Source organism: Bradyrhizobium sp. BTAi1, assembly GCF_000015165.1.
GTDB classification, from domain to species: domain Bacteria; phylum Pseudomonadota; class Alphaproteobacteria; order Rhizobiales; family Xanthobacteraceae; genus Bradyrhizobium; species Bradyrhizobium denitrificans.
The window spans coordinates 3,222,050-3,279,720 of the sequence record NC_009485.1 but is presented as its reverse complement, the minus strand read 5'-3'; the positions used below and the strand labels follow the sequence as shown (position 1 = coordinate 3,279,720).

Below are 57,671 nucleotides of genomic sequence, written 5' to 3'. Positions count from 1 at the left end.
CGCGCCGGACGCGGCTTTGAGTGGCCTTCAGCAATGAATTCAGGCGGCGCATCGGACCGGTTTCCCTTCGGCGCCGAGCCAAATTCCAGGCTTAAGCTCATGGCGCTTCTGAGAAAATGATCAGCGAGGTCCCGCCTGTCGAGACCGCCGGGAAAATAGCAATGGGCAGATCGTCAGGGCCGCCCCGGATAGAATGTTCATTGCTGCATTGCAGCTTCAGACGCATAAAATCTTCTCGTCGTCTCCTGCTTGCCGCTTCTAGGACGGCGTCACTCCGAACGTCGCGCGGAACCGGTCGCTGTAGCGCGGCCAGGCTTCGGGATTGATCAGGCGCGGCGGCCGCCGCCCATCGAGGGCGGCGAGCAGCTGTTCGGCGGCGATCTGGCCCATGTTCTGCCGCGCCTCCCGTGTGACGCCGGCGGTGTGCGGGCTCGCCAGCACGTTGTCGAATTGCAGCAGCGGATGCTCCGGCGGCGGCGGCTCCTTGGCCCAGACGTCGAGGCCTGCGCCGGCAATGCGCTGGTCGCGGAGCGCCGCCAGCAAGGCGTCCTCGTCGTGAATGAAGCCGCGGGCGGTGGTGATGAAATAGGCATGCGGCTGCATCAGTGCGAATTCGCGGTGGCCGATCATGCCGCGGCTGTCCCGCGTCAGCGGGCAGTTGATCGAGACGAAATCGGAGCGCCGCATCAGATCGGCGAGCTCGACCTTCTCCGCGCCGCGGGCGGCGATCTCCTCCGGCGAGAGATAGGGATCGTAGGCCAGCACGGTCATGCCCAGCAGACCCCGGCACAGCTCCGCGACCCGGCGGCCGACATTGCCGAGCCCGACGATGCCGATCGTCCGCCCCTGCACCTCATTGCCGATCAGGTCGTTGCGATTGACGTCGCGCTCCCGGCGCAGCCGGCGGTCGGACTGAATGATCCGCTTCGACAGGGTCAGCATCATGCCGAGCGTGTGCTCGGCGACTGAATGGGCATTGCCGCCCGACTGGTTCACGACCAGCACGCCCGCCCGGGTGCAGGCGTCGACGTCCACCGGATCGTAGCCGGCGCCGTTGCTGGACACGATCAGCAGATTGGGCGCGCGGCGCAGCAGGTCGGCATCGACATGGAAGCGCGGCGCAAGCTCGTCACGGGCCGCGCCGATCTGGTAGGCGTGAGCCGCCGCCATGATCGGCGCCGCTTCGGGGTCCGGAGTGTCATTGTCCAACCGGTCGAGCCGGACATCCGGACGGGCCGCGAGCCGCTCGCTGAAGATCGGGTGCGCGAGATATTTGACGTAGAAGACGCGCTTGGAATTCGCAGCCATGGTCGAGCGACCTCCTGGTTCCTGCTTCTTGCTTTCGGACGCGAGCGGCGGTTGCCTGACCGGCCGGGCCGGCATGTTGACAATCGGTCCGCGGCCGTCAAGCTCGGCGCGCATCCCACCGAGAGGCACGACACCGAGAGGCACGACCATGGCCGCCCCACCCGATGCGGCGCGATCCGCATCGCCGCCGAGCTGGCACGAGATCATCCTGCAGGGCTTCAAGCGCAACGCCATCGACCTCGTCCCTTACGTTCCCGACCGGGTGCTGACGCCGCTGATCCAGAGCCTGCATGACGATCCGTTCTTCACGACCTTTGCCACCGCGCGCGAGGAGGAAGCGGTCGGCATCCTCGCCGGCGCCTGGATGGGCGGGCGGCGCGGCGCGCTGCTGATGCAGACCTCCGGCTTCGCGACCCTGCCGAACGTGCTGGCCTCGCTGGTCGTGCCCTGCCAGATCCCGCTGATCATGGTCGTGTCCGAGCGCGGCACGCTCGGCGAGTTCAACTACGGCCAGTCGCTGGTGTGCCGGACCATGCGCCCTGTGCTCGATGCGCTGGCCATGGAGCATCACACCATGACGCGCTTCGACGAGCTCGAATTCATTGTCGACCGCTCCATCAAGCAGGCGGTCGCGACGCAGGCTGCCGTCGCGCTGATCCTGTCGCCTTTGCTCACCGGCGGAAAGCTGTTCGCATGAACGACCGCGCGCGCAACATCAAGGTCATGAATCGCTTCGATCTCACCTGCCGGCTGGTCGCCAGGCTGACGCAGGAGGAAGCGGTGATCGGCGGCATCGGCAACACCAATTTCGACCTCTGGGCCGCCGGCCAGCGGCCGCAGAATTTCTACATGCTCGGCAGCATGGGGCTGGCCTGCCCGATCGCACTCGGCGTCGCCCTGGCGCAGCCGCAACGCCGGGTGTTTGCGCTCGAAGGCGACGGCTCATTGCTGATGCAGCTGGGCTGCCTGGCCACGATCGCGACTCTGGCGCCCAAAAATTTGGCCATCATCGTCATGGACAATGGCATCTACCAGATCACCGGCAGCCAGCCGACGCCGGCCCGGCAGGCCGATATTGTGGCGATCGCGACGGGCTGCGGCATGGCCAATTGCCATTGGGCCGCCGACGAGGAGGATTTCGAACGCCTGGTTGATCTCGCCCTGGCGGCCACCGGCCCGGTGCTGATCGCGGCACGGATCGATGACAAGCCCGGTGTCGGCGCCACCCGGCGCGATCCGGCGCAGATCCGCGAGCGCTTCATGCAGGGCCTTGGCGTGCGGCAACCGATCGGATGGACCTCGCCCGAGGGCACGGTATTACCAGATGGTCATTAACCTCAAGCGGGTGTGAGCCGGGCTGCTGGCCCGGAACATGCTAAGCAGGAATCATGAAGATCGTACTCCGAGTTTCCGCCTGGCTGCTGGCCGCAGCCGTCGCCTTCGCAACGCTGGGTCCCCCGAGCTATCGGCCTCATTCCACGATCGGACAGGATGGCGAGCACGCCCTCGCCTTCGTCCTGGTCGGCCTTGCCTTCGGGCTCGCTTATGGCAGCCATCGGCTGCGAACGGCGGCCATCGCCGTGATCCTGATCGGCGCCCTCGAACTCGCCCAATTCCTGGCGCCCGGCCGCCACGCCCGTCTGGAGGATTTCGTCGTCGACGCCGCGACGGCCTGCGTCGGCTTCGGCATCGCCGCTTTGCTGGACTGGCTCGCCCGCCAATTCCGCCCGCAGACGACCTGACGCACGACAGGCCCCGCTGCTGCCGCAGCGAGGCCCGTCTGACAGGGAGCGCATTCAAGGATCGCGTCAGATCATTCGATGATCTTGATCACCCGGCGGGTGCGCGGATCGACGATCACGCGACGATCGTTGACGACGGCATAGCGGTACTCGGTGTAGCGCGGCACCGGGCGCAGTTCGACCGTATCGGGCAGCGGCTCACCGACCACGACACGCTCGCGTACCACCACCGACGGGGCCCGCTCCGCATCGATCGAGGTGATCACGGCATTCGGGATCTCCACGGCGGCGCCAACGGCAGCCCCAACCGTGCCACCGACCATCGCGCCCACCGGGCCGGCAACGGCGCCACCGGCGGCGGCACCATTGGCGGCGCCTTCGACGGTGGTGGATTGCGCATAGGCCGCGCCCGACGCCAGCAGCGACGCGGCAACGAGCGAAACGGCAAGACGGGTCCTCATCATTCTCTCCTCCAGTGCGTTCGAGACGCCGTTCAACAACGGAGGATCGCCCGCGGTTCCGGTTCCGCGTGACCTAAAGTTCATCAGCAATGGGGAACGAATGGCTTGCCGGCTGCGCGTGACGGAAACGCGGAGCCCGTGCAGGTCCTATCCACGTTTCAAACAGCACACACGCGCGCGATCTCGCGGCGGACGGCGACCGAAGCTTGCGGTCGACGGCCCGCTCGGCATCGAGATGGCGCAGGGAACGCCGGGTGACGGCCTATCGGGATAGGGGAAGTCTCGCGACTCCGCCCCTCCCACACAACCGTACGTACGTATACGGCGGTTCGACAGATTGAGCGGTTCAGCGGGGTGCGAGATCTTGCGCGAGACGACCTCGTTGGCTCGCAGGCCGGCGCCATAGTCGACGCTGAGCGCCGCCTTGTATTTGAGCCCGGGTGCCGCATCGAGCAGCCGCGCCACGTCCTCCACGCTCAGCACCACCGGCAGCTTGCGCGGCTCGTGGATGACGTGGGTGTGCTCGACGATCTCGTGACGCCGCAGCGTGATCTTGCAGAAGAACCGCAAGGTCGAGACCGTCTGGTTGATGGTCGGCACGCCGGCGCCGCGCGATGCCAGATGAAGCTGATAGCGCCGCACGTCCTCGAAGCTCGCCAGATCCGGCGACCGTCCGATGAAGGCGAAGTCCTTGACCCGCTGCACTCGTCATGTTGGGTCTTGGCGCGAATTTGCGGATCGTCATGTCTTCGATCATGCGCCGCCGCAACGGGCTCATGGCCTCGTCGGTCATGGGGATGCTCCTGTCTTGGGTGAAGGTTGCGAACCCCTCATCTCAAGACAGGACACCTCGTTGCGCTATCCTCTCAGCCGTGCTGCCGGCTGTCGTGCCCTACCGCGCGAGCGGTTTAGTCCTTCGGCCCTAAGCGGAAGTGGGCTGTTGGACGAACAGGCGCTGCTCAGATTATATTCCCTAACCGACAAAACGAGGCAAACAATGGAGCAGCGTTTCACATTCGATCAGGTCGCAAACGTATACAGGGCCTCGCGCCCCGACTACCCAGAGGCTCTGATTGACGATGTCATCTCGTTTGCAAACCTAAAGCCAACCGATGCCGTTCTTGAAATTGGCTGTGGAACGGGTCAAGCAACAAAAAGCTTTGCGAAGCGCGGTTTGCAGATCATCGCCATTGATCCCGGATCGGAAATGATCCGCTGTGCGCGCGAGACTTTGGCGGGTTTTGCCAACGTGAAACTGGCCGAGGCGACTTTCGAGGCGTGGCCAGCGGGCAATTCAGTGTTCGCTTTAATCTTCGCGGCACAGGCGTGGCATTGGGTATCCCCGGAAGTGCGGTTCGTAAAAGCCGCCCAACTGCTTTCGACTAACGGGACCCTTGCCGTCTTCGGGCACGTGCCTGGGGGACTCCCCTCACATTTACTGGAACCGTTTAAGGAAATTTGGCTACGTCACACGGGCTCGTGGGGACCGCCGCCCGAAGCCTGGTATCTACCGAATGGCCCGTTTAAGGACTGGTTTGACGGGTCGCAGTTGTTCAGGCCTGTTGAGCACAAGTGCTATCCGTGGAAATGGCAGCACACGACATCCAGCTACACGAATTTTCTGAGCACGCGATCCGACGTTCGGTTACTCGCGGCAGAGACGCGTGCAGACTTGCTCGATGAAATTGCAAAAGCGATCGACGATCAAGGAGGCTGCCTGGATATCGATTACGAAACGCATCTCTACATCGCTCACCGTTTTGATGGCGACAAATAGCCCTTCGCGTAAGCCCGTTCGTCCCGTTGATTTCCGCCTTCGGCCGTTCCGGAGGCTCATAAGCGGCGCTGAACTGGCCCCCTCTAGGAGACCGAGCGGAAGTGAGCCTTCGAAGCGGCTTGGGGCAGCTTTTGTGAAGAGTTTCGGATGCCGGCCGCATGATTGACAGCGCGGCACATTCGCCGGCCGGCGTCCGAAAGCCTCCAAGGGAGGAAACCGCGCATGGTGGGCAGGACTGGTGCGGCAGGCTCTATGGGGATTTGAGGGCTGCAGGCGAGCTGACCGATTGAGTTCGAACCGATGCAGCGAGCTGCGCGACGGCGACGCGACCGATGAATGAGCGGTAGGCGGCGTCGAACGCGATCAAATGTCGGTCGATCGGCGACGACAGAGGAAAGTCTGGGTGTGTTCCGCCGTGGCCGGTCGATGAGCGGCGGGCACGACGAGCAGCTTTGCCGAATGGCGGTTGCGTATTCATGAGGTGTCGATCCTGATAGGGCTGGTTGACGCGGTCGCGTTGACCGCGCGGCGTTGCGCCTTGCGCAAAGGCCTCGATTGTTAATTCTCTCGTTTTGAAGTCTCGGCCTTCAATGCTCCAGTCGGTGTGGGTGTGTCGCTCACAACGACATTGGACCATCGACTATTCCTCAAGCTGTTTGCTCATGCAGCAAGGAGGTCGTTCAAGAACTCTTACATTCAACTTGCGTTCGGATAATTGTCGATCGCAGGCCAGTTCTCTTCCAGCGTCAACGGAACGGCATGTCCTCTTTCAGGATTTGTCCGCTTGTATCAAGGTCAGCTCGCGCGCCAAAAGCTAACGCGGCATCTGCGATTACCTCGCCAGCACCTAGCTGCCCCACCAGCGCCGCGTGGCATGGCACGTCTCCAGGGCCCGCTGATAGCCGGTGCGGGCGCGCAGCCGCGTCATGTAGGGTTGCACCGGATCACCGAACACGACACCGACGTTCTTCCGCGCCATCTCGAGGGCGTAGCCCACGGAAATGTCCGCCGCGGTGAACGCATCGCCCGCCATGTAGGGGGCGTGTTCCAATTGTCTGGTCACCAGGCTCAATCGGGTCGTGAACACGTCCATCGCCTGACGCGCGCTCCAATTGTCGCGTTCGCCGTCCGGCGCAAGGTGCCGGGCACCCGACACGAAAAAAAGCGAGGCGGCAAGGCCGGCCTCGCCGAGGTGAAGAAACTGCTGATAGGCGGGAAAGGCTGCATCCTGAGATGCGGGCGCCAGGGGCGACGGCCCATACCGTCCCAGGATGTACTCCATGATCGCGATGGACTCGACCATCGTGACATTGCCATCGCGGATCGCGGGAATGAAGCCGGCGGGATTGATCGCCAGGAACTCGGCATCGTTCTCGATCCCGGCCAGGAGGTCCACGTCCCTGAGCCGATACGGCAGCCCCATCTCCTCCAGCAGCCAGACGACCCGGAGACCTCTGCCCTCTCCAAACACTGTGATCATCGCTTACGCCGTCCTCGGTTGTCCGCTCCCAAGGACGACTGTCCGTGAGCCAGCCCGACACGCGGGGGGATATTCTTTTTGGTGCCCCCGGCCACGGGCCGTCAGCGCGCGCCAAGCCGCTGCGGTCGTTCCGCACGAGGCCGATCCGGCCCGACCGGCGCATGCGCGCTGCGGCGGCCGTGAAGGTCTTTGATCGCCATGCGCGGAGGCCGACCTTGGCTCATTCGAACAGCGGCGTCAGCTCCATCTGCGGCACCAGCACAAGGCCCTTGTCGGTGATGCGGATCTCCGGGATCACCGACAGCGGGATCAGGTTGAAGCCCATATAGGGAATGGTGCAGCCGGCGGCGGCCCATTCGGTCTTGAGCAGCTTCACCTCCTCGGCCACTTCGGTGATGCGCTTGTCGGACAGAAGTCCCGCGATCGGCAGCGGCACCATCGCCCTCACCTTGCCGTCGGCGACGACGCAGACGCCGCCTTGGTGGCTGCCGATCGCGGCGACCGCGACCTGCATGTCGGCCTCATTGGTGCCGGCGACGATGATGTTGTGGCTGTCGTGGCCGACGCTGGACGCGACAGCGCCGCGCGTCAGGCCGAAATCCTTCAACAGCCCGTGCGCGACGTTGCCGGCCGACTTGCCGTGCCGCTCGATCACCGCCACGAAGCAGAGGCCGTGGCGGGCGAACAGCGTCGGCCAGTCGCTCGCCGGCGCGATCGCGACCTTGTCGTGGATCAAGGTGATGCCCGGCAGCGCCGTCTTGATCGCATTGACCGTGCACGCCTTGGTCGGCAGCTCGGGCGTCAGCTTGACCTGCGCCGGCAGCTTCACCGTGGCATAGGCCGCCTTCGGATATTGATAGCGCTGCGACAGCGCCTGATCGAGACGCGGCGTGATCTTTCCGTTCTCGACCACGAGCTCGCCGCCATACCAGGTCGATTGCGGCTTCAACCCGTCGTCGAGCAGCACCAGATCGGCGCGACGGCCGCCGCCGAGGCCGCCGATCTCGCCGTCCATGGCGAAACGCGTCGCGCCATGCAGCGAGCCCATCGACCATGCCTGCTCCGGCGACATTCCGGCCTTCACGGCCTCGCGCACCACCCAGTCGAGCCCGAACAGCATGAGATCGTCGGCATCACGATCGTCGGTGCAGACCGCCGTGCGCTTGTGCGAGGCGCCGAGCTCGGTGATGGTGCGGATCGCCTGCGGAAGGCTGTGCCACGGGGTCGTGGGCGGACCGCCGCGCAGAAAGATCCAGACGCCGGCATCGAGCAGGTCGTCGGCGATGTCGCGATCGATCGCCTCATGCGTGTCGGTGACTCCGCTCGCCGCATAGGCGGCGACGAACTCGCGGCCATAGACGTGGCCCGACACCGGGCGCCCGCGCTGCAGGGCCGCCGCCAGGATCGCATGGCTGCGCTCGTCGCCCATGCAGACCGGCACGAAATCCATCTTCTCGCCGAGCGCCACCGCCTCCGGCCAGCGGTCGAACAGGTCGGCGATCTTGTCCGGCGTGAGGTCGCCGCCCGCGGTCTCCAGCGCCGCCGAGGTCGCCGGCACGGTCGAAGGCACGGTCAGGAAGATCGACAGCGGCGCCTGCCGCGCGTCCTCCAGCATCGCCTCGACGCCGGCGACGTCCATGACGTTGCCGATCTCGTGGCTGTCACAGAAGATCGTCGTGGTGCCGTTGAGCAGCGCGGCTTCCGCATAGGCGCAGGCCGTGACCATCGAAGACTCGATGTGGATGTGCGGATCGACCAGCCCCGGCGCGATGATGCCGTCGGCGGCGTCGTAGATCGCAAAACCGCCGCCGAGCGCCTTGTGGGCGCCGGCCGGCTTCACCGCGGCCACCCGCCCTCCGGTGATCCAGAGCTCACGATTGGGGAGAATGCGCTCCGAATAGGTCGACAGCACCCGCGCGCCGGTGATGACGAACTCGGGCGCGACACGCCCCGAGGCGACGTCGGCCAAGCGGCGCGTCATTGCGTGCAGGGGAGCGACGGAAAAGCGCGTGAGTTTGGTCATGGCAGGCTCGCTGAACGTGTCGGGGCAATCCGGCACGATCGTTGCGCGCGATGTCTTGGACGGCAAGTCCAAATACCGTCAAGCGCCTGCTTACCCCTTGAGCAGCGGTTCGGTGAGCACCGCTGGCGCCGCCCGCGCTCGATGGAGCGCGCCGTTCTCGGGACTCTCGTCGATATTGCGGCGCGTCACTCGCTGCCATCAAAGATGTTCGCGCGCACAGGAACGCGCGCCAGAACCATGAGTTGTCCGGCAATATCGGACGATTCAGATGTCGCATGAGCTCGAAGTCAGGACGATCGCCAAGATCACCGCGCGCCTCGTTCCGTTCCTGGTGATCTGCTATTTCGTCGCCTATCTCGACCGGGTGAATGTCGGGTTCGCCGCACTCACCATGAACCAGGACCTCGGCCTCTCACAGACGGCGTTCGGCTTCGGTGCCGGCATCTTCTTCGTTGCCTATTTCATCTTCGAAGTCCCATCCAACCTGTTGCTGGAACGGTTCGGTGCGCGCCGATGGATCGCGCGGATCATGCTGAGCTGGGGCGTCCTGTCCGGATTGATGGCCTGTCTTCCCTGGATCTCGCGGGTGACGGGGCTTGGCCATGAAACCACCTTCTACGTTCTGCGCGTCCTGCTCGGTGCCGCAGAAGCCGGCTTCTTCCCGGGCATCATCTTCTATCTCACCCTCTGGTTTCCAGCCGAGTATCGCGCCAGGATCGTCGGCTACTTCATGGCCGCGATTCCGCTTTCGACCGTGATCGGCGCCCCGGTGTCGGGCGTCCTGCTGTATCTGCACGGCGGCTTCGGCCTTGCGGGATGGCAATGGCTGTTTCTCATCGAGGCGATCCCGGCAGTGATCCTGGCCGTCGTCGTGTTCTTCTATCTGACAGACCGCCCCGAGGACGCCGGCTGGCTGGCGCGCGATGAGCAGGAATGGCTCAGTCGCCGGCTCCTGGTCGAGCGGCGCCAGCGCGAGGCGGCCCGGACCTACACGGTCTCCGAGGTCCTGTTCGACCGGCGCGTGATCAGCCTCAGCCTGATTTATTTTGGCGCGGTCGCGACCAATTACGGCCTCAGCTTCTTCCTGCCGCAGATCGTCAAGGCATTCGGCCTCAACACCTTCCTGACGACTCTCGTGTCGGCGGCGCCCTACCTCGTCGGCGTCATCGGCATGGTCTGGTGGGGCCGGCGCTCGGACCGGGCTGCGGAGCGCACCTATCATGCGGCCATCCCGTTATTGGTCGCGTCGGGCGGCCTCGTCCTGGCCGTGCTGGTCGCCGATCCGAGCTTGAATATGGTCGCCTTCTGTATTGCAGGATTCGGCATCTTCGCCTGCCTTCCGGTGTTCTGGACGTTGCCGACCGCCTTCCTGTCGGGTGCAGCGGCGGCCGCCGGAATCGCCGTCGTCAACTCGATCGGCAACCTCGCTGGCTTCGCCGGCCCGTTCGCGATGGGGTGGCTCAGGGACCAGACGGGCAGTTATACCGACGGCCTGTTGCTGCTCGCCGGGCTCGGCATCGTCGCGATGGGGATCGTGCTTGGTATCGGCCACGACACGGCGCTCGAGCGCGCGCCCTCAGGCGAGCACGCGGCGATGCGGGAGTGACCAAATTCACCTGCGCACACGAAAACGCCGCCCCGGTTTCCCGGAGCGGCGTCATTGGCAATCGTTCGCTTATCGCGCCCTTAGAGCAGGCCCGCGCCGCGCGCCCACTTGTACTTCGCGCCGAGCACCTCGACCGGCAGCTCGGTGGAGTACGCGTAGGCCGGGATGCCGTTCTGGTAGAGATATTCGGCGGCTTCCTCGACCTCAACGTCGCCGGCGAGCGAGGCGACGATCGGCTTGACGTAGCCCTTGGCCTCCATCTCCTTCTTCACCTCGACCATGTTGCGCGCGAACACCATCGGCGGGGTCACGATCGTGTGCCAATAGCCGAGGATCAGGGCGTGGATGCGGTCGTCCGACAGGCCAAGCTTGACCGTGTTCACGTAAGTGATCGGCGGCTCGCCGCCGGTGATGTCGACCGGATTGCCGGCGGCACCGAACGGCGGGATGAACTTGCGGAACGCGGCATCGAGGTCCGCCGGCATCGTCATCAGCGACAGGCCGTTGTCGACGACGGCGTCGGACAGCAGCACGCCCGAACCGCCGGCACCGGTGATGATGACGACGTTCTCGCCCTTGGGCGTCGGCAGCACCGGCACGCCGCGGGCGAATTCGAGCAGCTGGCGCAGGCTGCGGGCGCGGATCACGCCGGACTGCTTCAGCACGTCCTCATAGATCTTGTCGTTGCCGGCGAGCGCGCCGGTGTGCGACGAGGCGGCCTTGGCGCCAGCCGAGGTGCGGCCGGCCTTGAGCACGATGACCGGCTTCTTCTTGGAGACGCGCTTGGCGGCTTCCGCAAACGCACGGCCGTCCTTGAGATCCTCGCAGTGCTGCGCGATCAGGTTGGTGTTGGGGTCCTGCTCGAAGAAGGCGAGCAGATCGTCCTCGTCGATATCGGACTTGTTGCCGAGGCCGACGATCGCCGAGACGCCCATCTTGGCCGAGCGCGAGAAGCCGATGATCGCCATGCCGATGCCGCCCGACTGCGACGACAGCGCGGCGTGGCCCTTGACGTCATAGGCAGTGCAGAACGTCGCGCAGAGATTGGCCGGCGTGTAGTAGAAGCCGTAGATGTTCGGCCCCATCAGGCGGATGTTGTACTTCTTGCCGACCTCGACGATCTCGGCCTGCAGCTCCGGCGCGCCGGCTTCGGCAAAGCCCGAGGGGATCAGCACCGCGCCGGGGATCTTCTTCTCGCCGCATTCGGCGAGCGCGGCGGCGACGAACTTGGCCGGAATCGCGAATACCGCGGTGTCGATCACCCCGGGCACGTCCTTGACGCTCTTATAGGCCTTGTAGCCGAGGATCTCGGAGGCCTTCGGGTGGATCGGATAGATCTCGCCCTTGTAGCCGCCATTGACCAGGTTCTTCATCACCGAGTTGCCGATCTTGCCGTCCTCGGCGGAGGCGCCGATCACGGCGACCGCCTGAGGCTTCATGATGCGGTTCATCGCGGTGACGATTTCGTCGTTCGAGCGCGGCGCCGGGCGCGGCTTGTAGTCAAAATCGACGACGATGCGGACGTCGGCAGCGATCGCGCCGTTCTTGGTGGCGAACACCGGGTTGAGGTCGAGCTCGACGATCTCAGGGAAATCGCTGACCAGCTGCGACACCTTGACGATGACGTCCGACAGCGCCTCGCGGCTGACGGCGTCGCCGCCGCGCACGCCCTTCAGCATCTCGTGGGCCTGGATGCCGTCGAGCATCGACAGCGCGTCCTCCTTGGTGGCGGGCGCGAGGCGGAAGGTGACGTCCTTCAGCACCTCGACCAGCACGCCGCCGAGGCCGAAGGCCACCAGCTTGCCGAACGAGCCGTCGGTGATCGAGCCGACGATCACCTCGGTGCCGCCGGTCAGCATCTGCTGCACCTGGATGCCTTCGATCTTGGCGTCGGCCTTGTACTTCTTCGCATTCGCGAGAATGGTCTCGTAGGCCTTCTGCGCATCGTCGGCGGTCTTGACGCCTACGATGACGCCGCCCGCCTCGGTCTTATGGAGAATGTCCGGCGAGACGATCTTCATGACAACCGGGAAGCCCATGTCGCCGGCAATCCTGGCCGCCTCGGCCGCCGACTTCGCCAATCCCTCCTTCGGCACCGGAATGCCGTAGGCGTCGCAGACCAGCTTGCCCTCGGGCGCGGTGAGGCTGGTGCGTTTATCCGCCTTCACCCGATCGAGTACGTCTCTGATCGTGGCCTTGGCGTTAGGGATGGCGTCAGACATGGGGCTTCCTCCTGGGGACTGGTCGTCGTTTATGGCATTTGGTATGCCAGAACCAAACTTTGTCAAGCGCGTCGAAGATGTGGAAACGCGGAAAAATAGGTCGCCTTGACAGTCTGGCATCTGGCATGCCAAAAATATTGGACGCAAAATGCTGTACACAGACATCTCCCAAGGAGAGGAGATCGGTCTTGTCTACAGAGAAAACGAACAAGGCATTGCCCATCATGGCCGAGGCCGACATCGCGATCGCTCGCATCGCGCCGGAGACGAGCTTCAAGAACAAGGCCTATGAGGCCTTGAAGGAAGCCATTCTCAAGATGGACATCTACGCCTCGCCCGAGCCCGTGATGCTCGACGAGCGCGCTCTGTCCGAGCGCCTCGGTGTCAGCCGCACGCCGATCCGTGAAGCCATTGCTATGCTCGAACAGGACGGCTTCGTGAAGACCGTGCCGCGCCGTGGCATCGTCGTGGTGCGCCGGACCAAGACCGAGATCGTCGACATGATCCGCGCCTGGGCGGCGCTGGAGAGCATGGCCGCACGCCTGATCACGACGATCGCGCGCAAAAAGGACATCACGGCGCTGCGCGACTATTTCAAGGATTTCGGCAAGGACCGTCCGCCGCAGGAGCACATCGAGGAATATTCCAAGGCGAACATCGCGTTTCATCAGGCGCTGATCTCGCTGTCGGAATCGCCGGTCCTGGTCGACATGACCAACGACATTCTGCTCCATGTGCGCGGCTACCGCCAGCTCACGATCGGCCGCACCGACCGAATCGCAGCGTCCCTGCCCGAGCATCTCGCGATCATCGAGGCGCTGGAGGAACGCAACACCGAGCTCGCCGAGAAGCGGGCTCGCGATCATACGCTTGGCCTTGCGACCTACGTCGAGACGCACGGCCAGGAATTGTTTAGCTGACAGGTTCAATCAGAAGAAGACGCGGAATGCGCCTTCGCTACACGACCAGGGAGAGAGGCGCATGGCGCAGACTGCTGTTAAGATTGAGGCGGAGACCCACGAGGAGCTCACCGACGGCTTCCATCTCGTCATCGACGCGATGAAGCTGAACGGCATCGACACGATCTACAACGTGCCGGGGATTCCGATCACCGATCTCGGTCGCATGGCGCAGGCTGAAGGCATTCGCGTGCTCTCCTTCCGTCACGAGCAGAACGCCGGCTATGCCGCGGCGATCGCCGGCTTCTTGACCAAGAAGCCCGGCGTCTGCCTCACCGTGTCAGCCCCCGGCTTCCTCAACGGCCTGACCGCGCTGGCGCATGCCACGACCAACTGCTTCCCGATGATCCTGGTCTCCGGCTCGTCGGAGCGCGAGATCGTCGACCTGCAGCAGGGCGACTATGAGGAGATGGATCAGCTCGCGATCGCCAAGCCGCTGTGCAAGGCGGCGTTCCGCGTGCTGCACGCCCAGGACATCGGCATCGGCTTCGCCCGCGCCATCCGCGCCGCGGTCTCGGGCCGTCCGGGCGGCGTCTATCTCGACCTGCCGGCGAAGCTGTTCGGCCAGGTCATGAACGCGCAGGCCGGCGCAGCCTCGCTGGTCAAGGTGATCGATCCGGCGCCGGCGCAGATCCCCTCGCCCGACTCCGTCAAGCGCGCGCTTGAGCTGCTGAAGAATGCCAAACGCCCGCTGATCATCCTCGGCAAGGGCGCGGCCTACGCCCAGGCCGACGACGCCATCAAGACCTTCGTCGAGAAGAGCGGCGCGCCGTTCCTGCCGATGAGCATGGCCAAGGGCCTGCTGCCCGACCTGCATCCGCAATGCGCCGGCGCGGCGCGCTCGACCGTGCTGAAGGACTCCGACGTCGTCCTGCTGATCGGCGCCCGCCTCAACTGGCTGTTGTCGCACGGCAAGGGCAAGAGCTGGGGCGATCAGCCGAAGAAGTTCATCCAGGTCGACATCGAGCCGAAGGAGATGGACTCCAACGTCGAGATCGCCGCCCCCGTGGTCGGCGACATCGGCTCTGTCGTCACCGCCTTCTCCGAGGCGATGGGCAGCAACTGGCCCAAGGCGCCGGCGGAGTGGACCTCGTCGGTGCAGAAGAAGCGCGAGGACAACGTCGCCAAGATGGCGCCGCGGCTGATGAACAACAACTCGCCGATGGACTATCACGGCGCGCTCGGCGTGCTCCGCACCATCATCAAGGAGCGTCCCGACGCGATCCTGGTCAACGAGGGCGCCAATACGCTCGATCTCGCCCGCGGCGTCATCGACATGTACCAGCCGCGCAAGCGGCTCGACGTCGGCACCTGGGGCGTGATGGGCATCGGCATGGGCTCGGCGATCGCCGCGGCCGTCGAGACCGGTAAGCCGGTGCTGGCGATCGAGGGCGACAGCGCCTTCGGCTTCTCCGGCATGGAAGTCGAGACCATCTGCCGCTACAATCTGCCGATCTGCGTCGTCATCTTCAACAATGACGGCATCTATCGCGGCACCGATCAGAATTCGGCGGGCACCGATCCGGCGACCACCGTGTTCGTCAAGGGCGCGCGCTATGACAAGATGATGGAGGCCTTCGGCGGCGTCGGTGTCAACGCCACGTCCCCGGACGAGCTGAAGCGCGCCGTCAACGAAGCGATGGATTCCGGCAAGCCGACCTTGATCAACGCCGTGATCGATCCCGCAGCCGGATCCGAGAGCGGCCGCATCGGCAACCTCAATCCGCAGAGCGCGCTGACCAAGAAGAAGTAAGGCCACCCGCAAGACATCACCTGCCCGCGAGATGCGGGATGACCAATCGTTACGGAGAGCAACACATGACCAAGGCGCTCGAGGGCGTTCGCATTCTCGACTTCACCCACGTCCAGTCCGGACCGACCTGCACCCAGCTGCTGGCCTGGTTCGGCGCCGACGTGATCAAGGTCGAGCGGCCGGGCGTGGGTGACATCACCCGCGGCCAGCTGCAGGACATTCCCAACGTGGACAGCCTGTATTTCACGATGCTGAACCACAACAAGCGGTCGATCACGCTCGACACCAAGAACCCCAAGGGCAAGGAGGTTCTGACCGAGCTGATCAAGAAGTGCGACGTGCTGGTCGAGAATTTCGGCCCCGGCGTGCTTGACCGCATGGGCTTCCCCTGGGAGAAGATCCAGGCCATCAACCCGAAGATGATCGTCGCCTCGATCAAGGGTTTCGGCCCTGGCCCTTACGAGGACTGCAAGGTCTACGAGAACGTCGCGCAGTGCACCGGCGGCGCCGCCTCGACCACCGGCTTCCGTGACGGCCTGCCGCTGGTCACCGGCGCGCAGATCGGCGATTCCGGCACCGGCCTGCACCTCGCGCTCGGCATCGTCACCGCGCTCTATCAGCGCACCCATACCGGCAAGGGCCAGCGCGTCACGGCTGCGATGCAGGACGGCGTGCTCAACCTCTGCCGTGTCAAGCTGCGCGACCAGCAGCGCCTGGAGCGCGGCCCGCTCAAGGAATACAGCCAGTTCGGTGAGGGCGTTCCGTTCGGCGACGCCGTGCCGCGCGCCGGCAACGATTCCGGCGGTGGCCAGCCGGGCCGCATCCTGAAGTGCAAGGGCTGGGAGACCGACCCGAACGCCTACATCTACTTCATCACCCAGGCCCCGGTCTGGGAGAAGATCTGCGACGTGATCGGCGAGCCCACCTGGAAGACCGATCCGAACTACGCCAAGCCGGCCGCCCGCCTGCCGCGCCTGAACGAGATCTTCGGCCGCATCGAGCAGTGGACCATGACCAAGACCAAGTTCGAGGCCATGGACATCCTCAACGAGTTCGACATCCCCTGCGGCCCGATCCTGTCGATGAAGGAGATCGCCGAGGACGAGTCGCTGCGCAAGACCGGCACCCTGGTCGAGGTCGACCACCCGACCCGCGGCAAATATCTCTCGGTCGGCAACCCGATCAAGCTGTCGGACAGCCCGGCCGAGGTGACCCGCTCGCCTTTGCTCGGCGAGCACACCGATGAGATCCTGCGCCAGGTGCTTGGCTTCAGCGACCACCAGGTCGCCGAGATCCACGACTCCGGCGCGCTCGATCCACCGCGTAAGGAAGCTGCGGAGTAAGGCGAACGGCTTCACAAACAGCGCCATTCCGGGGCGAGGCTGCAGACCTCAAACCCGGAATGGTGGAGTTTTGCCGGACGCGTTCTTAATCGGCTTGCCCGGTGCGATTAAAAGCCAATCAATCGCGTTTTCCTTACCCTTTTAACCGGGGCCAGCATAGCATTGCTGGTGAACTCCGAGACGACAAGATCTTGCCGTACCACGCGATGATCGAACTCAATGCCCGCGGAGTTAACTTCTCCATTTTTGTCGCCTCGAACAGTCTGTGCCAAGGCGTATGCATGTCGTTCCGACCGCTTGATGCACTCCAGAACCACTCCCTGTTCCGGCAGTTCAATCGTTGAATGGCGATATCTTGAGGATGAGATAGTTGAAGGCGATGGCGGCACCCGTGTCCTTGTGGACGATGCGTTGAGAGTCTGCATTCCATGCCAGACGCGACCAGTCCCAATCGTGGTCGTCGGTCTGGACGATCGCGAAGGAGCCGTGACGCAGCGCGACCGATGTCTGACTTTCTGCAAAATCGAATCCGAGATTAAAGGAGTGGATTTGCTTGTTCTTGCTGCGCTTGAGTACGGCGCCGACCACCGACGATGCGAGGCCGACGAACGGCTTGAGGGCGGGTTGAACCGTCGTTAGCAGGCTCAGCCCATCACGGAACGAGCTGCCGCTCAAGGCGGCAAGGAAGTCTTCGTCGCCCTTGCTGCCGACATTGATGGTACGACCTTCAAAGGCGATGCCGTTGTGGCCCACGGTCACGCCGAGGAAGATGGGAGCGCCGTTAATCGAGGCGGCGGCACCATCGTTGGCCTGTGTCGTCAATGCAAACTGCATCTCTTCGCGCTCGCCGCCTGCTTGGTTCTTTCCTGTGAACTCGCAGATGATTTCGTGCTGGCCCCTTCCGGGATAGCAATGCACGTAGAGGCGCTCGAGGGTGATCTTGACCCGTGTATTCTTCAACGTCTGGTCGGGCGAAAGCGTGACGGCGTTCTCGATGTCGGACACGGCCTTGGTGGCCGTCGCCGGAATGTATCCGATGAGGACACCGGTGTAACCGTAGACCTGATCGAACCATGACAGGCTAAGGCCCTGCCCGGTGCCACCTTTGGCGTGGAGCTTGGCGGCGGCTTCGTCGTCGCCGATGTCGCGGAGATATTGGATGACCACCTTTGGGTTCTGGGCTCCAAGGCTGTCGTTCGCGGACCAGGCCATGTCAGGTTCTCACTCTTGAAGTTATCACACTTCGGCTTTGCGTCTCAGGTTCTTACTCTTGTCCGCGGGCGTGCCGGGACCGGAATGCTCTTGACGCGCACGCGCGAGGCGACGTCGGCGTTAAGATCCTGCCTGACCGGCTGGGCCATCTCGATGGTGACGGCGAGCGCATAGGGGACCAGTTCCTGCGAGAAGGCGACAAGTTCGGCACGTGCCTGCACACCGACGAAGATGTATCCCTTCCTGGCGTTCTTGATGAGCTTCTTGCCCGGCAGGACAATGTGCTGGAGAGTGCCCTTCCTAGTAACGTCGGCGACCGGCCCCGTCGGGATCTTGGATCCCTTGCTGTCCTTTACCCCATCGAGTCCTTCCCAGAAATTTCGCTTGCCGTCCTCATCGACCATTTCGACGATGACACCGCGATAACGGTTGGTGACCGGATCGATGGGACTGCTGTAGGCGAGGGTCAGGGTCACTCGGCGGATTTCCCTGTTATTGATCATCGCGCGCGGGATGGGGAGCCGATACTCGTGCAGGCTTTCGTGGGCGATCATGTCGTCGGCGAGGAGCGTGATGCGATGTCCCTGCTCATCGCGGATGCGATGGTGATCGACCTTCCCGTAGCCTATGCTTCGGGCGATGGCTTCGCGCTTGCGGCGCCAGCGGCCGGGATAGAGGTTGTGCAGGAGTTCACCGGTTTGTCCCCATGCGCATCCATGAGCGAGCAGAGCCTTGAGGACGACGGCGCGGGTCGGGCTATCGACCCAGCTTTCGTTATTCTCGGTAAAGAGGTCTTCGACGATATCGACGATCCCGACTGCAGCACGCGTGGTGAGCGCAGCAGCATTGCTTGTCCCGGTGGCGCGCCCTCATTTATCGTCGGCAAGACCCGAGGTATCGGGGATGGCGGTGAGTTGTCCGACGGAATAGTGTTCGTGGGCGGAGGCGTAAAGCCCTTCATCGTCCTTGTTTACACGGATGAGTTGACGTCCACCGAGTTCGATCAGGTCGGGCTTGATCGCGCGGTTGATGCCGAGCCCGAACGATGATGCCAAGTTGGTGACACCCGACACAGGATCGTAGGGATCGATGATGCCAGGCGGGAATGCGCCTGCGCTGTCGCCGTGGACTGCGCCGACGGTGAGCCCGTTCATCGTTTCTGCGGGACTGAGAATGGCCCGCTTGCCCTTAGCGTTTTCGACGCTTCTCAGGATCGCGATCTGGCGCTCGACGGGATCGGCATTGTTGAAGTCGGCCACTTCGTCGTAGCCATCGATGGCGAATGGTTCGTTGGAATTGCCCGCGCTGACGATGAACAGCAGGCGGTACTCGTGGCTGAGATAGTCGAGGAGCTTGGCCCAGTATGTCGGCCTTTGCGCATATGGTGCTTCGCTGTCGCAGACAGAATGATTGATGATGACGATCCCGTCGCCTTGCGCGGGTTTGCCGTCGATGCCTTCCATGAGCGCGGTCACGGCCCGGTAGACCATGGCCATCGGCAACTTATCCTGCGGTGTGGTTTCGTAGTTGAGGTTTTGCGGCGCGGCGAGGACGGGCACGACGGTGAGCGGACGATCGATAGGGGTCTGCGGCTCGCCGAGATCGCCATGCACGATCAGCGAAGCCATGGAGGTGCCGTGCTTCCGGCGGGCGACCGGCACGGTGTCCGCGGTGATGTCCACTTCCTGAATGTCGAGGCGACCGGCCAGCATGACATGGTTCTGCACGGGATAGCCGTCCAAGAGCGCCGCGACCGCGGGGCGTGACGGGTTGGCGTCGCCTTCCGGGGCGCCCGTAGGCGGGTCTTTTTCGTCGGTACGTTCGCCATCCGATCTGTAGAGCGACTGAGGGCGGACCTTCATGACGCGATCGGCATTGGCGATCGGGCCTTCGGTCTGCCTAAGCTTCAGCGCCTCGGCGGCGGAGATCTCGACGAGCGCGGCCTGATAGTGGATCGGCTCGATGGTCTCGAAGTCGAGGACCTTGCCGTCGACGGTGTTCATCAGGGCTTGGAGATAGGTCCCGGCCTGCGCGCGCAGATCGGGATCCGAGCGATACCACAGGTCGATTTCAACTCTGACCGGATCGTTCGGGCGATCCTGCAGCATGCGCTCGACGTAGGCTTCCATGAACGGATCGACCCTGTCCTTAGCGGACCAAGGGCGGACGTCGCTCAGATACTTGAACAACGCCCACCATTCGCCGTCGGCGCCGGGTGGCTTTTCCTCGCCCTTGGTGAAGCGCTTCCATAGCGAGACGACCTTCTGCAGACCCTTGAGGGTCGGCATGGTGACGTAAAGCATGCTCTGGGCGTCGTCCGAGTCTTCGTCGCCCTGCCCAGCCTTTTCGCCCGCGTCGTCGTCCGCGCCGCCGTGATCATCGTCGCCATCGGAGAGATCGTAATCCTCGCCAAGCCATTCGATTCCTGCGCTTCGCGCGGCCTCGATCAGCTTGGCAACGGTGGAGACGGGACCGATGACCTCGAAGACAAGCGCCCTGTCGGGGGCGACTTCCGCGGGCGAATCCTTCAGATCGGCGCCGCCGAGGATACTCGCGATGCCGTTCTCGATACCCTCGAACTTATGATTGTGTCTCTTCGCCTGGTCGGCCGAGGAGATCGCCTTGGGGAAGTGCGGTCGCCGTCCCTTTTTTCTTCCTAGTCGAGCGGGCTCGCGCAGGATTCGTACGATCGGACGTTGAGCCATCGGCGGCGAATCCCCCTACGTTTCGGCGCCGCTGCCATCGCTCGACCGCCCCCCGGAACGCGTCGCTCGGCGCCACTTGGCCCCGTGATAGAACGACTTTTCGCCTTGCGTCCACTGTTACTGCTTCAATTTCGGAGAAGGTTTCACCGGAAAACAGCCGAACAAACTCGTCAGCCGACATTCCGATATGGCCGAAGGATTTTTCGGTCCGCTCAAACCAGTCGCGTAGCTCGGCCTCGCCGGGGGGCGGCAATTCAATCCGCAGTTCGAAGCGGCGCCAGACGGCGCGGTCGAGCATTTCGGGATGGTTGGTGGCGCAGACGACCACGCAGTGGCTAGGCATCGAATCCATGTTGAGCAGAAGCGAGGACACGACGCGCTTGATCTCACCAGTTTCCTGGGCGTCGGATCTTTCCTTGCCGACGCTATCGAACTCATCGAAGAACAGTACGCAGGGCGTGTGAGAGACGTATTCGACGATCTCCTGCAGGCGCGAGGCCGTCTCGCCGAGATAGCTTCCGACGAGTCCCTCGTATCGGACGGTGAGGAACGGCAATGCAAGCTCGAAGGCGAGCGCCGAGGCAAGGCTTGTCTTGCCCGTACCGGGCGGACCAATGAGCAGAACCTTGTGTCTCGGCTCAAGCGAATGCGAGCGCAGGAGCGCTGTTTCGCGGATTTCGCTAACGAGGTCCTGCAGGTCGCCGACGATCCCGCGCGGGAGAACGAGGTCGGAGATCCGTCTGGTCGGCTCGGTTTCGCGAAGGAGGCCGCGCAAGGCTTCGGGAAGCATGGGGGAGCCTCCGCCCGCAAAATGGGACGGCCGCGCCAAGCGCGCGGACGCAGCCCGTTCATTAGTCTCCTTGGAATTCTGGCGGTGGGCTTCGCGAATCAGCGCCGACATGGTGTCGCTTACTGACTTGGGGATGTCCTGCCCGGAGGCCGTGTGCAGCCGAAATGCCGAACGCCCCTTGCTCATGTTACTGTCCCTTCATAGGCGCGCCCCAATCGCCCAGAAAGCTGCACCGATACCCGACAAGAGCGCCTTCTTAACGAATGGTGGCCGATCATGGCTCGCGACGCAAGGTTGGCAGATTGGAGACGGACCTTATGGAACGGGGCCGGCGTCCAGACGCTTGAGCATCCTGGGTGCAGCACAACCTCGGTAATCGCATCATTCGGGCCCATTTCGCATCTTTTGCATCCCGGCCCATGTTCGGACCAGCCCGGTTTTCAGTTCACCAGCAAGCAGCATATTCCACAGGCCATTTTGGCGGCCGCGCCTAAATGATCGGTTGAGACGTCGAGACTTTCTTCCATTCGCAACAACGACGGGAGGCGCACCTTGTTTCTCCCAACGCGCCCAATCGCGGATCGGATGGATTCGAAACCACCATTCCTTTGAACAATGCGACAATGTTCCTGTTCCGTTCAAGTCAAAATGCTATGGTTGCAACGTAAAACATTGTGCGGAAACCGGATATCGCCGATCCGTGCCCAGAAGCGCCGTCAATGAAGCCAATCCTAGGTTCTGACCGAGCTGATCAAGAAGTGCGACGTGCTGGTCGAGAATTTCGGCCCCGGCGTGCTCGACCGCATGGGCTTCCCCTGGGAGAAGATCCAGGCCATCAACCCGAAGATGATCGTCGCCTCGATCAAGGGGTTCGGCCCTGGCCCCTACGAGGACTGCAAGGTCTACGAGAACGTCGCGCAGTGCACCGGCGGCGCCGCCTCGACCACCGGCTTCCGTGACGGCCTGCCGCTGGTCACCGGCGCGCAGATCGGCGATTCCGGCACCGGCCTGCACCTCGCGCTCGGCATCGTCACCGCGCTCTATCAGCGCACCCATACCGGCAAGGGCCAGCGCGTCACGGCTGCGATGCAGGACGGCGTGCTCAACCTCTGCCGTGTCAAGCTGCGCGACCAGCAGCGCCTGGAGCGCGGCCCGCTCAAGGAATACAGCCAGTTCGGTGAGGGCGTGCCGTTCGGCGACGCCGTGCCGCGCGCCGGCAACGATTCCGGCGGTGGCCAGCCGGGCCGCATCCTGAAGTGCAAGGGCTGGGAGACCGACCCGAACGCCTACATCTACTTCATCACCCAGGCCCCGGTCTGGGAGAAGATCTGCGACGTGATCGGCGAGCCCACCTGGAAGACCGATCCGAACTACGCCAAGCCGGCCGCCCGCCTGCCGCGCCTGAACGAGATCTTCGGCCGCATCGAGCAGTGGACCATGACCAAGACCAAGTTCGAGGCCATGGACATCCTCAACGAGTTCGACATCCCCTGCGGCCCGATCCTGTCGATGAAGGAGATCGCCGAGGACGAGTCGCTGCGCAAGACCGGCACCCTGGTCGAGGTCGACCACCCGACCCGCGGCAAATATCTCTCGGTCGGCAACCCGATCAAGCTGTCGGACAGCCCGGCCGAGGTGACCCGCTCGCCTTTGCTCGGCGAGCACACCGACGAGATCCTGCGCCAGGTGCTTGGCTTCAGCGACCACCAGGTCGCCGAGATCCACGATTCCGGCGCGCTCGATCCACCGCGCAAGGAAGCGGCGGAGTAAGCGGCGGCCTGACGCCAAACGACAGCAGGTGCGGTGCAATTGCCACCGCATAGGCCTCCCATCGACACCAAGCCGCCGGCGTCGTCCGGCGGCTTTTTGATTTTCACCTACCGAGACCAGGATTTGCCCTGTCCTGTTACGCTTCTGCGCAGGATCCGGTCTCGTCCGTTGCCGTACTCTTCGCGCCGAGATCCAGCCGATCTCAGCCGGGCCGCACCGTTCCGTCTCTTGCCAGGCGATAGACAGGCTCCGGGTCGTCAGGACGCCTTGCCGCAAGCGCCGATAGTCGCTTGAGAGCCTTCTCGCGAATGGGCGCCGACAAATCGGACTGCGACAGAAGCTGGAGTTTCTCGACCGCCTCGCGCGTTCCAATATCGTGCAGTGCCCAGATGCACTTCACTGCCAAGGCGTAGTTGTCGTTGTAGGCAAGATAATCATGCTTGCGCAACGCGGTCCGATACAGGCAGTCAGTCGTGGACGGCAAACGCAAGTTTTGGAGGGCGTGGGCTATGTCTTCGTGACTGTCGTGCCAATCCCCTTCCATTAGCTTGCACAGCAACGGAGCCCATTGCCGTGAGAGACCAAAACGAAATGCGAGGATAAGCGCATATTTGAGGTTATCGGGCGATCTGTCTGTGACACTCTCCTCAAGCTCGGTGCGAACGATCTCGGGCGTCGTTCGTGGATCTGCACCAAATTGCGCGATGAAAGAGTTCTCCGAAACGCCTCCTTGCACAAGGTCCCAAATGAGGCGCCTTCTCGCGGCGTCCATATTCCGGCTCCAACGTCCATCCCGCCCGCCTCCGTCGCCAAGCCGATGGCAACAACGGGCGTCGATCTTAGCGCACTCTCTCGGCTGTTGATAACGTACTGCGATGGTCTGCTCTTTGAACGACGGCGCTGGCGTCTTCCGACGATCTCACGGCTGGGCGAGCTACCTGCCGAATATTCCGCCCACCACCCGGTGCATCGCCCCGCCGATCGCGCCGATGGGGCCTCCCGCATTGCGCGAAGAGCGCGCACGCCCGCCAGCGTGACGACGGGCTTGGCGGTCGGATTTGGCAGCCTCGGTCGCGGCGGCCATCAGCACCTTGTGCTGCGCGGCATTCAAGAAGCCGGTCGCGGGGTAGCCGCGCTCCTCCTGCCAGCGCACGATAGCCGCGCGGGTCTGGTCGTCGAACGTCCCATTGATCTTGGTGCCGAACCCAAGCCGTGTCAGTCCCTGTTGCACGGCGCGGCGCTTCGCCTTGGTGAGTCCGATCTGGTTCTCGGTCTGCTGATCTGCGTCCGCGGTGGCGACCGCGGTCTCGGCGGGAGCGCCCGATTCACGAGGTGAACTGCTCAGACCCGCGTTCGCACCAGGCGCGCTCGCCACGATCGTCAGGATGGACAATGCCAGGATCAAGGCGCGCATGACCCTTCCCTCCCCCTCAAGCCTGCCGATGATTCGCTCTGCCGTGAGAGGAGAGCGCAATCCCGCATCGCTGCAGATCAACCGCCACCCGTCCTGCACGGTTCCCGAGACTGGCGTCGATTGTTACATCGCACCGCACGCTGGACATAGGACCTGGGCAAAATCTGGACCGTCTTGCCGAAGATGGTCTGAATGCCCCTGCGGCAACGAACCCAGTGATCAGTCCAAATTCGCCATCTCGGCAGTCCCGTGTGGGTGCATCAGAATGGTATCGATGGTCGCTTCGTATTTCGACCATTCCCTTCCCGAGTTCTCGATGCTGATCTTCGGGATATCCAGCTCTGCGTAGAGCCGGTCGGTGAGCTTGCGATAATGACGGTACAACTCGATGAGCCCGTCAAGGCCAATCAGGCCGTGCCTGACGGCATAGGGCGATCCCAGTTTCCAGTCGACCTGATATGTCACCCATGCATCGCCACGCTCGGCAGCGACCGTTCTGATCGCCCGGTCAACGTCATCCTGATTAAAGTAGATCAGCAAGGGACATAAGGGCTTGATGGCAGCCACAACCTCACGAATGTAGCCACGAATCAGGGCCGTGTCGGCATCAAGCAGGAACAATGACGTCAGATTGCCATGGAAAAGTTGCCCATCGACAACGGTGATGCGCTCTGACATCGAGGCCGTATTGACGTAGGTTCGCCAGCATGCGGCGGCCGATTTTGCCAGTTGCGTTGCCGGCATGTCCGCCCACGGCTCGTTCCAATCGAAGCGGATTGGATGTGGGCTGACGCCCTCGGTGATGCCGAGGGCGGCGATGCCGGATCCATTCAATCGATTTGCGATTCGCCGTACGCTCGTCGACTTGCCGGATCCCATGATCCCTTCGACGATCACAAGTTTGGAGCGGATGCTGCAAACGGGCCGTGTCATAACGACGCGATAATAGCGTGTCTCATGCGCCACCACCAGCGAAGCTTCTTCTGCTCGCTGCGCCATCTCAAACGTCGCGAGCCGATTGCTGCCTGCAGATCACTGCGGCAGCGCCACCGCGGCGATTTGCATGACGCCAAGCTGGTCGAACAACTCGATCCGTTCACCGTTCAACACTGGAATGTAGCAGCGACGTCTGGCCTCCGAGATCAAGATACAAAGCTTGTTCTCCGCGACCGTCCATGTCCCGGTTGCAGGTCCAAGGGACTCGTCCCAGTGCGGATAGGTCATCCGGCCATCGGGCTCGAAACGCATTGTGAACGGACCATTCCTGAGCTTGGCACCGAAGCTGAGCGTCTTGCCCTTGAATGTCGCGGCCAGGGTCTCACCTGTCGGTCGTTCGCCGGTCGCTGCGGTGAGCGAGGCGTCGGGGCCGGGATCATGGCCCGCGGCCTTCAGGATCAGCCAGAAGAACCTGGCCATGCTGCGCATGGAAGGTTCGGTGGAGGGCGTGTCGCGGTCGACGCGGTGCACCACGATGAGGTCGAGTGCGGGCACAACCAAGGCGTATTGGCCGCCGGCACCTTCGGCCCAAAAGCTGCCCTCGGGCAAGGTCACCGTCGGCGCAACGGCACCGCCCAGAAACCCGTTCCACCAGAGATAGCCATAGCCCAGCCCGGACGGCGCTCTCGAATAGGCACGCGTGCTCTCATCCACCCACTCCCGTGGCACGATCTGGTGTCCGGCCCAATGGCCCTTGTGCAGATACAGAAGCGCAAAACGCGCCAAGTCCCGTGCGCTCATGCGGATCGCATAGGCGGGATGGATCGACGCTTCGCCGCGGACGTAGCTGCCATCCTGTGGCCGGTAGTCCTGCATGCCGATCGGCTTTGCAATCTTCCGGTCGAGCGCCTCGAAGATGCCGGTGCCGGTTGCGTGCTCGTAGATCGTGCCGAGCGCGTTGAAGTCCCAATTGTTGTAATACCAGAAGGTGCCGGGCGGGTGGCTGCCGCGCGGCGGTCTCATCCTGGCCATGTCCGGCGTCTCGTAGAGCGCCGCGTGGTAGACCCCGGAACGCGCTTGCAGGAGTTCGCGCACCGTCGCGCCCTTCTCGATCCCGGTCAGGCCAGGCGGATGATCGTCGATGCCGAGCTGGCCAAGCGTGCTGCCGAGGCTGATCAGGTGATCCGACATTGCGATGCCGATCAGGGCGCTGAGCAGGCTCTTGCGGATTGACTCGAGCGCCGTCGGCTTTGTCGTATTGCCCCAGTCGGCCACGACCTTTCCGTGCTGAACGATCACAACCGCGCTCGAGCGAATCTGATCCGAAAAGGATCGCGCTTGAGCCAATTCGGTCTCTGACCAGCCCACTTGTGCAGGGGTGGCGCGCTCCCACTCCGCTGCTGGGAAGCCATCTTCAGCTGTGGCAGGCCCGAACCGGACCAAAGCGCCGAGCAGCACGACGGCGAAAACAATCTGGCGAATGCGCATTGGATCCCACGCTGCGAGCTCGACCCGATCGCAGCATAATACTCATCCAGCGCTTTGACAGCGTGGTATCGCGTCAAAACATTTTCCAGCTTTCCAATCTGCCAGATGTCATGTCGGTGCGTGTGCGTGTGCGTGGCCCGTGACGTCTTCCTTGCGAGAGATCACGGATCACCGCTCTCGCCGGAAACGATCGGCGCGCCCCCCTCCCCGCCGCCTCACAAGCTCGGCCACGCGGGGCCGCCATTCCTTGTTCGCCATCATCCGACGGTCGACAGCGGGTCATAGTCCGGCGCGGACAGGATGGCCTGCAATTGGCGCCGGCGCACGCCATTGTTGCCCCCGTCGAACAGCGGGAACGCCATCGCGTCCTGCAACCAGCCGGCCAGCGGCAATTCGTGATCGTAGGAATCGATGCCGACCACCCGCATCAGATCGACGATGACACCGACGGCCATCTCCGAGCAGAACACCTTGGAATGCAATGCGAGTTCGGCTGCGCCGGGCAGGTTGGCGTCGGCCGCCCAGCACGCCCGCCAACTCAGCGCGCGCGCGGCCTCCAATTTGCCTTTGGCGTCGGCGAGCGCGAAAGCCACCGCCTGGTGGCCAAGGATCGGATGCGCGCCGCCGCGCGTCTCGGTCGCGGCGAATCCATACGCGAAGGCGAACGCGGCGCGCATGACCGCCGTCGCGAACACACCGACCAGCGCCGCCGTGGCGATGAAGCTGCCCGCCACCAAATCGCGCGCCCCGCCGATGGCGCCGATGGTCGCGGATTCCGGCGCCTTCACATTCTCGAATCGGAAACGCGGGGTCAGGTGCCCCTTGAAGCCGAGAGAATCGTGGGCCCGCTCCAGCACGATGCCGCTGGTCGGCCCCTCGACGCCGATCAGCGTCAGGCCTGTGCCGCCGTCCGGCGTCCGGGTTCGCGCGACCACCGTGAGGACATCGGCGCCGCGCCCGTCCCATCCCGTCGCCGCCGACACCCATTGCTTGCGGCCATTGATGGTCCATTCTCCGTCGGCGAGCTCCGCTGTCGTGCGCGTGCCCTCAGGCGCGTCGAAATTGGCGCTGCCGCCGGGTTCGCTGTTGCACAGCGCGGCGAGCGGCGCGCCCTTCTGCGATGTGAACGGCGCAATCCAACGCCTGTGCTGCTCGGGCGTGCCGGCCATGAAGATGGGCGTGAGCCCCAAAAGATTGGCGAGCATCGTCAGCGTGACGTTGACATCGACGGCGTGAAACTCCTCCGCCACCACGGCCATGTCGACGACGCCCGTTCCGCCGCCGCCGAACGGCACCGGCACGAGCCGGGCCAGAAATCCCTCGCGCACGAGGTCCTCATAGACCGGCCTGGTGGCCCGAAACCGCGTCTCGGGCGTCGACTCCTTCGCCAGCAGCGCCGGCACCTCCGACAGCCGCGATTTTGCGAAAGCGCGCGCCTTGGCGCGCAGGTCGGCCTGGGCGGGCGAAAGCGAGAAGTCCATGGGCGCCTCCTTGAGCGGGAATGGCTCAAGCTAGCGCCCCGGCGCGCGGCGGCTATGGCGTGGAGCGAACGGCCAGTGGCGGCAGGCGAACCCGCGCGGCGCGATACGCCGCCGGCGTCTCGCCGAACCGCGCCTTGAAGGCGCGGTGGAACGTCGAGAGGTCGCTGAAGCCACACTCATAGGCGATCTGCGCAACCGAGCCGCCGCCGGCGGCAAGCGCCTGCGCCGCCGCCTCCAGACGCAGTCCGGCCAGCGTCTCGCCGAACGACGCCCCGCCGCCCGCGAGGAGTTTTTGAATGTGGCGCTCCGACACGCCGAAGGCGCGCGCCGCGCGCGCGGCGCTCAGCGTGGCATCGCGGAAGTTCTGGCCGATATAGTCGCGAACATGCGCGGCCGTCAGTCCGCGCACGGGGGCCTCATCGAGGCTGTCGGCGGCGGACGCGAGTAAATCCAGAAAGCAACGCGCGGCGGCCGCGGCAGCCGTGGGCGTGCTCGCCGGATTCAGCGCCAGGCCGGCGCAGCCCAGCAGCAATCTGGCGATCTCGCGCGCGGCCGGGGTGCGCGACAGGGCGACGCCTCCGCGCGCCATCAGTTCGGGCGGTGCCAGCGCGCGCGGCAGACCGGCGCAGATCAATTCGAAGGGTTCGCGATGGGCGATCGCGAACGGCGCGAGCGTGTCGGCGACGGCCAGATCGAACGGCGCGGTCCTGCGTTCGCGCCCGCCCTGGGCCGTCACGCCGACGCCTGCCACCTGCAGGTTGACAAACACCAGATCGGCTCGGGCGCTGCGCGCGTGCTCGGCGCGCCGCCAGACACCATGGGCGCTCGCCCGAACGCGCGACAGCTTGAGGTCGCCCAGATCCGCCTGATCGATCACACCGGCAAAAGGCGCCCCGCGCGGCCCTTCGAAATCGAGCCTCACAAACGCGTTGGCGAGCCCCTCCGCCCAGGCGCCCGCCGGATCGGCGTCCTGCGCGCCCGCGCGCCAACTGCGCCGCATGGCCATGGGAATCTCCTCGGACCGCCCGCGGCTTTCGCCGCTCTCGCCCTCAGGCTAGTCCCGTCGCCGCCGGCGCAGCAAGTTTCATGCAGAACAAGGCCATGCAGGGTTGGCGGCTCGCTGCGGTCAGGCGAACTGGCTCGCATAGCTCTCCCGGGATTGATGATGTCCCTGAGCAAGACTGAGAGCGCGGCAAAACAGCACAATCTAGGGTGGACATTTTGTCGCAGATAAGGTAGCGAGGTAGGCAGTCTGCATATTCATACCGGCTTTATGCTTTAAGGAATTCATATAGTGACTGACCGGCGAGACGAGCTGGAAGCTCTGTTGAAGCACGAACGCCTCGAAAAGGTCCAAAACTACACGACGCGCGGCAGGCGGTTCCAGCTTTTGCCCGACACCGACCTGGTCGACTACTGGGTCCTGACGATGAACCATTGGGCCGACGGCTCCAGCGAGTTCACATCGCAAGACATCGATGATTGCCAATCGGAGCTGATGCTTAGACGGATCGATCCCCCCTTCGATCGCGTCACTAAGATCTGGGAGCGTGTTGCGCAGCGCGCTGAGCTCCATCTCAGCCTGATTGATCAGGACCTTGCCGGGCGGGCCGCCGTGGAAGCCTTGTTGGAGCACCAGCTTGAGCAGCTACGCCTGCAAACTGAGCGCCCGAAGCATTAGCGGGGACCGAGCGCCGCTGCCGCGCCAGGGCTCGACCGCGCGATCAGGCGCAGGACAATCTACTGAAGTATCTTGTTACCGTTTTCACGCCGGGATCCGCGCATTGGGCGGCTCTTTCGGTATGAGAGGAACACTTTCGATTGGATTTTCAAATTGTAACATTGCTGCTGCAGCGCAAAATTCTCATACCGCCATGCAATAAGACGCGTTGTATCTGGCATCTGGTATACGTAAATTCTCCTCAGTCAGAACGTCCTACCGCCTCACTGATGGAGAAAGTCCATGGCCAAGACCGTCGCCCTTCCCCTCGTCCAGCCCGTCTCCCTGTTCGGCCGCCTGCTCGCCGCCCTCGACCGCGTGCTGATGACGAGCGCCCGCGCCGCCAACCGCAACGGCGACCTGCCCTATTTCGGCCTGTGATGGCCCGATTCGGCAACTGCGGCCCGCAGTGCCGCATTAGTTCGGCTTAAGTAACCTCCCGACTGATGGCTCCGGTAATTTACCGGGGCCATTTTTTTGTGCTTTGCTGGTTCCCGGAGGCGTTCGATTCAACCTCGGCGGGTTCGCCGGTATGCGACATAGTGGCGCGACGGGTCTTGAGCCGCTTGAGCGCTGGCATAAGGCATACAAGGATGGGTCCAGCGCCATAGACAAAGCAAAAGCGCATTGGGAGGACACATGACGGATTTGGCTCACGCGGGGGCCCCCGCAACAGCAAGAGTAAGCGACGCCTATCGCTGGACACAGCTCGCTGTGGGCGTTGCCGCGATGGTGATGATCGCCAACTACCAATATGGCTGGACCTTCTTCGTCCCCGACATCGCCAAGACTTTCGGGTGGGATCGCGCCTCGATCCAGTGGGCCTTCACACTTTTCGTGCTGTTCGAGACCTGGCTGGTGCCAGTCGAGGGCTGGTTCGTCGACAAATATGGCCCGCGCATCGTCGTCCTCGTCGGCGGCGTGCTCTGCGCCATCGGCTGGATGATCAACGCCTACGCCACCTCGCTCAACGGCTATTACCTCGGCATGATCATCGCCGGCATCGGCGCCGGCGGCGTCTACGGCACCTGCGTCGGCAATGCGCTGAAATGGTTCCCGGACAAGCGCGGCCTCGCCGCAGGTATCACCGCCGCCGGCTTCGGCGCCGGCTCGGCGCTGACCGTGGCGCCGATCCAGGCCATGATCCGCGACTCCGGCTTCCAGACCACCTTCCTGTATTTCGGCCTCGGCCAGGGCATCATCATCGTCATCCTCGCCTTCTTCCTGTTCGCGCCGAAGGAAGGCCAGGTGCCGGCCGTGGCCCAGAACACGAATCTGGTGCAGAGCCGCCGCAACTACAATCCGACCGAAGTGATCCGCCAGCCGATCTTCTGGCTCATGTACTTCATGTTCGTCATCGTCGGCGCCGGCGGCCTGATGGTGACGGCCAATCTCAAGCCGATCGCCGGCGACTGGAAGGTCGACAACATTCCGGTGACGCTGATCGGCATGACCATGACGGCGGTGACCTTCGCAGCGACCATCGACCGCGTGCTGAACGGCCTGACGCGTCCGTTCTTCGGCTGGATCTCCGACATGATCGGCCGCGAGAACACGATGTTCATCGCCTTCGGCATGGAAGGCATCGGCATCTGGGCACTGTACATGCTGGGCCACGATCCGATCTGGTTCGTGATCCTGTCGGGCTTCGTGTTCTTCGCCTGGGGCGAGATCTACTCGCTGTTCCCCTCGACCTGCACCGACACGTTCGGCACCAAGTTCGCGACCACCAATGCCGGCCTGCTCTACACCGCCAAGGGCACGGCGGCGCTGCTGGTGCCAATCGCCAACTACATGCAGCAGTCCTCGGGCAGTTGGGACCAGGTGTTCATGATCGCGGCCGGCGCCAACATCCTGGCCTCGCTGCTCGCGATCGCGGTCCTCAAGCCCTGGCGCAAGGTGGTGGTCGAGAAGTCGATGCTGTCCTGACCCCCTTCGCACTGCAGCGAAAAATAAACTGGAACGATTCAATACAGCGAACGCTCGGCATTTTGCCGAGCGTTTTCCTTTGCTTGGCCGCGTGACCTGATTTGGTTGCAGGGCAACATCGCCAAGCCTCTGGCATGCGCCATATTGCAGGCTGGAATATATTATACCAGAATGCCCTGACGCGCAGATGAGGCGCACGCTGCCTGCGGCGGCGACCTCGAAGAGAGCGCGGTTTGGGAGGATTCATGGTTTCCAGCACAGAGGCGTCACCGTCCGCCCCGCCGCACTCCAGCGGCTTCCGGTGGATCCAGCTTGCGATGGGCATCGTCTGCATGGCGATGATCGCCAACCTGCAATATGGCTGGACGTTGTTCGTCGATCCGATCGATGCGAAGTACCATTGGGGTCGCACCGCGATCCAGCTGGCCTTCACGATCTTCGTCGTCACCGAGACCTGGCTGGTGCCGGTCGAGGCCTGGTTCGTCGACAAATACGGCCCGCGAATCGTCATCATGTTCGGCGGCGTCATGATCGCGCTGGCCTGGGTGCTCAACTCTTATGCCGACTCGCTCACCCTGCTCTACGCGGCCGCGGTTGTCGGCGGCATCGGCGCCGGCGCGGTGTACGGCACCTGCGTCGGCAATGCGCTGAAATGGTTTCCCGATCGCCGTGGTCTTGCGGCCGGTGCGACCGCCGCCGGCTTCGGCGCGGGCGCCGCGCTGACCGTGGTGCCGATTGCCAGCATGATCGCCGCGAGCGGCTATCAGAGCGCGTTCTTCACCTTCGGCATCGGCCAGGGCCTGATCGTGTTCGTCCTCGCCTTGTTCCTGCGACCGCCGAGCCATGCCGCGCCGGCGCGCAAAAAGCAGCTCAATCTGCCACAGACCAAGATCGACTACACGCCGCCGCAGGTGCTGCGCGCGCCGATCTTCTGGATCATGTATCTGGTGTTCGTGATGGTCGCGTCCGGCGGCCTGATGACCGCCGCTCAGATCGCGCCGATCGCCAAGGATTTCGGCATCGCCAATGAGCCGGTGTCTCTCGCCGGCTTCCAGATGGCGGCGCTGACCTTCGCAATCTCGCTCGATCGAATCTTCGACGGCTTCGGTCGTCCGCTGTTCGGCTGGGTCTCGGACAATATCGGGCGCGAGCACACGATGTTCATCGCCTTCGGCACCGCCGCGCTGATGCTGCTGACCTTGTCGACCTACGGTCACATCCCGCTCGTCTTCGTGCTGGCGACCGCGGTCTATTTCGGCGTGTTCGGCGAGATCTACAGCCTGTTCCCGGCGACCTCGGGCGACACGTTCGGCAGCAAATACGCGACCACCAATAACGGCATGTTGTACACGGCGAAGGGCACCGCGTCGCTGCTGGTCCCGCTCGCGAGCCTCGTCTCGGCCAAGTATGGCTGGCAGGCCGTGTTCGTGATCGGTGTCGCGCTGAATGCCACCGCGGCATTGATGGCGCTGTTCGTCATCAAGCCGCTGCGCCGCGCCTTCATTCTCGGCAAGGAGGCGACCGCGACGGCCCCTGCCGCGCAGGATGCGCGGACGGCCTAGCCTCTCACGACGAGCAGATCCCAGGACAGGGGGAGAGGCGCATGCATGCGCCTCTCCTTTTTGTTTAGGCTGCGCTCGCATGCCAGATGCCACCACAGGCAGCTTCACCGTTCTCAACCTGCTGATCTGGCAGCAGGACTGACGCATTCCCCGACCGTCCGCATAAAAATCCATCACGGCGATTGACTTCTGGCATAACGTATACCAGACTTCGCCCGTTCATTAGATCAAACGGGAGGGTTGCCATGAAAGTCGGAGACATCCTGCGCAACAAGACAGCGCGCGTGATTACGGTGCGAATGAACGAAACCGTCGGCGTCGCAGCGCAGCTGATGCGGGCCGGCAATGTGAGCGCCCTCGTCGTCAAGGACGTCGTCCGTACCGAGGGCAACACTGCCGCCGGCATGTTCACCGAACGCGACGTCGTCCGCGCCATCGCCGAGCACGGCGCCGCCGGCGTCAACTTGAAGGTCTCGCAGCTGATCTCGCCGCAGCGGCTGATCTCCTGCAGCACGACCGACACGCTCGAGCATGTGCGCCATCTCATGAACGTGCACCACATCCGCCACCTGCCCGTGATCGACGATTTCGCGCTGGCGGGCGTCATCAGCATGCGCGACGTGTCGTCCGCCTTCGACGAGGCCGCAGCCCCGGTCGCCGCCTGATCCGCCCGGCGGATCAACGGAACCGCGTCGTCCTCACCGGAGTCTTGTCGAAGCAACGCGCCGCCTGCTAGGCGGTGCGTGGCCGAGAGCGGCCGCAAGCCCCGCTCCGTTTGACCCGACAGGATTCCGTGATGAAAGCCTATGTCTACGGCGCCCAGGGCGCCGCGATCACCGATGTCGCCAAGCCCACGCCGACGGGCACCCAGGTGCTGGTGCGCGTGCGCGCCTGCGGCCTCAATCGCGCCGACCTCGGCATGACCAAAGGACATGCGCACGGCGCCGCCGGCGGCGTCGGCACCGTGCTCGGCATGGAATGGGCCGGCGAGGTCGCCGAGCTCGGCCCCGACGCCAAGGGCCTGAAGGTCGGCGACAAGGTGATGGGATCGGGCGCCGCCGCCTTCGCCGAATACACCCTCGCCGATCATGGCCGGCTGTTCCACGCGCCGTCGAACATGAATTTCGACGAGGCCGCAACGCTGCCGATCGCACTCACCACCATGCACAACGCCGTCGTCACCAATGGCGCGTTGCAGCCGGGCCAGCGGGTGCTGATCCAGGGCGCGAGCTCCGGCGTCGGACTGATGGCGATGCAGATCGCGAAGCTCAAGGGGGCCTCGCTCGTGATCGGCTCCTCCACCGATGCGACGCGCCGCGCACGTCTTGCGGAATTCGGCGCCGATCTCGCGATCGATTCCAGCGACCCCGCCTGGGTCGATCAGGTGCGCGAAGCCACCGCCGGCGAGGGCGTCGATCTGATCGTCGACCAGGTGTCCGGCAGTGTCGCCAATCAGAACCTCGCCGCAACCAAGGTGCTCGGACGCATCGTCAATGTCGGACGTCTCGGCGGCACCCATGCCGACTTCAACTTCGATCTCCACGCAGCCCGCCGCATCACCTATGTCGGCGTCACCTTCCGCACGCGCTCGATCGCGGAGATCCGCGAGATCTTCGCCGAGGTGAAGCGCGACATCTGGGGCTCCGTGGAATCCCGGACATTGCGGCTTCCGATCGACAGCGTCTTCGCGTTCGACGACATCGGCCGGGCATTCGCCCGCATGGAAGAGAACAAGCATCTCGGCAAGATCGTGGTGACCTTGTGAGCCGAACGGCCTGATATTTAGACGCAATCAAAACAGTGCACGGCAAACACGGTTTCGGCGCGCGATGCCGGCTTTCACGGCGGGGCATCGGCTGCTAAATCCGCGCCCATGAACGACGCCGTCTCCCATGTCGATTCCGGAAAGGTCCGCGTCGCTGCGATTTCGATCGCGGCGAGCGCCAGCATGGCCGCGGCGAAGTTCGTCGTCGGCGTCCTGATCGGCAGCCTCGCGCTGGTCTCGGAGGCGTTGCACAGCGCGGTAGACGTCGTCGCGACCGTCATCACCTGGATGGTCGTTCGGGTATCGGACCGGCCCGCCGATGACGAACATCATTATGGCCATGGCAAACTGGAGAGCCTGTCGGCACTCGGCGTGATCGCCCTGCTCTACGTGCTTGCCGGCGGCGTGCTGGTCGAATCGGTCAGCCGCTTGCGCGAGGCGGCGCCGCCGCCGACGCTCTCGGCCGTTCCATTCCTGGTTCTGCTCATCGACATCGCCGTCAACTTCTGGCGCGCCCGCGCGCTGCATCGGGCGGCTCACGAGACGCACAGCCAGGCGCTGGCGGCGGATGCGCTGCATTTCGCCTCGGACGTGCTGGGCTCGGTCGCCGTGATCGCCGGTCTTGTGCTGACGGCGCTCGGATTCTGGTGGGGCGATTCCGCCGCGGCCATCGCGGTGGCGCTGATGATCTCGGTGCTCGGCCTGCGGCTGGCGCGCTCCACCGTGGAAACCCTGCTCGACCGCGCGCCGGACGGGGCGGCCGAGAAGGCGCGCGCCGCGATCCGGTCCGTGGCCGGCGTCGTCGACGTCGAGCGGCTGCGCGTCCGCCTCGTCGGCGCGACGCATTTCGTCGATGCCACGGTGCAGGTGCCGCGCACCTACCCGATCGACCGCGTTCATGACATCAAGCGCGACGCGCAGGCCGCCGTCGATGCCAGCCTCGCCGGTGCGGACGTGACCTTCACGACCGTGCCGGTCGCGCTGAGCAATGAGAGCGTGCGCGAGCGCATCATGGTGATCGCGCGCAATTCCGGCCTCGCCATCCATCACGTCACCGTCCACGACGTTGGCGGACGGCTGATCGTGGCCATCGACCTCGAGGTCGACGGCGACATGACCCTGGTCGCGGCGCATGCGATCGCGCACGAGCTGGAGCGCAGCATCCGCGAGGAGTTCGGCGCCGACGTCGAGGTCGACACGCATATCGAACCGCTGGAGCCGGAATTGCCGTTCGGCGTCGACTCACCGCCCGAATTTGTTGCGCAGATCGCAGCAGCCTTGCAGCGCTTCGCGGCCGAGACCGACATGTACGACGTGCACAATGTCCGCGTCCGCAACACCGAAGCCGGCGAGATCGTCAACTTTCACTGCCGCGCCGCGCCGTCCATGAGCGTGCTGAAGGTGCACGACAATGTCGATCACATCGAGCGCGGGCTGCGGCGCGCGTTCCCGAGCGTCAAGCGCGTCATCAGCCACGCCGAGCCGCCACACGGCTAAAGTCTAAACGTCACGCTCCGTTCCCGCTTCGGACTCGCTCCGCCGGCTTTTTGCCATGGCAAATCCGCATTGGATAAGATTTATTAGCTTTTGCCAAATCGTTGACTCTCGACAGCCCGACAAATCTGGATTCAAATTGACTTGATTCGGAAGCGGCTGGGGCTCTTTCGAAATTCGGGTATCCAGGAAGTCTCGGGGGTCTACAGCATGGCGCGTGCGCATGCCGCGAACGCGTGCGTCCAATCTTCTGATTCCATCAAGGGGTTGGCGCAATCGATCGCGAAACCGGCCTATCAAAGGCTGCTGACTGCTGAGCCGGTATTGCGTCGTGCTGTCCCTACTTTGATCATCGCCTTTCTTGTCACCATCTGCCTCGGCGCCTTCGTCCAGGTGCTCGACCAGAGCCGGCAGAAGCGCGCCGCGACCAAGCGCGACCTCACCGCGGTCTCCGACCTGCTCGCGGACCGCATCGGCCATATGGCGATGCGTCCGGACCGGGTTGCCCATATCGAGCACCTGCAGAGCCTGCTGCCGGATATGATTCCCGCCTGGGGCGCCGCGCCCGGCCGCCACGTGATCGTCACCGGCGCCGACCACCGCATCCTGGCCCGCGTGCCGGTCGATGCCGCGCTCGGCGAGAACGACCGCATCCTCGACCTGATCTCGACGGCCCAACTGCTGGCGACGCCGGGGCTGCAGGGCGCGGTCACCGAGATCACGCTGCCGAACGGCCGGCCGGCATTTGCGATCTCACAGCTGATCAAGGCCCTGCCCGGCCGCGTCGTCATCATCCAGGAGAAGCTGGAGCCGATCTGGGGATCGGACGCCGCGCTGTCCGTCACGCTGTCCGCCACCACCGGATTCGTCGTGCTGATCCTCGGCTTCGCCTTCCACTGGCAGTCGACCCGCGCTCGCGAGGGCGACCTCATCAACGATGCCGTGCGCGGACGGATCGACACCGCGCTCAACCGCGGCCGCTGCGGCCTGTGGGACTGGGACCTGTCGCGCGGGCGGATCTTCTGGTCGAACTCGATGTTCGAGATGCTCGGCCTCGACAACCGCACCGACCTCCTCACCTTCGGCGAGGTCAATGCGCTGGTGAACTCCGACGACATCGACCTGTTCGCGATCGCCGACCAGCTGGTCGCCGGCGACATCCACCAGATCGACCAGAGCTTCCGGATGCGTCACACCGAGGGTCACTGGATCTGGCTCCGCGTGCGCTGTGAGCTCAGCCAGGGCACCACGGCTTCCGGCCTTCACCTGATCGGCATCGCGGTCGACATCACCGAGCAGAAGAGCCTCGCCGAGAAGACCGTCGAGGCTGATCTCAGGCTGCGCGACGCGATCGAGACCATCTCCGAAGCCTTTGTGCTGTGGGACGCCAACAACCGCCTCGTGCTGTGCAACTCGCACTTCCAGAAGCTGCACAAGCTGCCGGACTCCGCCGTCATCCCCGGCACCTCCTACGAGACCGTCATCGAGGTTGGCAAAATGCCGGAGATCCGCACCCGGCTGCACGACCACAGCCAGCAATCCCCGGGCGCGCGCACCTTCGAGGCACAGCTCGACGATGGCAGCTGGCTGCATATCAGCGAGCGCCGCACCAAGGACGGCGGCTACGTGTCGGTCGGCACCGACATCACCCGCATCAAGGAGCACGAGCAGAAGCTCGTCGACAATGACCTGCGCCTGCGCGCCACCGTCATCGACCTGCAGCGGTCACAGAGCGCGCTGGAGCGCCAGGCGATCGAGCTCGCCGACCTCGCCGAGAAGTACTCGCAGGAAAAGACCCGCGCCGAGGAAGCCAACCAGACCAAGTCGAAATTCCTCGCCAATATGAGCCACGAGCTGCGCACGCCGCTCAACGCCATCATCGGCTTCTCCGAGATCATGGGCAGCGGCATGTTCGGCTCGCTCGGCTCGGAGAAGTACCAGGAATACTGCCACGACATACTGACGTCGGGTCAGTATCTGCTCGAGGTCATCAACGACATCCTCGACATGTCCAAGATCGAGGCCGGCCGCATGAAGCTCGACATGGAGCCGCTCGACCTCGCCAAGACCCTGGCCGAGTCGCTGCGCGTCGTCTCCGGCCGCGCGCAGGACAAGCGCCTGGTGCTCGACGCCGACATCGAGGGCAACATCCCGATCGTCGCCGACCGCCGCGCCACCAAGCAGATCATGGTCAATCTGCTGTCCAACGCGGTCAAGTTCACGCCCGAAGGCGGCCGGGTCACGATGCGCAGCCGCGTGTTCGACGACAAGGTCGTGCTCATCATCGCCGATACCGGCATCGGCATTCCCGCGCAGTCGCTGGCGCGGCTCGGCCGCCCGTTCGAGCAGGTCGAGAGCCAGATGACCAAGACCTATCACGGCTCCGGCCTGGGCCTCGCCATCGCCCGCTCTCTGACCCAGCTGCATGGCGGCTCGATGCGGCTGCGCTCGCGGATCGAGTCCGGCACCGTGGTCCGCGTCACCCTGCCCCGCGATGCCTACAAGGCCACGGCGAGCATCTCGGTCGCGGCGTGATGCCGAGCGGTTGTCGTGCTCCGCGCAGCGGGCGGTCACGGCTTGCCTGGACGACGCGCCGGAGATCGGATGTCACGCCCCCTCTGACCGGCGTGAATGGCGAGGACGCAAGCGACGCCTGCGGGCGCAGGTCCCGGTGACCCGGCCGGAGGCGGCGGTGATGCGGGAGACGTTCGCGGGCTCTTGATCCGACATGCCTCCGGGCGACTGTGACCCGCCTGGGCGTGACCGCGCGCCGCGCGCACAAGCCAGGCCCGCCGGCAGCGCAATTTTCGCCAAGTCCCGGGCGCGGCCACCATGCGATAGCTCGGGTGACGACATCACCTGAGGGACGATCAGATGCTGAAGCGTGTTTGGCGCGGCTGGACCAGCCCGGCGAATGCAGATGCCTATGAGGACCTCCTCCGCGCGACCATCTTTCCGGGCATCGTGAATCGGAAGCTCGACGGATTTCTGGGCATCGAGCTATTGCTCAAGCCGCTCGAGGCCGAGGTCGAATTCATGACGATCATGACCTTCGCTGATCGGGACGCGATCGTTCGCTTCGCCGGGCCGGCGCATGAAACGGCCGTCGTGCCGCTGGCCGCGCAGAACCTGCTCAGTCGCTACGATAAGCAGGCGACGCATTACGAGCTGCGGACCACGTGCCGGCCGTGATCGAGACCGGATCGGCCAGCTGTGACCCAGGGCATCCGAGGCGACAAGCCGACCAGCGCCGTCAGCGTGCGCCAACACCCCTCACGCCTGCAGGCTCGGCGCGACCTCGCGGGCGACCTGCACCAGGGCTGCGATCAGCGGCGTCATTGGATCGCGCTGCGGGATAACGAGGCCGATCTGGTAGTTGATCACGGGATCGACGATCGGGATCGAGCGCACCTTGTCGGCGAGCCCCAACGTCTCGGCCAGCTTGGCGGGCATCACGCTGGCCCAGCGGCCGGTCTTCACATGGGTGTAGAGCACCAGCAGCGAATTCGAGGTGAGCGTCGGCGTCACCTCGTTGCCCGCCGCGCGCAGCGCGCGGTCGATGATGCGGCGGTTCTGCATGTCCGGGGTCAGGAGGCACAGCGGCACCTGTCCGACCTCCTGCCAGGTCACCTGGTCGCGATCGCCGAACATGCTGTCCGGCGCCGTCAGCAACCGGTAGCTCTCGTTGTAGAGCGGGATGGTGCGGACACGGCCGATCGGCTCGTTCTCGATATAGGTCAGCCCGGCATCGACCTCGAGGTTCTCCAAGAGGCCCAGCACGTCGGCCGACGTGCACGACATGATGCGGAACCGGACCTCCGGATGACGGGCGCGGAACGGGGTGGTCAGCGAGGCCACCATGCCGAGCACGGTCGGAACCGCCGCAAGCCGTATTTCACCGGAGAGCTTGTCCTTGAGGCCGTTGATCTCCTGACGCATCGCCCGGAAGTCGCCGACGATCCGGCGCGCCCAATCCAGCGTGCGCTCCCCCTCCGGCGTGAAACCCTGGAACCGGGAACCACGCTGCACCAGCATCACCCCGAGGATCTCCTCGAGCTGCTTGATGCTGGTCGACATCGTCGGCTGGGTGACCCCGCACGCCTCCGCCGCCCGGCCGAAATGACGCTCCTTGGCCAGCGCCAGCAGCAGTTCGAGCTTATCGATCAAGGTCGGCCTTCCAGCAGTTGAATAGCCTGGTTCCGCACGTCTTCGGCATTATCGGCCATAGGGAAATTCTACCACGTCGGCGAAGGCACCGACACCGCAAAACACGCCGCATCCCCGTCCCGGGAAAGCCCATTTTCCGTCAACTTCTAATTATCTCTCGATTGCGTTTCGCTATCGCAGCACGGGACAGCTTTATTGATATCTTGAGCAATTCCAATTCAGATATGCGAAACGATTGCAGCGCTTGAATCGGGATCAGGATGACGCCGGTGTACGAAACCTGGGAGACGGCGCGCGGCGCCGAAATCATCGCAGAACACAGCAAGATGGAGGGGGCGACCTTGCCGATCCTCCACGCGCTGCAGGAGGCGTTCGGCTACGTGCCGGAAGAGGCGATCCCGATGATCGCCACCGCGCTGAACCTGTCGCGCGCCGAAGTTTACGGCGTGTTTACATTCTACCATGATTTCCGCGCCAAGAAGGCTGGTCGTCACGTGCTCAAGCTGTGCCGCGCCGAGGCCTGCCAGGCCGCTGGCGGCGATGCGCTTGCCGCCCGCGCCGAAGCCAAGCTCGGCATTGCCCTTGGCAACACCACAGCCGATGAGCGCGTGACGCTGGAGCCGATCTACTGCCTCGGCCTGTGCGCCACCGCGCCGTCGGCGATGCTGGACGGCCGCCTGGTCGGTCGGCTCGACGAAGCCCGGATTGATGCTCTCGTCTCGGAGGCCCAGCGATGAGCGTGCGTCTTTTTGTCCCGTGTGATGCCGGCGCGCTCGCCGTCGGCGCCGATGAGGTTGCGCAGGCCTTGCACAAGGCTGCGCTTGAACGCGGAGCCGAGGTCGAGATCGTCCGCAACGGGTCCCGCGGCCTGTACTGGCTGGAGCCGCTGGTCGAGCTGGAGACGGCGCAGGGCCGGTTCGGCTTCGGTCCGGTGACCGCTGACGACGCGCCGTCGCTGCTCGACGCCATCATCGCCGACAAGCCGCATAAACTGTCGCTCGGCCTGACCGAGGAGATTCCGTGGCTGAAGCGGCAGACCCGCCTCACCTTCGCCCGCTGCGGCATCGTCGATCCGCTCTCGCTGGACGACTACCGCGCCCATGGCGGCTACAAGGGCCTCACCCGCGCCCTGACGCTGACGCCGGATGCGGTCATCGCCGAGGTCACGACGTCCGGCCTGCGCGGCCGTGGCGGCGCCGGCTTCCCGACCGGCATCAAGTGGAAGACGGTGTCGCAGACCGCGGCCGATCGCAAATACGTCATCTGCAACGCCGATGAAGGCGACAGCGGCACCTTCGCCGACCGCATGCTGATGGAGGGGGATCCCTTCGTGCTGATCGAAGGCATGACCATCTGCGGCATCGCGGTGGGCGCCACCAAGGGCTACATCTACACCCGCTCGGAATATCCGCACGCGATCGCGACCATGGCCAAGGCGATCGAGATCGCCAAGAAGGCCGGCCTGCTCGGCGACAAGATCGCCGGCTCCAACTACACCTTCGATCTCGAGGTCCGCACCGGCGCCGGCGCCTATGTGTGCGGCGAAGAGACCGCGTTGATGGAGAGCCTGGAAGGCAAGCGCGGCGTGGTCCGCGCCAAGCCGCCACTGCCGGCGCATCACGGCCTGTTCGGCAAGCCGACCGTCGTCAACAATCTGCTGTCGTTCGCCGCCATTCCCTTCATCCTCGACGAGGGCGCCAAGGCCTATGCCGATTTCGGCATGGGGCGCTCGCGCGGCACGATGCCGATCCAGATCGCGGGGAACGTCAAGTTCGGCGGCCTGTTCGAGACCGCGTTCGGCATCACGCTCGGTGAACTGGTCGACGACATCGGCGGCGGCACCTTCACTGGCCGCCCGGTGCGCGCGGTGCAGGTCGGCGGGCCGCTCGGCGCCTACTTCCCGCGGGCGCTGTTCGATACCCCGTTCGACTACGAGGCGTTCGCCGCCAAGGATGGCCTGATCGGCCATGGCGGCATCGTCGTGTTCGACGACACCGTCGACATGTCGAAGCAGGCGCGCTTCGCGATGGAGTTCTGCGCCATCGAATCCTGCGGCAAGTGCACGCCCTGCCGCATCGGCTCGACGCGCGGCGCCGAGACCATCGACAAGATCCGCCGCGGCGAGCGCGTCGCCGAGAACATTGCGCTGGTCGAAGACCTCTGCGGCACTATGAAGCTCGGCTCGCTGTGCGCCCTCGGCGGCTTCACGCCCTATCCTGTGCTATCAGCGCTGAAACACTTCCGTGAGGACTTCGGACCTCAGCAGCCGCGCCTGCAGGCTGCGGAATAGACATTCGGGAAAGGACACCGCCATGTCACTCATCCACGAAACCGATTACGGCACCCCGCGCTCCAAGTCCGAAACGATGGTGACGCTCACCATCGACGGCCAGAGCATCACCGTTCCCGCGGGCACCTCGATCATGCGCGCGGCCATGGAGGCCGGCACGCAGATCCCGAAACTATGCGCGACCGACATGGTCGACGCGTTCGGCTCCTGCCGACTCTGCCTCGTCGAGGTCGAGGGCCGTGCCGGCACGCCGGCCTCCTGCACCACGCCGGTGGCGCCGGGGCTCGTCGTCCACACCCAGACCGAGCGGCTGAAGAAGCTGCGCAAAGGCGTGATGGAGCTCTACATCTCCGACCATCCGCTCGACTGCCTGACCTGCGCCGCCAATGGCGATTGCGAGTTGCAGGACATGGCCGGCGCGGTCGGCCTGCGCGACGTGCGCTACGGCAACCAGGGTGAGAACCACGTGTTCGCCGACGCCTGCGGCGAAGCCAACCCGGCCTGGCTGCCGAAGGACGAGTCGAACCCCTATTTCACCTACGATCCCTCCAAGTGCATCGTCTGCTCGCGCTGCGTCCGCGCTTGCGAGGAGGTCCAGGGCACGTTCGCGCTGACCATCTCCGGCCGCGGCTTCGACAGCCGGGTGTCGCCGGGCATGAGCGAGAGCTTCCTCGGTTCGGAGTGTGTGTCCTGCGGCGCCTGCGTGCAGGCCTGCCCGACCGCGACCCTGACCGAGAAGAGCGTGATCGAGATCGGCCAGCCCGAGCATTCGGCGGTCACCACCTGCGCCTATTGCGGCGTCGGCTGCACCTTCAAGGCGGAGATGCGCGGCGAGGAAATCGTGCGCATGGTGCCGTACAAGGACGGCAAGGCCAATCGCGGCCATTCCTGCGTCAAGGGCCGCTTCGCCTATGGCTATGCGACCCACAAGGAGCGCATCCTCAAGCCGATGATCCGCGAGAGCATCGATCAGCCCTGGCGCGAGGTTTCCTATGACGAGGCCTTCACCTTTGCGGCCCAGAAGATGCGCGGCATCCAGGCCAAGTATGGCCGCGACTCGATCGGCGGCATCACCTCGTCGCGCTGCACCAACGAAGAGACCTATCTGGTGCAGAAGCTGATCCGCGCCGGCTTCGGCAACAACAATGTCGACACCTGCGCCCGCGTCTGCCACTCGCCCACCGGCTACGGCCTCGCCACCACCTTCGGCACTTCGGCCGGCACGCAGGACTTCGACTCGGTCGAGGACTCCGACGTCATCATGGTGATCGGCGCCAATCCGACCGACGCACATCCGGTGTTCGGCTCGCGCATGAAGAAGCGGCTGCGCCAGGGCGCCAAGCTGATTGTGGTCGATCCGCGCAAGATCGATCTCGTGAAGTCGGCGCATATCGAGGCAGACTATCACTTGCCGCTGCTGCCCGGCACCAACGTCGCGATCATGACCGCGATGGCGCATGTGATCGTCACCGAAGGCCTCGTCAACGAGACCTTCGTGCGCGAGCGCTGCGATTGGAGCGAGTTCCAGGACTGGGCCGAGTTCGTCGCGCTGGAGAAGAACAGCCCGGAGGCAATCGCCGCCATCTCGGGCGTCGACCCGGAAGCGATCCGCGGCGCCGCCCGCCTCTACGCCACCGGCGGCAATGGCGCGATCTATTACGGCCTGGGCGTCACCGAGCACAGCCAGGGCTCGACCACGGTGATCGCAATCGCCAACCTCGCGATGGCGACCGGCAATATCGGTCGCCGCGGCGTCGGCGTGAACCCGCTGCGCGGCCAGAACAACGTGCAGGGCTCCTGCGACATGGGCTCGTTCCCGCACGAACTGCCGGGCTACCGGCACATCTCGGGCGACGCGGTGCGCGACCAGTTCGAGGCGATGTGGAACGTCAAGCTCAACCCTGAGCCGGGCCTGCGCATCCCCAACATGTTCGACTCCGCGATCGACGGCACCTTCAAGGGGCTGTACGTGCAGGGCGAGGACATCCTGCAGTCGGATCCGAACACCACGCATGTCGTGCAGGCGCTGTCGGCGATGGAATGCGTCATCGTCCAGGACCTGTTCCTGAACGAGACCGCCAACTACGCCCACGTCTTCCTGCCCGGCTCGACCTTCCTGGAGAAGGACGGCACCTTCACCAACGCCGAGCGTCGCATCCAGCGCGTCCGCAAGGTGATGACGCCGCGCAACGGCCTCGCCGACTGGGAGGTCACGATCGGTCTCGCCAAGGCGATGGGCTTCGAGATGAAGTACAACCATCCTTCGGAGATCATGGACGAGATCGCGGCGCTGACGCCGACCTTCACCGGCGTCTCCTATCAGAAGCTCGAGGAGATGGGCTCGGTGCAGTGGCCCTGCAACGAAACCTATCCCGAGGGCTCGCCGATCATGCATGTCGACGGCTTCGTCCGCGGCAAGGGCAAGTTCGTGGTCACCGAATACGTCGCGACCGACGAGCGCACCGGCCCGCGCTTCCCGCTGTTGCTCACCACCGGCCGCATCCTGTCGCAGTACAATGTCGGCGCCCAGACGCGGCGCACCGACAACGTGGTGTGGCATGGCGAGGACGTGCTGGAGATCCATCCGCACGACGCCGAGCAGCGCGGCATCCGCGACGGCGACTGGGTGCGGCTGACCAGCCGTGCCGGCGAGACCACCTTGCATGCGCTGATCTCCGAGCGTGTGGCGCCGGGCGTGGTCTACACCACCTTCCACCATCCGCTGACCCAGGCCAACGTCATCACGACGGACTATTCCGACTGGGCGACCAATTGTCCGGAGTACAAGGTCACGGCGGTGCAGGTGTCGCAGTCCAACGGCCCGTCGGACTGGCAGAAGGCCTATGACGAGCAGGCCCGCAACTCGCGCCGCATCGCCCCGATCGTGGAGGCGGCGGAGTAGCATGACCGATGCAGTGCGCATCGCGGATCGTCTGGTCTGGCGCGACGGAGCCCTCACCGAGGGCCACCGCCGCGTTCCGGAGGAGACCGCGGTCGCACTGACCTATAATGGCGGCACCCAGGCCGTCATGATGGCGACGCCGCAGGATCTTGCCGATTTCGCCATCGGCTTCAGCCTCAACGAGGGTCTCGTCGCCAGCCGCGATGAGATCGTCTCGCTCGATATCGTCGCGCTGGATGACGGCATCGAGTTGCGCATGTGGCTGCCCGACGCGTTGGCTGAACGCCTGGCCGAGCGCCGCCGCAACATCGCGGGCCCCACCGGCTGCGGCCTGTGCGGCATCGACTCCCTCGCCGAAGCGGTACGCCCGGCAGCACATGTCGCGGCGGGCCGGCGCTTCGCCCCACGTGACGTCATGGCCGCGCTGGCGGCGATCGAGCCGTTGCAGAAGCTCAACCACGAGACCCGCGCCGTGCATGCCGCGGCGTTCTGGACGCCGGCGCGCGGCATCGTGAGCCTGCGCGAGGATGTCGGCCGCCACAACGCGCTCGACAAGCTCGCAGGCCATTTGGCGCAGTCGCGCTGCGCGGCCAGCGAAGGACTCGTGATCATGACGAGCCGGGTCTCGGTCGAACTGGTGCAGAAGGCGGCGGCGATGGGCGCGCCCGTGCTGGTCGCCGTCTCCGCCCCCACCGCGCTCGCCATCCGCATGGCCGAGGCCGCCGGCATCACGCTGATTGCGGTCGCCCGCAATGACGGCTTCGAAATCTTCACCCATCCCGAACGGATCGTCGCGAGTGCCGAGACCGGCGCGCGATCAGCACAGACGGACACACCCCATGTCGCATAGCACCCACGACCGCCTGGTCTACATGGCCAACCAGATCGGCAAGTTCTTCCAATCCCAGGGCGGCGAGCAGGCCGTGAGCGGCGTCGCCGAGCACATCAAGAAGTTCTGGGACCCGCGGATGCTGAAGAGCATCTTCGCGCATCACGACGCCGGCGGCGCCGGACTTGATCCGGCGGTGAAGGAAGCGATCGGCAGGCTGAAGCAGGCGGCGGTCGCCAAGGAAAAAGCGTAGCGCGCGGCTCCCCGGCAGCCCGATCGCTCGCGTTCAGCTATTCCTCCAACAGTGACGTGAACACCCGGCGCACTTCGCTCTGGGTTTCACGCAAGCGCGCCTCGAGCGCCGAAAAATCCGGCGCGTCGCCGGCGCGGGCCAACACGCGCAGCAGGTCCTCCCCGGCCTGATCCGGCTTGAACTTGTCGCTGACGCAGAGCCGCAGGATCTGCGTCAAGTCATGATAGAGCCGTGCCGCATGGCGCAGGATCACGGCATCGGCGCGCGGCAGCACGCCGAGCCGCTCTGCATGGTCGAGCACCTGCAGCGAGCTGACATCGAGGATCTCCGGCTTGGTCGCCGCATGCACGAGCTGCAAATATTGCGCGACGAAATCGATGTCGACCATGCCGCCCGCGGCGTGCTTGAGGTCCCACAGATCCGCCTCGCCCTTCTCGGCCGCGATTGCCCGGCGCATGTCGGCGACATCACGCGCGATGGCAACCGGGTCGCGCGGCCGCCGCAGCGCGGTCTGGATGATCTCTTCGATGCGGGCGCGAAAGGCCGGTGAAGCGGAGATGACGCGAGCGCGCGTCAGCGCCATATGCTCCCATGTCCAGGCCTCCCGCTCCTGATAATGCGCGAAGGAGTCGAGATGCGACGCGAGCGGACCGGCGCGGCCCGACGGCCGCAGCCGCATGTCGATGTCGTAGAGCACGCCGTAATTGGTACGCGAGGTGAAGGCGGAGATCAGCCGCTGCGTGAAGCGCGCGAAATAATGCGCGCCCTGCAGCGAACGCTCACCGTCGGAATCCGGTTCGTCGGCGTCGAAGTCATAGAGCAGGATCAGGTCCAGATCCGACGACGCCGTCATTTCCCGGGCGCCGAGCCGGCCCATCGCGATGATCGCGGTTTCCTGGCCCTTGATGCGGCCATGCTGGGCGGCGAAGCGCTCCGTGACCAGACCGTGGACGGTGTGAACGATGCCCTCGGCGACATCGGCAAAGGCGGTTCCGGCCTGCTGCGCCGAGACGGTGCCGGAAAGAATGCGCGTGCCGATCAGGAACAGGCTTTCCTGGCCGAACAGCCGGAGACGGTCGAGAAACTCCTCATAGGTGCCGGCGTCCTGCAGGGTCGCAGCCAGGCGCTGCGACAATTCCCGCTTGTCCGGCATGGCGCCGAAGAAGCGCGGATCGATCAGGCCATCCATCAGCCGCGGCTGCCTCGCCAGCATATCGCCGAGCCGCGGCGCAGCGCCGAGCACGAGCGCCACCAGCGCCACCAGATCGCGGTTCTGCCCAAGCAACGAAATGAGCCGTCCGCCGAGCTGCAGCGCCTGCAGAAAGCGGTCGAAGGCAACGACGGCGCGGTCCGGCTCGTCGGCATGGGCGAGGCCATCGATCAGCGCCGGCAGGAACTCGGTGAAGCTGGTGCGTGTCGCCTCGGTCCGGAACACGCGATACTCGCCCGCCAGCCATTGCTGCAAGGTCTTGGCGACCATGACCGGATCGCGGAAACCCAGCCCCGCAAGATGTTCCATCAGGCGCGGCTCATCGGGACCCGCGCCGTAATTCACCGGTGGCAGGCTGACCGTACCGGTCGGGTCGCCTTCGAACAGCCGTGCGTAATGTCCCTGCACGATATTGAGATGGAACAGCAGATCGCTCGCAAAGCGTTCGCGGCTCTCATAGCCGAAGAAACAGGCGAAGCGGCTGACGCCCTCGGCGTCGTCAGGCAGGCTGTGGATCTGCTCGTCCGCCATCATCTGCAGCCGATGCTCGACCCGGCGCAGGAATTCGTAGGCCGTAGTGAGCTCGTCCCGCGCCTGCTCGGTGATCCATTTGCTGGCCGTGAGAACGCCGAGCGCCTGCAGCGTGGGACGCACCCGCAGCTCGGGATGCCGTCCACCGGCGATCAATTGCTGGGTCTGGGCGAAAAACTCGATCTCGCGAATGCCGCCGCGCCCGACCTTGACGTTATGCCCCTCAACCGCGATCTCGCTGTGACCGCGATACACCTGCATCTGGCGCTTCATGTCGTGCACGTCGGTCAGTGCCTGGAAGTCGAGATGCTTGCGCCAGACGAAGGGCGACAGCTCTGCCAGCATCGCCTCGCCGGCGGCGACGTCGCCGGCACAGATGCGCGCCTTGATCATCGCGGCACGCTCCCAGGTGCGCCCTTCCCGCTCGTAGTAATGCAGCGCCGCCTCGGTCGACATCGCCACCTGGGTCGAGGCCGGATCCGGCCGCAGTCTGAGGTCGACGCGGAACACATAGCCATCGGCGGTGCGGCTCTGCAGCAGCCGGGCGAGCGCCTGGGTGACGCGGACGAAGAACGGCTGCGGCTCGATGTCGCGGGCCAGCGAATGGACCTCGGGATCGAAGAACACGATCAAATCGATATCGCTGGAATAGTTCAGCTCGCCGGCGCCCATCTTGCCCATTGCGAGCACGAACAGGCCGCAGCCCTGCTCCGGATCGTCGGCATCGCGCGGCGCCAGTCGGCCGCGCACCGCCTCCTGCCGCAGCAGATATCGCAGCGCCATCTGCACCGCCGAGACCGCGACATCGGTCAGTGCCGCCGTCACTTGCATGACCGGCCAGACGCCGCCGATGTCGCACAGCGCGATCAACAGCGCCGCTTCCGACTTCAGCTGCCGCAGCAGGCGCATGACGTCGGCCTCACTGGTCGCGGCGAACACCTCGCGGCCGGTGCGGCTGATCAGCTCGGCCAGATGCGCCTGCGGCTCGGAACGCAACAGGCGCTCGAAGCGGCGGGCATCGGCCCGGACGAGATCGAACAGATAGGGCGAGCACTCGGCAATGCCGAGCAGGATGCTCCGCGGCAAGCCCTTGGCCAGCAACGCGCGAAGCGAAGCAGCCAAGGATGGCTCGAGTTCGGCGAGCCATTCATTGAGGCGATGTTCGGCTTTGTCGGGCGCACGGACATGCGGGCCGGAAACGAAACGTTCGGCCAGGATCTGCCCGTCCGCGTTTCCCGGCGCGGATGAGGTCATGCGGCCTTCTGTGGCACATCCTGTGTCGGCGCCGCAAGCTTCGCGGGCACCCCGGCGCCCGCGGGCAGAACGAGGGTCGCGATCAGCCCCGGCCTGGCGTCGCCAAGCCGCAATTCGCCGCCATGCAAGGTCGCAACCGCCGAAGCGAGACTGAGTCCCAGCCCGGAACCCGGCAAGGTGCGGGATGCCTCGAGCCGAACAAAACGCTCGACGGCGTGCTTGCGCTCGGCCTCCGGAATGCCCTCGCCATGATCGGTCACGCTGAGCAGCACCTGACCGCCCTCGCGCCGCGCCTCGATCAGGATCTCGCGCGTCGCCGCCGCCGCATTCGGATCGAGCGGCAGCGCCGCCGGCTTGCCGTATTTGATCGCGTTCTCGACGAGATTGGCAAGCGCCTGGCTGATCAGCTCGCGATTGCCATGCACCGGTGCTGCCGCCGCCTTGACGCGCAAGGTCATGTCGTTGTCCTCGGCGAGCGGCTCATACAGCTCGTGGATGCCGCCGGCGACCTCCGCCGCATCGAATTCGACCATGTCGCCGCGCGCCTGCCCCGACTCCGCGCGCGCGATCATCAGCAGCGCATTGAAGGTTCGGATGAGGCCATCGGACTCTTCGATCGTGCGCTCCAGCGCGGCGCGATACTCGTCCTCGGAGCGCGATTTCGCCAGCGCCTCCTCGGCGCGGTTGCGCAGCCGCGTCAGAGGTGTCTTCAGATCATGCGCGATATTGTCGGAGACCTCCTTGAGGCCGGTCATCAGCGCCTCGATGCGCTCCAGCATCGCGTTGAGATTTTCCGCCAGACGATCGAGTTCGTCGCCACTGCGTCCGACCGGCAGCCGCCCCGTGAGATCGCCGTCCATGATCCGGCGCGTCGTCCCGGTCATCGCATCGATCCGCTGCAGGACGCGCCGCGCCACGAAGATGCCGCCGCCGATGCCGAGCACGACGACCACCAGCACCGACCATTGCGCCGCCTTGGCGACTATCCCGAACAGCCGCCGCCGCTCCTCCAGATCACGACCGATCAGAAGGCGAAAGCCGCTCGACAGCTGCGTGACATAGACCAGCGCGCGGTGGTTCTGCTCGCTGGAATCGTCGAGCCGGCGATAGAACGTCTCCGACCAGCCGGACGAGCCCATCACGCCCGGGGCGAGCGAGCCGACATTGCCGGCGATCGCCTGCCCCGTCGGCGTGGTGATCAGATAGAGATTGGCGCCGGGGCGCAAAGCGCGGTTCTCGATGTTGTAGACCAGGCCGCGCAGACCGCGATGGGAGAAAATGTCGGTCATCTCGCTGATCTCGGCGGTGACCGTGGTCGAGATCTGCTCCGTAATGAGACGGCGGGTGTTCCAGGCGAAATAGCCGAGCAGCGAGGCGGCAAACAACGCAAACAACAGCAGATAGACCAGCGTCAACCGGAACGCCGTGGTGCGGATCAGCTTACCGAAGGCCGTCACGAACCTGTCCTCAAAGCGCTCAAACTCCCGGCTGCAGCCCGAATAGGTCTCCGAACCTATCAAACGGGCATGCTAGCCAGAAGTGACAAAGCGTTCATGAACAGGGGCGCCGACCCGTCAGGATCCCCGGGTGAGAACCGCAGACCTCCCACTGACAGGAAGGGCGAGCATGCGGCCTGGACATGGCCATGCCGGAGCCGCCCTCGATCGGCAGGGACGGCGGTCCGGCGCTTCAAGCCGTGAGCACCGCACGGCTCCACGCACCAATCTGGGCTTCCTTGTCGGGGCGACCCCGCCTCTATCTCCGCACTGGACTTTGTCGGATCAAGGTTGGAATGCGCAGCAGCGACGACAGCGGCGAAGCGTCGTGGCTGAGCAGAGGAATGCCGAACGACGAGGTGCCCGGATCGAACCGCCGCAGCAAGGGCAGTCCAAGCAGCGCGGATAGCGCCAACGAACTGCGCGACAATGTAGGGACGTTCCAGAACCTGGCAAACGGCGTCGGGTCGTCCAGCAACACCGGCATGTGCAGGATGCACGACATCGGCGTCGCCTCGTCCCAGGGCATCACATGGCTCTCGGGTTCGGAAACTCCGGAATCGATCGGTCCGAAATTGCCGAGAATCTGAATGGCCCTGCCGCCGCCGGTGAAAGGCGCGTGCACCGTCACCAGCGCCCCGCCCCTGCTGACGCCCTCGGCATAGACCCGCGCGTGCGACTTCAGGACGTATCCCCGCGTGATCGCCGCGACGATGTCATCGCTGGACTCGCCCGCGCTGTCGCGCGACACGAGATAGACTTCGGAATAGCCCTCTTGCTCGAGCGCCGCCTTGGCGTTCGCAGCCTGCGCAGGCGTGGCGTACATTCGGCTGATCGTCTGACTCATGGCTTCTCCAATGCTCAGGTGGTCCGGACCCCTGCGTTGTCGGGCCTCACTCGTGCTTGCAGACGCCCGTCCTGACCATCACGAACGAGATGGGCCATGGTCAGCAGCGTGGCGAGCAGCATGATGATTTCCAGTGCGTAGACCGAAACATATCCAGTGGCCGCGCCCAGCGTGTTTGGCGGCGCAACGCTCGCAACCAGATCACGCATGATCCCGCCGAGCGCGATCGCCACGCCCGCCGCGGAAGCCTGAACCGCTCCCCAGGCCCCAAGCGCGAGACCAGCCTGGTCTTGCGGCGCCAGGTTCATGGTGGCCGTCAGGGTGCCATGACCGAACAGGCCGGCGCCGAAGCCGATCAGAAGCGTGCCCAAGCCAAACAGCAATGCGGAGGACAACGGCGCGGCCGCGATCACCGCGAGAAACGCCGGGATGCCGACCAGCGCACCGTAACCCGCCATCCGGAACGGATCGAAGCCGCGGCTCAACACGCGCGATGCGAGTCCAAAGCCGGACAGGCCGCCAACGGCGAGCGCCGCGGTCAGCTTGGTCGTATCTCCGACGGTCAGATGCAGGATCTGCCCCCCATAGGGCTCAAGCAGGACATCCTCCATGCTGAATGCCATCGTCCCAAGGCCGACGGTGACGAGCCGGCGCATCGCCTGTCCGCCACGGAGGTAGCTTTCCCACGACTGCTGAAAGGTCGGCACATGGGCGACCGTCTTGGTCGAGCGGCCGCGCGCCTCCATCTTCCACAACGCGATGGCGTTGAACACGATCGTGGCGACCGCAGTCCCCTGGATCACCTGGATCAGACGCGCCGGGCTGAAATCCGCGAGCAGGATGCCGAACAACAGCGCGCTGGCCATCGTTCCGAGCAGCAGCATCACATACATCAGTCCGACCACCTTCGGCTGCGACTCGACCGGCGCCAGATCGGTCGCGAGTGCAAGGCCGACGGTCTGGGTCGTATGCAATCCGACACCGACCAGAAGAAAGGACAGGGCAGCGCCGAGCTGACCGATCCAGGCCGGCGCATGGCCAGCCTGCCCGCCGCCCGACAGCACCAGCAGCGCGAACGGCATGATGGCGAGGCCGCCGAACTGCAACATCGTGCCCTTGTAGATGAAGGGCACCCGCTTCCAGCCCAGCTCGGAGCGATGCGTGTCGGAGCGGAAGCCGATCACGGCGCGGAACGGCGCGAAGATCAGCGGCAGCGACAGCATGATCCCGACCAGCGATGCCGGCACGCCGAGTTCGACGATCATCACACGGTTGAGCGTGCCGATCAGCAGCACCAGCGACATGCCGACCGAGACCTGAAACAGCGACAGGCGCAGCAGCCGGGAGAGCGGCAGATCGGGGGTGGCGGCATCGGCAAAAGGCAGAAAGCGCGACCCCAACCCGATCCAGCCCTTCATCAAGCTTTGGCTGACCCGATTCATCATCTCTGAAACCATCCGAGCAGATGCGCGCCATCACCGCGGCTGAGCTGTGTCTCGCTCCCCCGCGAAAATGACCGGGGTCCGTAGATCCCGGTCCGTCTTCATTGTCCGCGAACGGCGCCGCCTATTTGTCGTCGCGCGGTGCGAGCGTGGCTAGCGACACCTTGTCCGGCGCGTGACTCGTCGTGTCTTCGGACGTCGCCTGAGCTTGCGCAGGAACGGGCGCGACCGTGACGACGAAGGACGAGCCGGCCCTCGCATTCTCTGCCGACACGGGAGCGACTGAGATGACATAGCCCGGCACGGCCTTCGCGTTCAGGGCCACCGGCGACACGGTTTCCTCCAGCGAGGCCTTCTTGGATTTTCCGCCCTCGAAGAACGCCCCCATCCACGTGGTGTGCGTCAGCACCGTGTAGTGAACGCACAGCGATGTCAGCGCGACGCTTCCGAGAAAGAGCGGCAAGCCGACCGTGGGGTTGACCACGCACCAGATCCGACCTTGGTTCATGTCGGCCCCCTCAATGCAGCCAGGGCGAATAGATGTACGCAAGCAAGTGCGCGACACATGCGATCACGAAGAACACGCGGGCGCCGTCGATTACGTGCTTGTGCAATTCCTCCGATTCCGGGATCGTCAGTCCCGTCGGCCAAACTCTGTTGGGATCGTCCGGCATCACGTCACCTCCTGTATTGTCTCATGGTTGGTCTCTCGTGCTGAACCGTGTCGTCTCGCTTCACTCTCGCGAGCGCGTTGCCCGCGCCTGGACGTGACAGCCGGCTCGATCCGGGCACGACGGTGCCTTCGCCGGCCCGCATGAGCAGCGTTTGTTGTCCAGAGTGACCGCAATCCCGCCTTGATAATCGAGTGTCCAAACAGAACCGCTGTCACCACGTAAATTCTGATTTACATACGTTAATGTCAATTATAATGGACATTCTGGACTGTCAGGATAATCCCGGACATTGAAACGCGCGGCGCGCCTGTCGGCACACGACGGTTGCGGGATTAGCATTCACCGAAATCGTGACACTGATGGCAGCGATGGATCCGATCTTCGACGGCACGGCGAACGCTCCCATCTCCTGCGTCAGCGAAGCGGATCTGACGCTCTGCGACCGCGAGCCGATCCGCACACCAGGTGCAATCCAGCCCCACGGCCTGCTGCTCGGGCTCGATCCTGAAGAGCTCCGGATCACACATGCCGGCGGTGATGTGGCCGGCCTGCTGACGGCGGCGCCACAGACGCTGCTGGGAGACAGCGCTTCGCGGCTGTTCTCGCCTGACCAGATGAGACAGTTGCGCATGCTCGCTGGCGGCGCCGGCCCGCAACGCGCGGTGCATGCCTTCAGCATGGCCGGACATTCCGAGGCGAACGCCGACGTGATCGCCTTTCGCAGCGGCGCGGTGCTCGTGGTCGAAATCGAGCTCCGACGCGAGCAAGCGCCGGACAATCCGCTTGCGGCCGTCAAGGGCATGCTGCGCAACATCCAGCAGACGGAGACGGCGCCGTCGTTCTGTCAGGCCGTGGTCGATGAGGTCCGCCACCTCATCGGCTTCGACCGGGTGATGTTCTATCGTTTCCTGGACGATGGCAGCGGCGCCGTCATCGCCGAGGCCGCGGCGCCGGACGTCGAGTCCTTTCTTGGCCTGCATTATCCGGCTTCCGATATTCCAAAGCAGGCGCGCGAGCTCTACCGCACCAACTGGATTCGCGCGATCCCGGATGCGCGCTATGCGCCGGCGCCGATCCTGTCGCTCGGCGACGCGCCACCGGCCGCCGCGCTCGATCTCAGCCAGAGCACGCTGCGCAGCGTCTCGCCGATCCACCGCCAATACCTCGCCAATATGGGCGTGGTGGCATCGATGTCGATGTCGATCATCATGCGTGGCCGGCTATGGGGCCTGATCGCCTGCCACCACCGCGAACCGCGCTATCTGCCCTACGGCTTGCGCGAGGCCTGTGAGTTGTTCGCCGAGATGGTGTCCTCGCATCTGGAAGCCCGGCTCGCCGCCGAGAGCTTCGAACTGCAGAAGCGCAGCGCGAAGATCCATGAAGAGCTGCTCAACCGGCTGAGCCGGGAATCCGAGCTCGCGGCTGGCCTGGTCCGGTTTCGGCCCAATCTGCTCGATCTCATTCCGGCCGGCGGCGTCGGCCTGTGGATCGACGGGCAGTTCACCAATATCGGAGCGACGCCGGATCGCGAGGCGACCGAGGCGATTGTCGGTTGGCTGAACGCGACCGTCAAAGAGGGCGTGTTTCAGACCGACTGCCTCGCCCTGCTCTATCCGCCCGCCGAACATTTCGCCGATGTCGCCAGCGGGTTGCTGGCGTTGTCGGTGTCCAAGAGTCCGCGCGACTATGTGCTGTGGTTTCGTCCCGAGCTGGTGCAGACGGTCAATTGGGCGGGCAAGCCGGCCAAGCCGGCGCAAGGCGGGTCGGACCATGAGATGCTGACGCCGCGGACCAGCTTCGCGATGTGGCAGGAGCTGGTTCGATTGCACGCCTCGCCCTGGCTCGCGGCGGAGGTCGAAGCGGCGCACCGGCTCAGGGTGGCGCTGCTCGAGGTGGTGCTGCGGCGCATCGACCAGCTCGCGCGCGAGCGCGAAGCCGCCCGGCAGAGGCAGGAGCGGCTGACGAGCGAGCTCAACGAGCGGCTGGCGCAATCGGAGCGGCTCGCCCGTGCGCTGCGCAAGGAGACCGAGCTGCGCGCCGCCGTCGAGGGCGACCTCACCCAGGTGCTCCGCCGCACAGTGGCGGATCAGGAGACCGAGCGGCAGCGCATCGCCCGCGAGCTGCACGATACGCTGGGCCAGTCGCTGACGATGCTGCAGCTCGGATTGCAGGCGATCGGCCATGAGATCGCCGGCGGGCCAAAGCTGCAGCAGCGGTTCGACGGCATCAAGACTATCGCGGACAGCCTCGGGCGCGACGTCCACCGCATCGCCACCGAGATCCGCCCGAGCGCAATCGACGATCTGGGGCTGCAGAAGGCGATCGAGAGCCTGCTGGAAACCTGGAGCGAGAACGCCGCCCTCAACTACTATCTGCATCTGTCGCCCAAGGACATGCGATTGCCGAAGGCCATCGAGGCCACGCTCTACAGGGTCCTGCAGGAGACCCTGACCAACGTGGTCAGGCATGCCGAGGCCCGCAAGGTCGGCGTGATCCTCAACGTCACCGATCGCGAGGTGAGCATGATCGTGGAAGATGACGGCCGCGGCTTTCCTGCCGATGCGGACGACCCCACGGCCAGTCCGGCGATGCGGCTCGGACTGCTCGGCATCCGGGAACGGCTGGCGCTGGTCGGCGGCTCGCTGGAAATCGAATCCTCGCCGGGACGCGGCACCACCGTCTTTGCCAGGGTGCCGCTCTGATGGCGACGAGGGGCCGGGAAACCCAGATGGACGAGCTGCAGACATCGGCGCGCATCCGCGTGTTCTTTGCCGACGATCACCCGATCGTGCTCGACGGCATCAAGGCGCTGATCGCCGAGGACGCGCAATTGGAC

Annotated in this window: 47 protein-coding genes and 2 pseudogenes (1 of these 49 cut by a window edge); 25 read left to right on the top strand and 24 right to left on the bottom strand. The window is 64.7% G+C overall.

Features of this window, described 5'->3' with window-relative positions; translation table 11 throughout:
- Positions 1 to 258 precede the first annotated feature (258 nt).
- The gene (locus BBTA_RS14620) at positions 259 to 1,308 is read right to left on the bottom strand and encodes a hydroxyacid dehydrogenase (RefSeq protein WP_012043262.1); all 1,050 of its coding nucleotides are present in this window, start codon (positions 1,306 to 1,308) and stop codon (positions 259 to 261) included.
- Positions 1,309 to 1,456: 148 nt separating this feature from the next.
- Here BBTA_RS14620 and BBTA_RS14615 point away from each other — a divergent pair, with 148 nt between their 5' ends.
- From BBTA_RS14615 to BBTA_RS14605, 3 genes are read left to right on the top strand one after another with little or no spacing between them, the layout of a single operon-like run.
- Positions 1,457 to 2,005, top strand: a complete 549-nt coding sequence (locus BBTA_RS14615; RefSeq protein WP_012043261.1) for a thiamine pyrophosphate-binding protein — start codon at positions 1,457 to 1,459, stop codon at positions 2,003 to 2,005.
- The gene (locus BBTA_RS14610; protein ID WP_012043260.1) at positions 2,002 to 2,643 is read left to right on the top strand and encodes a thiamine pyrophosphate-dependent enzyme; all 642 of its coding nucleotides are present in this window, start codon (positions 2,002 to 2,004) and stop codon (positions 2,641 to 2,643) included. Before BBTA_RS14615 ends, BBTA_RS14610 begins: the two co-directional genes overlap by 4 nt.
- A gap of 53 nt (positions 2,644 to 2,696) precedes the next feature.
- Positions 2,697 to 3,050 (top strand): VanZ family protein, encoded by a 354-nt coding sequence (locus BBTA_RS14605; RefSeq protein WP_041750645.1) that lies wholly within the window; start codon positions 2,697 to 2,699, stop codon positions 3,048 to 3,050.
- A 71-nt stretch (positions 3,051 to 3,121) separates the two neighbouring features.
- Here the strand turns inward: BBTA_RS14605 and BBTA_RS14600 are convergent, their stop codons facing one another.
- Together BBTA_RS14600 and BBTA_RS41110 are read right to left on the bottom strand one after the other, a co-directional pair.
- Complete coding sequence (locus BBTA_RS14600) at positions 3,122 to 3,511, bottom strand: DUF1236 domain-containing protein (RefSeq protein ID WP_012043258.1); 390 nt, start codon at positions 3,509 to 3,511, stop codon at positions 3,122 to 3,124.
- A gap of 147 nt (positions 3,512 to 3,658) precedes the next feature.
- Positions 3,659 to 4,216 carry an integrase/recombinase gene (locus BBTA_RS41110; protein ID WP_012043257.1) on the bottom strand — a complete coding sequence of 186 codons (558 nt, stop codon included), beginning with the start codon at positions 4,214 to 4,216 and terminating at the stop codon, positions 3,659 to 3,661.
- Between the two features lie 292 nt (positions 4,217 to 4,508).
- Between BBTA_RS41110 and BBTA_RS14590 the strand changes: the two genes are divergently transcribed.
- On the top strand, positions 4,509 to 5,288 hold the full coding sequence (locus BBTA_RS14590; RefSeq protein WP_041750644.1) for a class I SAM-dependent methyltransferase: 780 nt from the start codon (positions 4,509 to 4,511) through the stop codon (positions 5,286 to 5,288).
- Positions 5,289 to 5,538: 250 nt separating this feature from the next.
- Here BBTA_RS14590 and BBTA_RS40060 read toward each other — a convergent pair whose 3' ends face one another.
- From BBTA_RS40060 to BBTA_RS14580, 3 genes are all read right to left on the bottom strand, one after another.
- Positions 5,539 to 5,925, bottom strand: coding sequence for a hypothetical protein (locus tag BBTA_RS40060; RefSeq protein ID WP_148221441.1), 387 nt, complete (start codon positions 5,923 to 5,925; stop codon positions 5,539 to 5,541).
- Positions 5,926 to 6,135: 210 nt separating this feature from the next.
- A complete protein-coding gene (locus tag BBTA_RS14585; protein WP_041750643.1) occupies positions 6,136 to 6,768 on the bottom strand; it encodes a glutathione S-transferase family protein in 633 nt (210 codons plus the stop codon).
- 220 nt (positions 6,769 to 6,988) lie between these two features.
- Positions 6,989 to 8,791: an adenine deaminase gene (locus BBTA_RS14580; protein WP_012043254.1), complete on the bottom strand. Its 1,803-nt coding sequence runs from the start codon at positions 8,789 to 8,791 to the stop codon at positions 6,989 to 6,991.
- A 268-nt stretch (positions 8,792 to 9,059) separates the two neighbouring features.
- Here BBTA_RS14580 and BBTA_RS14575 point away from each other — a divergent pair, with 268 nt between their 5' ends.
- A complete protein-coding gene (locus tag BBTA_RS14575) occupies positions 9,060 to 10,397 on the top strand; it encodes an MFS transporter (protein ID WP_012043253.1) in 1,338 nt (445 codons plus the stop codon).
- 80 nt (positions 10,398 to 10,477) lie between these two features.
- Here BBTA_RS14575 and BBTA_RS14570 read toward each other — a convergent pair whose 3' ends face one another.
- Positions 10,478 to 12,619 (bottom strand): acetate--CoA ligase family protein, encoded by a 2,142-nt coding sequence (locus BBTA_RS14570; RefSeq protein WP_012043252.1) that lies wholly within the window; start codon positions 12,617 to 12,619, stop codon positions 10,478 to 10,480.
- Positions 12,620 to 12,807: 188 nt separating this feature from the next.
- Here BBTA_RS14570 and BBTA_RS14565 point away from each other — a divergent pair, with 188 nt between their 5' ends.
- From BBTA_RS14565 to frc (BBTA_RS14555), 3 genes are all read left to right on the top strand, one after another.
- Positions 12,808 to 13,539, top strand: coding sequence for a GntR family transcriptional regulator (locus BBTA_RS14565; RefSeq protein ID WP_012043251.1), 732 nt, complete (start codon positions 12,808 to 12,810; stop codon positions 13,537 to 13,539).
- Between the two features lie 61 nt (positions 13,540 to 13,600).
- Positions 13,601 to 15,331 carry an oxalyl-CoA decarboxylase gene (gene oxc, locus BBTA_RS14560; protein ID WP_012043250.1) on the top strand — a complete coding sequence of 577 codons (1,731 nt, stop codon included), beginning with the start codon at positions 13,601 to 13,603 and terminating at the stop codon, positions 15,329 to 15,331.
- Positions 15,332 to 15,396: 65 nt separating this feature from the next.
- Positions 15,397 to 16,674, top strand: coding sequence for a formyl-CoA transferase (gene frc / locus BBTA_RS14555; protein WP_012043249.1), 1,278 nt, complete (start codon positions 15,397 to 15,399; stop codon positions 16,672 to 16,674).
- Between the two features lie 333 nt (positions 16,675 to 17,007).
- On the opposite strand, the gene BBTA_RS14550 is transcribed toward frc (BBTA_RS14555), so the two are convergent.
- From BBTA_RS14550 to BBTA_RS41315, 4 genes are all read right to left on the bottom strand, one after another.
- Positions 17,008 to 17,886 (bottom strand): hypothetical protein, encoded by an 879-nt coding sequence (locus BBTA_RS14550; RefSeq protein ID WP_012043248.1) that lies wholly within the window; start codon positions 17,884 to 17,886, stop codon positions 17,008 to 17,010.
- 44 nt (positions 17,887 to 17,930) lie between these two features.
- Positions 17,931 to 18,440 (bottom strand): hypothetical protein, encoded by a 510-nt coding sequence (locus BBTA_RS14545; protein WP_012043247.1) that lies wholly within the window; start codon positions 18,438 to 18,440, stop codon positions 17,931 to 17,933.
- A gap of 315 nt (positions 18,441 to 18,755) precedes the next feature.
- Positions 18,756 to 19,598: a S8 family serine peptidase gene (locus BBTA_RS41320; protein WP_256374717.1), complete on the bottom strand. Its 843-nt coding sequence runs from the start codon at positions 19,596 to 19,598 to the stop codon at positions 18,756 to 18,758.
- Positions 19,599 to 20,466: 868 nt separating this feature from the next.
- Entirely contained in the window at positions 20,467 to 21,567 is a 1,101-nt protein-coding gene (locus tag BBTA_RS41315) for an AAA family ATPase (protein ID WP_012043245.1), read from the bottom strand.
- Positions 21,568 to 22,116: 549 nt separating this feature from the next.
- On the opposite strand from BBTA_RS41315, the pseudogene frc (BBTA_RS14530) reads away from it, so the two are divergent.
- Positions 22,117 to 23,151 (top strand): annotated as a pseudogene (frc, locus tag BBTA_RS14530) (formyl-CoA transferase); the annotation flags it as partial.
- A gap of 202 nt (positions 23,152 to 23,353) precedes the next feature.
- Here frc (BBTA_RS14530) and BBTA_RS14525 read toward each other — a convergent pair.
- The 6 genes from BBTA_RS14525 to BBTA_RS14500 all read right to left on the bottom strand — a co-directional run bounded on the left by BBTA_RS14525 (position 23,354) and on the right by BBTA_RS14500 (position 29,476).
- Positions 23,354 to 23,923 carry a hypothetical protein gene (locus tag BBTA_RS14525; RefSeq protein WP_012043243.1) on the bottom strand — a complete coding sequence of 190 codons (570 nt, stop codon included), beginning with the start codon at positions 23,921 to 23,923 and terminating at the stop codon, positions 23,354 to 23,356.
- A 162-nt stretch (positions 23,924 to 24,085) separates the two neighbouring features.
- On the bottom strand, positions 24,086 to 24,565 hold the full coding sequence (locus BBTA_RS14520) for a peptidoglycan-binding domain-containing protein (protein ID WP_012043242.1): 480 nt from the start codon (positions 24,563 to 24,565) through the stop codon (positions 24,086 to 24,088).
- A gap of 219 nt (positions 24,566 to 24,784) precedes the next feature.
- Complete coding sequence (locus BBTA_RS14515) at positions 24,785 to 25,564, bottom strand: hypothetical protein (RefSeq protein ID WP_012043241.1); 780 nt, start codon at positions 25,562 to 25,564, stop codon at positions 24,785 to 24,787.
- A gap of 33 nt (positions 25,565 to 25,597) precedes the next feature.
- A complete protein-coding gene (locus BBTA_RS14510; protein WP_244424422.1) occupies positions 25,598 to 26,959 on the bottom strand; it encodes a serine hydrolase in 1,362 nt (453 codons plus the stop codon).
- A 287-nt stretch (positions 26,960 to 27,246) separates the two neighbouring features.
- Complete coding sequence (locus BBTA_RS14505) at positions 27,247 to 28,470, bottom strand: acyl-CoA dehydrogenase family protein (protein WP_012043239.1); 1,224 nt, start codon at positions 28,468 to 28,470, stop codon at positions 27,247 to 27,249.
- 52 nt (positions 28,471 to 28,522) lie between these two features.
- A complete protein-coding gene (locus BBTA_RS14500; protein ID WP_012043238.1) occupies positions 28,523 to 29,476 on the bottom strand; it encodes a helix-turn-helix domain-containing protein in 954 nt (317 codons plus the stop codon).
- Positions 29,477 to 29,797: 321 nt separating this feature from the next.
- On the opposite strand from BBTA_RS14500, the gene BBTA_RS14495 reads away from it, so the two are divergent.
- The 9 genes from BBTA_RS14495 to BBTA_RS14460 all read left to right on the top strand — a co-directional run bounded on the left by BBTA_RS14495 (position 29,798) and on the right by BBTA_RS14460 (position 40,132).
- Positions 29,798 to 30,151 carry a hypothetical protein gene (locus BBTA_RS14495; RefSeq protein ID WP_244424421.1) on the top strand — a complete coding sequence of 118 codons (354 nt, stop codon included), beginning with the start codon at positions 29,798 to 29,800 and terminating at the stop codon, positions 30,149 to 30,151.
- 282 nt (positions 30,152 to 30,433) lie between these two features.
- Entirely contained in the window at positions 30,434 to 30,571 is a 138-nt protein-coding gene (locus BBTA_RS40740; RefSeq protein WP_012043236.1) for a hypothetical protein, read from the top strand.
- Positions 30,572 to 30,829: 258 nt separating this feature from the next.
- The gene (oxlT, locus tag BBTA_RS14490; protein ID WP_012043235.1) at positions 30,830 to 32,119 is read left to right on the top strand and encodes an oxalate/formate MFS antiporter; all 1,290 of its coding nucleotides are present in this window, start codon (positions 30,830 to 30,832) and stop codon (positions 32,117 to 32,119) included.
- A gap of 245 nt (positions 32,120 to 32,364) precedes the next feature.
- Positions 32,365 to 33,681, top strand: a complete 1,317-nt coding sequence (gene oxlT / locus BBTA_RS14485) for an oxalate/formate MFS antiporter (RefSeq protein WP_012043234.1) — start codon at positions 32,365 to 32,367, stop codon at positions 33,679 to 33,681.
- Positions 33,682 to 33,926: 245 nt separating this feature from the next.
- On the top strand, positions 33,927 to 34,346 hold the full coding sequence (locus BBTA_RS14480; protein WP_012043233.1) for a CBS domain-containing protein: 420 nt from the start codon (positions 33,927 to 33,929) through the stop codon (positions 34,344 to 34,346).
- Positions 34,347 to 34,477: 131 nt separating this feature from the next.
- Entirely contained in the window at positions 34,478 to 35,446 is a 969-nt protein-coding gene (locus tag BBTA_RS14475; protein WP_012043232.1) for a zinc-binding dehydrogenase, read from the top strand.
- Positions 35,447 to 35,554: 108 nt separating this feature from the next.
- On the top strand, positions 35,555 to 36,943 hold the full coding sequence (locus BBTA_RS14470) for a cation diffusion facilitator family transporter (protein ID WP_012043231.1): 1,389 nt from the start codon (positions 35,555 to 35,557) through the stop codon (positions 36,941 to 36,943).
- A 207-nt stretch (positions 36,944 to 37,150) separates the two neighbouring features.
- On the top strand, positions 37,151 to 39,475 hold the full coding sequence (locus tag BBTA_RS14465) for a PAS domain-containing sensor histidine kinase (RefSeq protein ID WP_012043230.1): 2,325 nt from the start codon (positions 37,151 to 37,153) through the stop codon (positions 39,473 to 39,475).
- A 339-nt stretch (positions 39,476 to 39,814) separates the two neighbouring features.
- Positions 39,815 to 40,132 carry an antibiotic biosynthesis monooxygenase gene (locus tag BBTA_RS14460; RefSeq protein ID WP_012043229.1) on the top strand — a complete coding sequence of 106 codons (318 nt, stop codon included), beginning with the start codon at positions 39,815 to 39,817 and terminating at the stop codon, positions 40,130 to 40,132.
- 81 nt (positions 40,133 to 40,213) lie between these two features.
- Here the strand turns inward: BBTA_RS14460 and BBTA_RS14455 are convergent, their stop codons facing one another.
- Entirely contained in the window at positions 40,214 to 41,107 is an 894-nt protein-coding gene (locus BBTA_RS14455; protein ID WP_012043228.1) for a LysR family transcriptional regulator, read from the bottom strand.
- Between the two features lie 260 nt (positions 41,108 to 41,367).
- Between BBTA_RS14455 and BBTA_RS14450 the strand changes: the two genes are divergently transcribed.
- The 5 genes from BBTA_RS14450 to BBTA_RS14430 are packed head-to-tail and all read left to right on the top strand — an operon-like array spanning position 41,368 to position 47,381.
- Positions 41,368 to 41,844 carry a formate dehydrogenase subunit gamma gene (locus BBTA_RS14450; protein WP_012043227.1) on the top strand — a complete coding sequence of 159 codons (477 nt, stop codon included), beginning with the start codon at positions 41,368 to 41,370 and terminating at the stop codon, positions 41,842 to 41,844.
- A complete protein-coding gene (locus tag BBTA_RS14445) occupies positions 41,841 to 43,397 on the top strand; it encodes an NADH-quinone oxidoreductase subunit NuoF (RefSeq protein WP_012043226.1) in 1,557 nt (518 codons plus the stop codon). The genes BBTA_RS14450 and BBTA_RS14445 overlap by 4 nt, the downstream gene beginning before the upstream one ends.
- A gap of 22 nt (positions 43,398 to 43,419) precedes the next feature.
- Positions 43,420 to 46,299 (top strand): formate dehydrogenase subunit alpha, encoded by a 2,880-nt coding sequence (gene fdhF / locus BBTA_RS14440; RefSeq protein ID WP_012043225.1) that lies wholly within the window; start codon positions 43,420 to 43,422, stop codon positions 46,297 to 46,299.
- Positions 46,300 to 46,312: 13 nt separating this feature from the next.
- On the top strand, positions 46,313 to 47,149 hold the full coding sequence (gene fdhD / locus BBTA_RS14435; RefSeq protein WP_012043224.1) for a formate dehydrogenase accessory sulfurtransferase FdhD: 837 nt from the start codon (positions 46,313 to 46,315) through the stop codon (positions 47,147 to 47,149).
- On the top strand, positions 47,139 to 47,381 hold the full coding sequence (locus BBTA_RS14430) for a formate dehydrogenase subunit delta (RefSeq protein ID WP_012043223.1): 243 nt from the start codon (positions 47,139 to 47,141) through the stop codon (positions 47,379 to 47,381). The genes fdhD and BBTA_RS14430 overlap by 11 nt, the downstream gene beginning before the upstream one ends.
- 37 nt (positions 47,382 to 47,418) lie before the next feature.
- Here BBTA_RS14430 and BBTA_RS14425 read toward each other — a convergent pair whose 3' ends face one another.
- The 6 genes and pseudogenes from BBTA_RS14425 to pufB form a co-directional block, all read right to left on the bottom strand.
- Entirely contained in the window at positions 47,419 to 50,376 is a 2,958-nt protein-coding gene (locus BBTA_RS14425) for a bifunctional [glutamine synthetase] adenylyltransferase/[glutamine synthetase]-adenylyl-L-tyrosine phosphorylase (protein ID WP_012043222.1), read from the bottom strand.
- Positions 50,373 to 51,833, bottom strand: a complete 1,461-nt coding sequence (locus tag BBTA_RS14420) for an ATP-binding protein (RefSeq protein ID WP_012043221.1) — start codon at positions 51,831 to 51,833, stop codon at positions 50,373 to 50,375. Before BBTA_RS14420 ends, BBTA_RS14425 begins: the two co-directional genes overlap by 4 nt.
- A gap of 298 nt (positions 51,834 to 52,131) precedes the next feature.
- Positions 52,132 to 52,719 carry a hypothetical protein gene (locus BBTA_RS14415; protein ID WP_012043220.1) on the bottom strand — a complete coding sequence of 196 codons (588 nt, stop codon included), beginning with the start codon at positions 52,717 to 52,719 and terminating at the stop codon, positions 52,132 to 52,134.
- Between the two features lie 14 nt (positions 52,720 to 52,733).
- Complete coding sequence (locus tag BBTA_RS14410) at positions 52,734 to 54,161, bottom strand: PucC family protein (protein WP_012043219.1); 1,428 nt, start codon at positions 54,159 to 54,161, stop codon at positions 52,734 to 52,736.
- Positions 54,162 to 54,489: 328 nt separating this feature from the next.
- Positions 54,490 to 54,669, bottom strand: a pseudogene (locus BBTA_RS41605) (light-harvesting protein); the annotation flags it as partial.
- 10 nt (positions 54,670 to 54,679) lie between these two features.
- The gene (gene pufB, locus BBTA_RS14400) at positions 54,680 to 54,835 is read right to left on the bottom strand and encodes a light-harvesting antenna LH1, beta subunit (protein WP_008963656.1); all 156 of its coding nucleotides are present in this window, start codon (positions 54,833 to 54,835) and stop codon (positions 54,680 to 54,682) included.
- A 368-nt stretch (positions 54,836 to 55,203) separates the two neighbouring features.
- Between pufB and BBTA_RS14395 the strand changes: the two genes are divergently transcribed.
- Together BBTA_RS14395 and BBTA_RS14390 are read left to right on the top strand one after the other, a co-directional pair.
- Positions 55,204 to 57,537, top strand: a complete 2,334-nt coding sequence (locus BBTA_RS14395) for a GAF domain-containing protein (RefSeq protein WP_049795497.1) — start codon at positions 55,204 to 55,206, stop codon at positions 57,535 to 57,537.
- A 26-nt stretch (positions 57,538 to 57,563) separates the two neighbouring features.
- A protein-coding gene (locus tag BBTA_RS14390) for a response regulator transcription factor (protein WP_041750641.1) crosses the window boundary here: on the top strand, positions 57,564 to 57,671 show its 5' portion. It continues 567 nt past the right edge of the window; only the first 108 of its 675 coding nucleotides appear in the window; it begins with the start codon at positions 57,564 to 57,566; its stop codon lies beyond the right edge, outside the window.

Coding starts and splice junctions, on each gene's coding strand:
- oxlT (WP_012043234.1), top strand. CDS start 32,365: ATGGTTTCCAGCACAGAGGCGTCACCGTCCGCCCCGCCGCACTCCAGC.
- oxlT (WP_012043235.1), top strand. CDS start 30,830: ATGACGGATTTGGCTCACGCGGGGGCCCCCGCAACAGCAAGAGTAAGC.
- BBTA_RS14620 (WP_012043262.1), bottom strand. CDS start 1,308: ATGGCTGCGAATTCCAAGCGCGTCTTCTACGTCAAATATCTCGCGCAC.
- BBTA_RS14585 (WP_041750643.1), bottom strand. CDS start 6,768: ATGATCACAGTGTTTGGAGAGGGCAGAGGTCTCCGGGTCGTCTGGCTG.
- frc (WP_012043249.1), top strand. CDS start 15,397: ATGACCAAGGCGCTCGAGGGCGTTCGCATTCTCGACTTCACCCACGTC.
- oxc (WP_012043250.1), top strand. CDS start 13,601: ATGGCGCAGACTGCTGTTAAGATTGAGGCGGAGACCCACGAGGAGCTC.
- BBTA_RS14395 (WP_049795497.1), top strand. CDS start 55,204: ATGGATCCGATCTTCGACGGCACGGCGAACGCTCCCATCTCCTGCGTC.
- fdhF (WP_012043225.1), top strand. CDS start 43,420: ATGTCACTCATCCACGAAACCGATTACGGCACCCCGCGCTCCAAGTCC.
- BBTA_RS14465 (WP_012043230.1), top strand. CDS start 37,151: ATGGCGCGTGCGCATGCCGCGAACGCGTGCGTCCAATCTTCTGATTCC.
- BBTA_RS14460 (WP_012043229.1), top strand. CDS start 39,815: ATGCTGAAGCGTGTTTGGCGCGGCTGGACCAGCCCGGCGAATGCAGAT.
- BBTA_RS14445 (WP_012043226.1), top strand. CDS start 41,841: ATGAGCGTGCGTCTTTTTGTCCCGTGTGATGCCGGCGCGCTCGCCGTC.
- BBTA_RS14610 (WP_012043260.1), top strand. CDS start 2,002: ATGAACGACCGCGCGCGCAACATCAAGGTCATGAATCGCTTCGATCTC.
- BBTA_RS14425 (WP_012043222.1), bottom strand. CDS start 50,376: ATGACCTCATCCGCGCCGGGAAACGCGGACGGGCAGATCCTGGCCGAA.
- BBTA_RS14520 (WP_012043242.1), bottom strand. CDS start 24,565: ATGCGCGCCTTGATCCTGGCATTGTCCATCCTGACGATCGTGGCGAGC.
- BBTA_RS14615 (WP_012043261.1), top strand. CDS start 1,457: ATGGCCGCCCCACCCGATGCGGCGCGATCCGCATCGCCGCCGAGCTGG.
- BBTA_RS14570 (WP_012043252.1), bottom strand. CDS start 12,619: ATGTCTGACGCCATCCCTAACGCCAAGGCCACGATCAGAGACGTACTC.
- BBTA_RS14415 (WP_012043220.1), bottom strand. CDS start 52,719: ATGAGTCAGACGATCAGCCGAATGTACGCCACGCCTGCGCAGGCTGCG.
- BBTA_RS14550 (WP_012043248.1), bottom strand. CDS start 17,886: ATGGCCTGGTCCGCGAACGACAGCCTTGGAGCCCAGAACCCAAAGGTG.
- BBTA_RS14430 (WP_012043223.1), top strand. CDS start 47,139: ATGTCGCATAGCACCCACGACCGCCTGGTCTACATGGCCAACCAGATC.
- BBTA_RS41315 (WP_012043245.1), bottom strand. CDS start 21,567: ATGAGCAAGGGGCGTTCGGCATTTCGGCTGCACACGGCCTCCGGGCAG.
- BBTA_RS14590 (WP_041750644.1), top strand. CDS start 4,509: ATGGAGCAGCGTTTCACATTCGATCAGGTCGCAAACGTATACAGGGCC.
- BBTA_RS14450 (WP_012043227.1), top strand. CDS start 41,368: ATGACGCCGGTGTACGAAACCTGGGAGACGGCGCGCGGCGCCGAAATC.
- BBTA_RS40060 (WP_148221441.1), bottom strand. CDS start 5,925: ATGGTCCAATGTCGTTGTGAGCGACACACCCACACCGACTGGAGCATT.
- BBTA_RS14545 (WP_012043247.1), bottom strand. CDS start 18,440: ATGATCGCCCACGAAAGCCTGCACGAGTATCGGCTCCCCATCCCGCGC.
- BBTA_RS14410 (WP_012043219.1), bottom strand. CDS start 54,161: ATGAATCGGGTCAGCCAAAGCTTGATGAAGGGCTGGATCGGGTTGGGG.
- BBTA_RS14605 (WP_041750645.1), top strand. CDS start 2,697: ATGAAGATCGTACTCCGAGTTTCCGCCTGGCTGCTGGCCGCAGCCGTC.
- BBTA_RS40740 (WP_012043236.1), top strand. CDS start 30,434: ATGGCCAAGACCGTCGCCCTTCCCCTCGTCCAGCCCGTCTCCCTGTTC.
- BBTA_RS14525 (WP_012043243.1), bottom strand. CDS start 23,923: ATGGACGCCGCGAGAAGGCGCCTCATTTGGGACCTTGTGCAAGGAGGC.
- BBTA_RS14580 (WP_012043254.1), bottom strand. CDS start 8,791: ATGACCAAACTCACGCGCTTTTCCGTCGCTCCCCTGCACGCAATGACG.
- BBTA_RS14500 (WP_012043238.1), bottom strand. CDS start 29,476: ATGGCCATGCGGCGCAGTTGGCGCGCGGGCGCGCAGGACGCCGATCCG.
- BBTA_RS14515 (WP_012043241.1), bottom strand. CDS start 25,564: ATGGCGCAGCGAGCAGAAGAAGCTTCGCTGGTGGTGGCGCATGAGACA.
- BBTA_RS14480 (WP_012043233.1), top strand. CDS start 33,927: ATGAAAGTCGGAGACATCCTGCGCAACAAGACAGCGCGCGTGATTACG.
- pufB (WP_008963656.1), bottom strand. CDS start 54,835: ATGCCGGACGATCCCAACAGAGTTTGGCCGACGGGACTGACGATCCCG.
- BBTA_RS41320 (WP_256374717.1), bottom strand. CDS start 19,598: ATGCTGGCCGGTCGCCTCGACATTCAGGAAGTGGACATCACCGCGGAC.
- BBTA_RS14600 (WP_012043258.1), bottom strand. CDS start 3,511: ATGAGGACCCGTCTTGCCGTTTCGCTCGTTGCCGCGTCGCTGCTGGCG.
- BBTA_RS14475 (WP_012043232.1), top strand. CDS start 34,478: ATGAAAGCCTATGTCTACGGCGCCCAGGGCGCCGCGATCACCGATGTC.
- BBTA_RS14470 (WP_012043231.1), top strand. CDS start 35,555: ATGAACGACGCCGTCTCCCATGTCGATTCCGGAAAGGTCCGCGTCGCT.
- BBTA_RS14575 (WP_012043253.1), top strand. CDS start 9,060: ATGTCGCATGAGCTCGAAGTCAGGACGATCGCCAAGATCACCGCGCGC.
- BBTA_RS14505 (WP_012043239.1), bottom strand. CDS start 28,470: ATGGACTTCTCGCTTTCGCCCGCCCAGGCCGACCTGCGCGCCAAGGCG.